A 55,804-nucleotide genomic window follows, 5' to 3' on the forward strand; every position below is an offset into this window, starting at 1 on the left:
GGGGGTTGCGGACCCCCCCCCCGGTTCACCCCCGGCCCCCCCCCCGGGGGGGGGGCCGGGCGGTTGTGGGGGCGGGCGGGAACCCCCCCCCCCCCCCCCCCACGACGGGTCAGCGGGCCGAGGCGGTGGCTGCGGTCTGGGGGACCAGCTTGTGGTAGGCGCGCAGCGTGTCGGCGGCGACGCGGTCCCACGAGTAGCGGGCCACCGCGCGGTCGTGGCCCGCCGTCCCGTAGGCGTGGCACAGCGCCGGGTCGTCGATCAGCCGGCGGACCCGCGACGCGAGCTCCTTCGGCTGGTGCGGGCGGACCAGCAGCCCCGTGACGCCGTCGACGACCGTGTCGGTCAGGCCGCCGACCGCGGCCGCGACCACCGGGACGCCGCAGGCCATCGCCTCCAGGGGCACGATCCCGAACGGCTCGTACCACGGCGTGCACACCACGGCGTCCGCCGAGCGCAGCAGCGCCGGCATGTCCTCCCGGGACACCTGGCCGGGCCAGCGGACGCGGTCGCCGACGCCGAGCTTCTCGGCCAGCTCCCGCAGCCGCCCCGCTTCGGGGTCCTGGGACAGCCGGCCGCGCTCCGGGCCGCCCGCGATGACGAGCTCGGTGTCCGGGAGCTGGGCCAGCGCCGTGATCGCGATGTCAAACCCCTTGCGCGGGACCAGCCGGCCGACCGCGACCAGCCGGTGCGGCAGCCGGCGGCGGGCGATCGGCCCGTCGGGGGAGAAGCGGCCGAGGTCGACGCCACAGGGGACGATCGAGATCCGCGACCGCGGCACGCCGAGGCGCGAGAGCTCGAAGACCTCGTCGGAGCAGGTGGCGATCACGCGTCCCGCCTGGCGGCCGATGATCCGCTCCAGCCGGATCCGGTCGGCCGGGCTGGTGTCCTGGTCGCCCTGGTAGCGCTTCTTGACCACGCCGAGGGCGTGGAAGGTCTGCGTCACCGGCGTCCCGGTCGCGCTCGCCGCGAGCGACGTCGCCAGGCCGGACATCCAGAAGTGCGCGTGCGCCACGTCCGGGCGTTCGAGCGCCCACTGGTCGCGCAGGAAACTGCCGAACTCGCCCATGTAGGGCAGGAGGTGGTCCTTCGGTTCCTTGCGCGGCGGCCCGGCCGGCACGTGCACGACGCGGTAGCCCTGCGGCGTCCGGACCTCCGGCGGCTCGTCGCGGCTCTCCCGTCGCGTGTAGACGGTGACCTCGTGCCCGGCGCGCACCAGCGCGGCCGACAGCTCGGCGACGTGCACGTTCTGGCCACCGGCGTCGGCTTCGCCCAGTGCGGCGAGGGGGTTGGCGTGCTCGGACACCATCGCGATCTTCATCGGTGAGGCGTTCCCTTCGAGGTTCAGCGGGCCGTCTCGGCGAGGAGGTGGTCCCAAGCGGTCAGGAAGGCGGCCAGCCCGTAGTGCTTCAGGGCGTGTTCGCGGGCGTTCTTGCCGGCGAGCGCGGCGAAGTCGGGTTCGTGCAGGAGCTCACGGAAACCCCGGGCCAGCACGGAGACGTCGGTGGAGAGCACACCCGCGTCGGCCGGCACCGCCTCGACCGCCTCGGTGGCGGCGAAGACGACGACCGGCATCGCCAGGTGCATCGCCTCCAAAAGAGACAGTCCCAGCGACGTCCACCGGGCGGTGTGCAGGTAGACGCGGCGACGGGCGATCTCGTCGTGCAGCTTCGGCGCCGGGACGTCGCCCAGCCCGCGCAGCGGCGCGCCGAGCTCTTCGGTCCCCATGCCGAACACGTCGACCGGAGCCGCCTCGGCGAGCGTGCCGAGCAGGTCGGCGCCGGTGACGCGCTCCCGGCGGACCGGCTCGTTGATCATCGACACGCCGGCGGCGAGCTCGCCGGTGTAGCGCGGGCCCGGATCGGGGATGCCGTGCGGCACGACGGTCACCGGCGCGCGGCCGCAGTCCCACATGGCCGCGTTGAAGTGGGTCACGTGCGCGACGGTGACGTCGGACCGGCCGGCGAGCGGATGTTCACTCGAAGCGGCGTACGGCCGGGGCGCGTTGTGTTCCACGTAGACGGCCGGAACGCCCAGGCGGGAAGCGAATTCGAGCTCCTCCGGGCGTTGCAGCACGACGACGTCGGGCTCGGCTTCGGCCAGCCGGTCGAGCGGTACCTCGGTCACCGACGGCCAGTCCCGCCCCGCCTTGCCGAGGCCCCACGGCGCGCCGTCGGGCGACACCGGCAGGAAGTAGTCGTGGCGGCCGCGGACGAAAGCGTCGGTCCACGAGCCGTGCACGTGCCAGAGCAGTACTCTCAGGCGCCGGGATCCGGGATCGGTCATGACTCCTGGTTTCCCGGAGATCGGCTGTTAAACGTACGGCCGGAGGGGGTACCCGGCCCTCGACCGGCGTGCGCGACGAAGGGACTTCCATCCATGCGGTTCACCCCACGGGGCACCCGGTTCTTCGATCTGCTCGCCGACGCCGCGAAGAACCTGGTCGCCGCGACCGCACTGCTGAGAGACCTCGTCGCCGCCGACCCGGCCGAACGGGACGCGATCGCGAAGCGCCTGCACGAGGTCGAGCACCAGGGCGACGAGCTGACGCACACGATCATGGTGGAGCTCAACAGCTCGTTCGTGACGCCGTTCGACCGCGAGGACATCCAGGCCCTGGCCGCCAAGATCGACGACGTGCTGGACTTCATGGACACCGCGGCGGACCTGGCCGTGCTCTACCGCATCGGCACCTTCCCGCCGGGGATCGACGTCCTGGTCCGGGTGCTCTGCCGGGCCGCCGAGCTGACCGCGTCCTCGATGCCCGGCCTGGCGAAGGTCGGTGAGCTCGAGCCGTTCTGGATCGAGATCAACGAGCTGGAGAACGAGGCCGACCGCGTCTACCGGCGGATCCTGGCCCACCTGTTCGAGCCGGGCGGGGACGCCCTCGAGGTGCTGAAGATCAAGGAGGTCGTCGAGCAGTTCGAGCTGGCCGCCGACGCCTTCGAGCACCTCGCCGACGTGGTGCAGACCATCGCGGTCAAGGAGTCCTGAGTGACGGGGACCGCCGCCCTGGTCACGGTGATCGTCCTGACGCTCGTCTTCGACTACACCAACGGCTTCCACGACGCGGCCAACGCCATCGCCAGCGCGGTGTCGACCCGGGCGCTCACCCTGCGCGCCGCCCTCGTGCTGGCGGCGGTGATGAACCTGGCGGGCGCACTGCTGTCCACCGGCATCGCCGCGACGGTGGCCAAGGGGATCATCGACGTCCCGATGGGGCCGGACGCGCTCACCGTGGTCTTCGCCGCGCTGGCCGGGGCCATCACCTGGAACCTGATCACCTGGTACTTCGGGCTCCCGTCGTCGTCCTCGCACTCGCTGATCGGCGGCATGGTCGGCGCGGCGCTGGCCGCCGCGAGCACCGTGCACTGGGCGGGGATCGCCGAGAAGGTGCTGATCCCGATGGTGGCGTCGCCGCTGCTCGGGCTGGGATTGGGTTACCTCGCGATGGTCGGCGCGCTGTGGCTGCTGCGGCGGGCGAACCCGCACCGCAGCGGCCGGGTGTTCCGCCGGTTCCAGATCGTCTCCGCGTCGGCGCTCGCGCTCGGCCACGGTCTCCAGGACGCCCAGAAGGGCATGGGCGTGATCGTCCTGGCGCTGGTGGCTGCGGGGCAGCAGACGACGTTCTCGGTGCCGTTGTGGGTGACCCTGGTGTGCGCCGCGGCCTTGTCGCTGGGCACCTATTCGGGTGGCCTGCGGATCATGCGGACGCTCGGCAGGCGAGTCTTCCCGCTCGACCCGCCGCACGGGTTCGTCGCGGAGTCCGTGGCTTCGTCGGTGTTGTACGTGACGGCGTTCGCGGTCAAGGCGCCGATCTCGACCACGCACGTCATCACGGCGGCGATCATGGGCGTCGGCGCGACCCGGCGGCTGTCGGCGGTGCGCTGGGGGATCGCGCGCGACATCGTGCTGGGCTGGGTGCTGACCTTCCCGGCCGCCGCCGCGGTGGCGGCCGCCGTCTACCTGGTGGCCGACCTGCTCACCTGAGTTTGCCCGCCGCCCTCCGCGGGAAGCCGGGGCGAAAGACCCCCGCCCGCGGAAAGGGAGAGCCATGAAGGCAGTGACCTGGCACGGCAAGCGCGACGTTCGCGTCGACGAGGTGCCGGACCCGAAGATCGAGGAGGCCACGGACGCGGTCGTGCGGATCACCTCGACCGGGATCTGCGGCTCCGACCTGCACCTGTACGAGGTGCTGGGTGCGTTCATGACCGAGGGCGACATCCTCGGCCACGAGCCGATGGGCGTGGTCGAAGAGGTCGGGCCGGAGGTCACGAACCTCAAGCCGGGGGACCGGGTGGTCGTCCCGTTCAACATCTCCTGCGGCCACTGCTGGATGTGCGAGCGCGGCCTGCAGTCGCAGTGCGAGACGACGCAGGTGCGAGAGCAGGGCAAGGGCGCGGCGCTGCTCGGCTACACCAAGCTCTACGGCCAGGTCCCCGGCGGCCAGGCCGAGTACCTGCGCGTCCCGCAGGCGCACTACGGGCCGATCAAGGTCCCCGACGGCCCGCCGGACGAGCGGTTCGTCTACCTCTCCGACGTCGTCCCGACCGCCTGGCAGGCCGTCGAGTACGCGAACATCCCCGACGGCGGCACGGTCGTCGTGTTCGGGCTCGGCCCGATCGGGCAGATGAGCTGCCGGATCGCCCGGCACCGCGGGGCCGGTCAGGTGATCGGCGTCGACCTGGTGCCCGAGCGCCTCGCCCGCGCCCGCGAACACGGCGCCACCGCGCTGGACACGCGTGACCACAAGGAAATCGGCGACTCCATCCGCCAGCTGACCAACGGGCGCGGCGCGGACTCGGTGATCGACGCGGTCGGCATGGAGGCGCACGGCGCCCCGGTCGGCAAGCTCGCGCACACGCTGGTCGGGCTGCTGCCGCAGCCGCTGGGGGAGAAGATCACCGAGAAGGCCGGCATCGACCGGCTGAGCGTGCTGTACGCCGCCATCGACAGCGTCCGCCGCGGCGGCACGATCTCGCTGTCCGGCGTCTACGGCGGGATGGTCGACCCGATGCCGATGATGGAGCTGTTCGACAAGCAGATCCAGCTGCGGATGGGCCAGGCCAACGTCCGGCACTGGCTCGACGACGTCATGCCGGTGCTCACCGGCGACGGCGACCCGCTCGGCGTCGAAGGCTTCGCCACGCACAAGCTGCCGCTGGAAGACGCGCCGCGGGCGTACGAGATCTTCCAGAAGAAGCTCGACGGCGCCCAGAAGATCCTGCTGCAGCCGTAACCCCTTGGGAGGGAACTGACTCTTGCGAGCCGTCACCTCGCTGCCGTACGAAATCACCGAGGAAGACCACGTCCGGATCCCGATGTCCGACGGGACCGTGCTGTCCGCCCGCATCTGGCGGCCGGTCTCGTCGGACGCCGAGCCGGTGCCGGCGATCCTCGAATACATCCCCTACCGCAAGCGGGACCTCACCGCGCCCCGCGACTCGATCCACCACCCCTACCTCGCCGGGCACGGGTACGCCTGCGTGCGCGTGGACATCCGCGGCACCGGCGAGTCCGAGGGCGTCCTGGCCGACGAGTACCTCGAACGCGAGCAGCTCGACGCCGAGGAAGTCCTCGAGTGGATCGCCGGGCAGCCGTGGTGCACCGGTGACACCGGGATGATGGGGATCTCGTGGGGTGCGTTCGCCGCGTTGCAGGTCGCGGCCCGGAAACCGCCGAGCCTGCGCGCGATCGTGATCTCGTCGTTCACCGACGACCGCTTCGCCGACGACATGCACTACATGGGCGGCTGCCTGCTCTCGGACAACGTCGCCGAGTCCGGCACGATGTTCGCCTACGCGACGCTGCCGCCCGACCCGGCGGTCGTCGGCGAGCGGTGGCGCGAAATGTGGCTGGAGCGCCTCGACAACTGCAGCCTGTGGATCGAGAACTGGCTCGGCCACCAGCGCCGCGACGACTACTGGCGGCACGCGTCGGTGTCGGAGAACTACACCGACGTCCAGGTGCCGGTGCTGGCCTCCAGCGGCTGGGCCGACGGCTACTCCAACGCCGTCATCCGGCTGCTGGCCCACCTCGACGTTCCCCGCCGCGGCCTGATCGGGCCGTGGTCGCACAAGTACCCGCACCTCGGCGAGCCGGGCCCGGCGATCGACTACCTCCAGGAGGTCGTGCGGTGGTGGGACCACTGGCTGCGCGGCGAGGAGAACGGCGCCATGGACGGGCCGATGCTGCGCACCTGGATGCAGGAGAGCGTGCCGCCGTCGACGTCCTACGAGGACCGCCCCGGCCGCTGGGTCGGGGAGGCCACCTGGCCGTCCCCGCACGTCGAGCCGCAGGAACTGCCCCTGGCCCGGCACCGCCTCGCGCGGCCGGGCGAGGACGTGACCGACGAGGCCCTGACCGTGTCTTCGCCGCTGTCGGTCGGGCAGTTCTCCGGGAAGTGGGCGTCCTACAGCGCCCCGCCGGACCTGCCCTACGACCAGCGCGAAGAGGACGGCGGGTCGCTCGTGTTCGACACCGACGTGCTCACCGAGCGCTGCGAGATCCTCGGCTCGCCGATGGTGCGGCTGGAGGTTTCGGCCGACCAGCCGGTCGCAATGATCGCGGCGCGGATCTCGGACGTCGCCCCGGACGGGCGGGCCACCCGCGTCACCTACGGGCTGCTCAACCTGACCCACCGCGACGGCCATGACGAACCGACGCCGATGGAACCGGGACAGCGGTGCCTGGTGGAGATCGAGCTGAACGCCGTGGCGCAGGCTTTCCCGGCCGGGCACCGGATCCGGCTTTCGCTGTCCACGTCGTACTGGCCGCTGGCCTGGCCGCCGCCGACGCCGGTCCTGTTGAGTGTCCACACCGGACACAGCGCGCTGGAGCTGCCGGTGCGCCCGGTCGCCGAGCCGGACGAGCTGCCGGCGCGGCCGTTCGGCGAACCCGAAGGCGCGCCGCCGATGTCCGTGACGGCCGTGACGCCGGGGGAGCAGCGCTGGACCGTCTCGCGGGACCTCGTCGGCTACCGGTCGGCGCTGGACATCGTGAAGGACGCCGGGACGGTCCGGTTCGACGACCTCGACCTGGAAGTCACCCGCGACGTCCGCGAGCGCTACAGCTGGGTGGCCGACGACTTCTGCTCGCCGGTGGCGGAAACGGCGTGGGACGTCACCTTCGCGCGCGGCGACTGGGTGGCCCGCAGCGAGACCCGCACCCGGGTGTCGTGCACCGACACCGAGTTCGTCATCGACGCCCAGCTCGACGGCTACGAAGGGGCACGCCGGGTCGTGTCGCGGAACTGGCACCGGCGGATCCCGCGCGATCTGGTCTGAGTTTCACTTTCGCGACACCGGGTAAGCCTTTCGGGTGCGTATCGTGATCACCGGGGCGACCGGGAACGTCGGAACGGCACTGCTGGCCGCGCTGGAGCCCGGCCACGACGTGGTCGGGCTCGCGCGGCGGCTGCCGGACACGACGGCCGAGCCGTACCGCCGGGCGGGCTGGCGAGCCGTCGACGTCGGCCACCCCGGCGCCGAAGAGGAGCTGGCCGAGGTGTTCGCGGGGGCGGCCGCCGTCGTGCACCTGGCGTGGGCGATCTCACCGGTGCGCGGGGACCCGCCGATGTGGCGCACCAACGACCACGGCACCCGGAACGTGCTCGCCGCCGCGGCGGCCGCCGGGGTGCCGCACCTGGTCGTGGCCTCGTCCGTGGCCGCCTACGGGCCCGCGCCCCGCTGGGAGAAGGTGGCCGAGGACTTCCCGTGCGACGGCATCGCGGGCAGCGCCTACAGCCGCGGGAAGGCCGCGCTGGAAGCCCTGCTGGACCGGTTCGAAGAGAAGTACCCGCAGGTGGCGGTGGCGCGGATCCGGCCGTGCGCGATCCTGCACCGGGAAGCGGCGGGCGAGTTCGCGCGCTGGCTGCTCGGCCCGGCGGTGCCCGCCCACCTCGTCGGCGGGCGGCGGCTGCCGGTTCCGCTGTGGACGGACCTGCGCGCGCAGATCGTGCACACCACCGACGTCGCCGAAGCGATCCGGCTGATCCTCGACCAGGGGTTCTCGGGTGCGGTCAACCTCGCCGCGCCGGAGGTGCTCGACGCCGACGCGCTGGCCGGTGTCCTCGGGGGAGCGCGCCTCCCGGTGCCGAAGCCGGTGGTGCGGCTCGCGACCCGCGCGGCCTGGCTGGGCGGGGTGCTGCCGGTGCACCCCGGCTGGCTGGAACTGGCCGACCGGGCGGCGCTCGCGGACACGACGCTGGCGGAGACCGCGCTGGGCTGGCAACCTCGGTATGACGCCGCGGCCGCGCTCGCCGACCTGGTCACCGGGCTCCGGTCGGGCGCGGGAGCGGCGAGCCCGCCCCTGGCCCCGCCGCGCCGCGACGGGGTCCTGGCCCGGCTCCGCTCGCTCACCCGGGTCGGGCCGAGCCACCAGTCGCAAGCCTGACCAGCCGGGAGGCCGGAGTGAGTACGGAAGCCGTCGACGCGGTGGTGATCGGCGCCGGCCACAACGGCCTGGTGGCGGCGAACCTGCTGGCCGACGCGGGCTGGTCGGTGCTGGTCCTGGAGGCGACCGAGCACGCCGGCGGCGCCGTCCGCACCGCCGAGGTCACCGAGCCGGGCTTCCGCAACGACCTCTTCAGCGCGTTCTACCCGATGAGCGCGGTGTCCCCGGCCATCCGGGGCCTGCGCCTGGAGGAGCACGGCCTGCGCTGGCGGCACGCGCCCGAAGTCCTGGCGCACGTGCTGCCCGACGACCGGTGCGTCCTGCTGTCCCGCGACCTCGACCGCACGGCGGCGTCGGTCGAGGAGTTCGGCGACGGCGACGGCGACGCGTGGCGGCGGCTGTTCCGGCAGTGGCGGGAGATCCGCGAGCCGCTGCTGGAGACATTGTTCACCTCGTTCCCGCCGGTCCGTCCGGCGTTGAAGCTGCTGCGCCGCACGGGAACCGGCGACGCGCTGCGGCTGGCGCGGATGCTTACGCTGCCGGTGCGCCGCTTCGGCGACGAGATGTTCGCGGGCGAGGGCGCGAAACTCCTGCTGGCCGGGAACGCCGCGCACAGCGACCTTTCGGTGGACAACGCCGGCAGCGCGGTGTTCGGCTGGCTGATGGCGATGATCGGCCAGGACGAAGGTTTCCCGGTGCCGGTGGGCGGCGCGGGGGAGCTGACCGCGGCGCTGGTCCGCCGCCTGGAGTCCCGGGGCGGACGTGTCCACTGTGGACGTCCGGTGACCGGGGTGCTGGTCGCCGGCGGACGGGCGCTGGGCGTCCGCGACGCCGCCGGAGACCCGGTGCGGGCCCGCAAGGCGGTGCTCGCCGACATCCCGGCGCCGCTGCTCTACGGTTCACTGCTCGACCCGGCCTGGTTGCCGTCCCGGTTCCTCGAGGACCTCCGGCGGTTCCAGTGGGACAGCGCGACGGTCAAGGTGGACTGGGCGCTGTCCGGCCCGATCCCGTGGACGGCCGAAGCGGCGCGCGGCGCGGGCACGATCCACCTGGGCACGGACCTGGACGGCCTGTCGGCGTTCGGCGGCGAGCTCGGCCGCGGCCGGACCCCGCGCCGCCCGTTCCTGCTGCTGGGCCAGATGACGACGGCCGACCCCTCCCGCTCCCCGGCCGGGACCGAATCGGCGTGGGCGTACACGCACGTCCCGCGCGGCACGATGGAGAACCGCGCGGCCCTCGACCGCCGGGCCCGGCGGATGGAGGAGACGGTCGAGGCCAACGCGCCCGGGTTCACGGGCCTGATCAAGGCCCGGTACGTCCAGGGCCCGGCCGAGCTGGCGGAGCACGACCCGGGCCTGGTCGGCGGCGCGGTCAACGGCGGCACCTCGGCGATCCACCAGCAGCTGTTCTTCCGCCCGCTGCCGGGAACGGGCCGCCCGGACACCCCGGTGGACCGCCTGTACCTGGCAGGCGCCTCGGCCCACCCGGGCGGAGCGGTCCACGGCGGCCCGGGAGCGAACGCGGCCCGCGCGGCCCTGGCCCGTTCAGGCCGCCTCGGCGGCGGCTACGCGGCGGTGATCCGGGCCGCCCACCGAGCCATCTACGGCTGACCCCCGCTTCGGTCACCCGCCCGGCGCCCTCCGCCGTGTCGACCCCCCAATCACGCGTGTCGACTCTCCAATCACGGGTGTCGACCTCCCAATCACGCGTGTCGACTCTCCAATCACGGGTGTCGACCTCCCAATCACGCGAGCTGCCCCTTCAATCACGCGTGTGGACTCTGCAGGCACGTGGGCCGACCCCGTAGGTACGCGGGCCAACCTTCCGGGCGCGCGGGCTGACCGGCTCGGTACGCGAGTCGGCTCTTCCGGCGCGCGGGCTGGCCGTCTCCGTACGCGAGCCGGCCCTTCCGGTGCACGGGCCGACCGGCTCGGTACGCGAGTTGGCCCCTTCCGGCGCGCGGGCTGGCCATCTCCGTACGCGAGCCGGCCTTTCCCACACGCCAGCCGACCGTTCCGGTGCGCGGGCCGGCCGGGCGGGGGCGTCCGGCTAGGGGTTGGGGTGGCCGTGCTGGGCGCGGGCGTGTTTGCCCATCGCCAGGTCCGCGAGCCGGGCGAGGGACTCCGTGTTGCGTGGCTTGGCGATCAGCGCCTGCACCACCTCGGGCAGCACCTTGCCGGGGCCGCGGACGATGTGCTCGGTCATCCGGACGAGCGTCTGCCCGTCGCCGTGGGGGACCAGCGTCAAGCCGACCGCCGCGGAGCCCAGTGGCCAGCCGTGGGCCTCCAGCGACAGCGACAGGCCCGGCTCGACCGCGCGGACCACCGTCACGTCCTGGATGTGCACCGGCCACGGGCCCACGCTGTGGTGGATGCGGGAGCCGACCGCGGGCCAGTCTTCGTCGACGTCGCGGATGTGGGAGCTGCCGACCACCCAGCCGGCGTACATCCAGCCGTCGGCGAGCACGGCGAACACGGCGTCGGGTGGTACGTCGATCACGCGGCTGACCTCGGGCACGGCTTCCTCCTGGTTCGGGTGACGAAACAGGCATACCCACTCCCGGACGGGGTATGCCCGCCCCGACGAAGCAGGAGGTGGCGACGGTGGCCAGACACGGGAAAGAACCCGAAGGACCCGGGGACCTGTCGAAGCGGTCGTGGGGTGGGGCGCTGAAACGGACGTTCAAGCAGTTCAACCGCGACAACCTCACCGACTGGGCCGCGGCGCTCACCTACTACGGCGTCCTGTCGCTGTTCCCGGGCATCATCGTGCTCACCGCGATCCTCGGCCTGCTCGGTCCGGACAAGATTCAGACGGTGATCGACAACATCAACCAGGTCGTGCCGGGCCAGGGCAAGGACATCCTCGTCGGCGCGATCCGGGAGCTGACCGGCTCGCGCAGCCTCGCCGGCCCGCTGGCGATCATCGGCCTGCTGGGTGCGCTGTGGTCGGCGTCGGGCTACATCGGCGCGTTCATGCGGGCGTCGAACGCGATCTACGGCATGCCGGAGGGGCGGCCGGTGTGGAAGACGATCCCGCTGCGGATCGCGTTGACGGTCGGCATCGTGGTGCTGCTGGCGGCGTGCGCGCTGGGCGTGGTGGCGACGGGCGCGGTGGCCCGCCGGCTCGGCGACCTGATCGGCCTCGGCTCGACGGGCGTGCTGGTGTGGGAGATCGCGAAGTGGCCGGTGATCGCGCTGCTGGCGAGCCTGGCGTTCGCGTTGCTGTACTGGGTGGGCCCGAACGTGCGGCTGCCGGGCTTCAAGTGGCTGACGCCGGGCGGGCTGCTGGCGGTGGTGCTGTGGGTGCTGGCGTCGGCCGGGTTCGCGCTGTACGTCGCGAATTTCGGTTCCTACAACAAGACCTACGGTTCGCTGGCCGGGGTGATCGTGTTCCTTGTATGGTTGTGGATCTCCAACCTCGCGATTCTGCTGGGGGCCGAGCTGGACGCGGAGCTGGCCCGCGGCCGCACGATCGAGGCGGGCCGCGCGGACGACCAGGAGGAGCCGTTCCTGCCGCCGCGGGACACGAAGGCGATGGACGACGACGAAGCCGCGGCGGTGGCGGAGTCCGAACGGAAGTGAGCGGATGGCCTGCCGGATCACCGAGCTGGTGCTGGACTGCCACGACCCGGACCGCTTGGCCGAGTTCTGGTGCGCGGTCCTCGGCTACGAGGTGATCGGCCACGAGCCGGACGGCCTGGCCTTGGGCCCGCCGGGAGCGGCTTTCGGTGAGGGGCCGGTGACGCTCATCCTCGCCCAGACGGACAACCCCCGCCGAGGCAAGCTCCCGCTGCACCTCGACGTGAGCCCGGCGGGGGTCGATCAGGAGACGGAACTGGCGCGCTTGACGGCGTTGGGCGCCCGGCCGGCGGACGTGGGCCAGACGGGCGAGGAGTCGTGGGTGGTCCTGCAGGACCCGGAGGGCAACGAGTTCTGCTTGCTGCGCAAGGACGTGGGCTCCGCCTGAGGTCGCGGGGGAGCGGAGGCCTTGCTGCGGCGGGCGGGCGAGTGCCCAGGCCCTTGCTGCGCAAGGATGCGGGCGCGGCCTGAGGCCGCCGAGGCGCGGAGACCTGCTGCGGCGAGCGGGCGAGCGCCCGGGCCCGCCGGGGTTCGTTGAGCGCACCCGCGGGCCGCCTTGGGTGCATTGGCATCCGCGGGCCGCCCTTGGGCGCATTGGCACCCGCGGGCCGCCTTGGGCGCGCTGGCGGCTGACTGGGTGCCTCAGCGTTCCTCGGCCGCGCAGCGACGCCACTGCACCGCATCCCCGGCCCGATCGGCGTGCCACACCGGCTCCGCCTCCGTCTCCCAGGTCGGCACCAGCCGGTCCGTCACCACCCTTCCCCGCACCACCCGGCCGAACAACTCGACCCCATCCCGCCGCCGGGCCGCCGGGATCCACGCCGGAAACCGGGCCGCAGGCAGCTTCCGTTCCACCCACTCGCGCGCCGACCCTTCACTCCCGTGATCGGACTCGACGATGCTCGCCACCGTGCCCTCACCGCCCACGGTGAGGGCGATCGAGGCGCGCCAGCGGACTGCCGAAGTCGTCATCCCCTCCAGGGTCCCCGACCGGTGCAGCCCCGGGCCAGTACACGTTCGGATGGATCCCACCGTACCTCCCACTCCACACCGTCACGACGCGTTCAGCAGCCGCGCGCACGCCCTCTCCAGCACCGCCCGCGCCTCGTCGCCGTCCAGCCGTGCTGCCCTCTTCAACGCCGGGGCGATCGTGCGCTCCGCGCGATAGGCCTCCACGAGCCGGGGGTCCACATAGGACGAGCGGCAGACCGCCGGCGTGTTGCCCAGCGCCGTGGAGACCTCCTTCATCACCTTCGCCTCCGCGCGCTTGCGGGCCGTCTCGGACGTCGGGGGGTCCGCGGCCGCGAAGGCCGCCGCCGCCAGGACCGTCGCGTTCCACGTGCGCATGTCCTTGGCCGTGCAGTCCTCGCCCGCGAGCTCCTTGAACCGCTCGTTGATGTCGGCCGCGTGGACTTCGTGCCACGTGCCGCCCTCGCGGTAGACCAGCAGCCGGTCGCTCTCCGACCGGCTGCGCAGCAACGCCTTCACCACCGACGCCAGCTCGGCGTCGCAGATGGCCACTTCGCGATCGAGACCGCCCTTCGCGACGTAGCAGAACCGGCACTCGTCACCCCGGACCGCCGCGTGCGAACGCAGCAGCGTCGCGACGCCGTGGGTGCCGTTCTCCTCCGCATACTCCTCGCCGCCGGTGCGGAAGATCCCCCGATCGAGCATGCGCAACGCCGCCGCGAGGACCCGCTTGCGCGTCAGGCCGCGTCCGGCGAGGTCTTCCGCCACCGACGAACGCCAGGCCGGCAGCCGGCGCGCCATCTGCAGCACGCGGTCGTGCTTCTCCTCGTCGCGGTCGCGCCGCCACTGCTCGTGGTACAGGTACTGGCGCCGCCCCGCGTCGTCCGTGCCGACCGCCTGGACGTGCCCGTTCGGGTACGGGCAGATCCACACGTTCCGCCAGGCCGGCGGGATCACGAGGTCCTTGATCCGGGTCAGCAGCTCGTCGTCGGTCACCGGTGAACCGTCGGGCATGGCATAGGAGAACCCGCGGCCGCGGCGGATGCGCTTGATGCCCGGGCCGCGCAGGTCACTGCGCCGGAGTCTGGTGCGTCCCACCGCCGCGAAATACCCGCCCGGCGTACCGGGAAACCATGATTGCCGCCCCCAGCGGCGGGTAGCCGACGGGAGAAGCACGGAAGGAGCACGGATGACCACCGCAACCAAGCCGCTCGCCGTCGTCACCGGCGCGTCGAGCGGGATCGGGCTGGAGCTGGCGAAACAGTTCGCCCGGCACGACTTCGACCTCGTCCTGGCCGCCGAAGACGCCGAGCTCGCCGCGGCCGCCGACGAGGTACGCGCGTGCGGCGCGCAGGTCGAGGCGGTCCGCACCGACCTCGCCGCCCCGGACGGCGTCGAGGAGCTCGTGCGCCGGGTCGCGGACCGCCCGGTGGAAGCACTGGCCGTCAACGCCGGCGTCGGCATCAACGGCGAGTTCGCCGGGGACACCCGGCTGGAGGACCAGCTGACGGTCGTCGACCTGAACGTCCGCTCGGCCGTGCACCTGGCCAAGCGGGTGGTGCCCGGCATGGTCGGCCGCGGCCACGGCCGGGTGCTGTTCACCTCGTCCATCGCCGGCACGTCGCCCGCGCCCTACCAGGCCGTCTACGCCGCCTCGAAGGCGTTCTTGACGTCGTTTTCCGAAGGCCTGCGCGCCGAGGTGAAGGACAAGGGCGTCACCGTCACCGCGATGCTGCCGGGCCCGGTCGACACCGAGTTCTTCGAACGCGCCGGCATGGAAGACACCAAGATCGCCGCCGGCGACAAGGACAGCCCGGCCGAGATCGCCGAAGCGGGCTACGAAGCGCTGACGGCCGGCAAGGACAAGATCGTTCCCGGCGCGGTGAAGAACAAGCTCCAGGCGGCCGGCTCGCGCGTCCTGCCCGACCAGGCCAAGGCGAAGCAGCAGGGCAAGATGATGCAGCCCGGATCGGCGGACGCATGAGCGTGATCGAGGACGTCACCCGCAAGGCGAAGCAGGTCCAGCGCAGCTACGCCGGCGGGGAAGACCGGCCGCTGGGCGGGTACGTCGCCGCGATGGGTGCCTACAGCGGCCTGGTGGGCGGGCTGACGCTGCTCGGCCGCGCCGCCGGGGCCCGGTTGCCGCAGCGGTTCGGCGTCGGCGACACGGTCCTGCTGGGCGCGGCGACGTTCAAGGCCAGCCGTCTCCTCGCCAAGGACGCCGTCACCAGCCCGCTGCGCGCCCCGTTCACCCGGTACGAAGAACCGGCCGGGGACGACGAGCTGAACGAGTCCGTCCCGGCCAAGGGGCACGTCGAGCACGCGGTCGGCGAACTCGTGTCGTGCCCGTTCTGCCTGAACGTCTGGGTCGGCACGGGACTGGCCGCCGGCCTGGTGATCGCTCCGCGCGTGACCCGCCTCGCGGCGACGATGCTGACGGCCGTCGGCCTGGCGGACGCCCTGCACCTGCTGTACGACGCGGGCAAGAAGTTCGCGTCCGGTTAGCCAGGGCTTGCGCCGCGGCTCATTCCGGGCCGCGGCGCAGCGGGCGGACCGCCGGGCCCTGCACCACTTCGCCGTCGACGCCGAACCGCGAGCCGTGGCACGGGCAGTCCCAGGTCTTCTCCGCGTCGTTGAACGAAACCAGGCAGCCCAGGTGGGTGCAGTGCGCGCCGACGGTGTGCAGCTTTCCGGCGTCGTCGCGGTGGGCCGCCACGAGCTCGCCACCCACGCGGACGACCTCGGCCTCGCCGGGCCGGAGGTCGTCGAGCTTCTCGGACCGCCACAGCGCGGCGACGTGGTCGCCGACGAGGTACTTCGCGACGGTCAGGTTGTCCTGGGCCACCTCGAGCACGGACCGCACGTCGAAGCGGTTGGGGTCGAACAGGTCCGCGGCCGGGTGCGGCTCGCCGAGGATCCGCGCCGCCAGCACGTGCCCCGCGGCCGTGCCACCGGTCATGCCCCATTGGCCGAAGCCGGTGGCCACCCACAGGTTCTTCGTCCCCGGCAGGTAGCGGCCGACGTAGGGCAGCAGGTCGGGTGTGGACATGTCGTGCGCCGACCAGCGGTGGGTGACGCGGTGCAGGCCCGCGTGCTTGTCCGCCCAGTCCGCGAGCCGCCCGTACCGGCGTCCGACGTTGACGTGCGCGCCCACCCGGTAGTGCTCGCCGCCGGCGATCACCATCGGGGTGCCCTGCTCGGTGTAGCCGCGCACGGAGTGGTGCGTGTCGGCGTCGAGGAACATGCCCTCGGGCGCGCTGTTCGCGGCCGCGGGGCCGGCGACGACGAGATCGCGCACCGGGTCGAGCCGGGCGAAGTACAGGCCGCGGTCGAGCACGGGGTAGTGGGTCGCGACGACGACTTCGCCCGCCACGACGTCACCCCGCGAGGTCCGGACGGTCTGGCCGTTGAGCGCGGTCGCCCGGGCGTGCTCGACGATCGTGCCGCCCGCCCGCTCGATTTCCGCGGCCAGGCCGAGCAGCCACCGCCGCGGGTGGAAGTGCGCCTGCCCGGTGGTCCGCACGGCCCCCAGCGCGGGCACGTCGAGCGCCACGTCCTCGGTGAAGGACGCCGCGAGGCCCGCCGCGGCGGCCGCGTCGGCCTCCTGCTTGAGGGAGTCGACGGTGCTTTCCCGGGTCGTGTAGACGTAGCTGTTGGCGCGGGTGAAGCCGCAGTCGATGCCGAGCTCGGCCGCGGTGGCCGCCACCCATTCGAGGGCCGCCGACTGGGTTCCGGCGTAGGCCTTCGCGGCACCGGCGCCGTGGCGGGACGTCAGGTCCGCGTACTTGGCCCCGTGCTGGGCGCTGACCTTCGCGGTGGTGTGGCCGGACACCCCGGCCGCGACCCGCTCGGCCTCCAGCACGACGACCGACCGGCCGGCGCGCGCGAGCAGCAGCGCGGTGGTGAGCCCGGCGATGCCCGCCCCGAGCACCGCGACGTCGGCGGATTCCGGCACCGGGACGGCGGTGCGATCCGGGGCGGGAGCGGTTTCGACCCACAGCGAGAGCGGTTCGGGCAGGGCTGTCATGCCTTCGGATGCCCGCTGAACGCCCGGCCAAACCGGCCATCCGGCCCGTTTCGGCCGCGCGAAAACCCGGGTAGCCCCAGCTCATGAGTACCGACATCTTCGTGATCGGCCTGGACGAGGAGAACCAGCGCGTACTGGATCGCCTGCCGTGGGCCGGAAGCTACCGGTTCCACGGGCTCCTGACCCCCGAAGAGCTGCAACACGGCGAAATCGACTTCGAAGCGCTGCTGAAGACAGCGCAGCACGAACTCGACGCGTTCGACGGCGAAGTCGGCGCGATCGTCAGCTACTGGGACTTCCCCGCCGCGACGCTCGTACCCATCCTGTGCGGCCGCTACGGCCTGCCCAGCGTTTCGCTCGAAGCGGTGCTGAAGTGCGAGCACAAGTACTGGAGCCGGCTGGAGCAGAGAAAGGTGATCGACGAGCTGCCGAACTTCGGCGTCGTCGACCTCGACGACGAACGGCCCGCCCCGCCGGAAGGCGTCGGTTACCCCATGTGGCTCAAGCCGGTGAAGTCCTTCTCCTCCGAGCTCGCCTTCAAGGCCGAGAACGACGCGGAATTCGCCGACGCGGTGGCCGAGATCCGGGCCGGCGTCGGCCGGGTGGGGGAGCCGTTCGGTTACGTCCTCGACCAGGTCGACCTGCCGCCGGAGATCGCCCGGGTCGGCGGGGCCGCCTGCCTTGCGGAAGAAGCGCTGCACGGCGTCCAGGCGGCCGTCGAAGGGTATGTCTACCAGGGCGAAGTCACCGTCTACGGTGCGCTCGACTCGATCAACTACCCGGACAGCTCGTCCTTCCTGCGCCACCAGTACCCGTCGCAGCTGGGGGAGGAGCCGGTCCAGCGGATGCGCGACGTCGCCGAGCGCGTGATGAAGCAGATCGGCTTCGACAACGGCACCTTCAGCATCGAGTTCTTCTGCGACCCCGACTCCGGCCAGGTGTGCCTGCTGGAGATCAACCCGCGGCACTCGCAGTCGCACGCCGAGCTGTTCGAGTTCGTCGACGGCGTCGCCAACCACGAGATCATGGTCCGCCTCGGCCTGGGCCAGGACCCCGGCCGCCGGCCCCGCAAGGGCACCTACCAGATCGCCGGCAAGTGGTACCTGCGCCGGTTCGAGGACGGCGTCGTGACCCGCGTGCCGACGCCCGAGGAGATCGCGACGGTGCAGAACCGCATCGACGGCACCCAGATCGAGATCGTGCCGGAGGTGGGGCAGCGGCTGTCGGACCTGCCGGAGCAGGACAGCTACAGCTTCGAGCTGGCGCACCTGTTCGTCGCCGGGCACACCGAGCACGAGATGGTGCAGAAGTACCAGGCGTGCGTGGACGCCCTGCCGTTCGAATTCGACTGAGCACGGAAAAACCGGGGGTTGCGTTCGGACAGTCCGAACGCGACCCCCGGTTTTTCGTTTGCTTCAGCCGGACTGCGGGTCGCTGTCGTCGTGCTCGTCCCCGGTCGACGTGCCCTGCTCGCCGCGAAGGGTCTCGCGCTGGGCTTCCGGGGTGTCGCCGTGCGGGTCGTCGCCCCGGGCGCCTTCGGCGGGGTCGGTCGGGTGCTGCGTGCGCTCTTCGGACGTCATTTCGTCCTCCTTCACGGTCGTTTCCGCAGCGGATACCCCCGCCGCGCACGGCTCAACCCCCGGCGTTTGCCGCGAAGATCGCCGGGTAAGCCGGGAGCGACGCGGTTGTCACCGGCGATCGCGCCGGGACCGCGGTGAGGTGAAGGAGACCCAGATGACCACGTCGGCGGAACCCGTCCGCCCGGGCCCCTTGGCCGCCCGGTCCGTCGTCCACTCGCCCGTGCCGCCCGCCCCGCGGATGCTGCGGCTGCCCGGCGTCTACCGCCCCCAGGAAGACACCGCCCTGCTCGCGTCGGCGATCGCCGAGCTGGCGATCCCGCCCGGCGCCCGCGCCCTCGACCTGTGCACCGGCACCGGCGCGCAGGCGATCACCCTGGCCCGCCGCGGCGCGGGAACCGTGCTGGCGGTGGACCTTTCGCGCCGGGCGCTGGCCTCGGCGCGGCTGAACGCGCTGGTCCGGCAGCTTGCCGTGCGCCCGTGCCGGGGCGGCCTCGCCAGAGCGCTGCGCGAGGGCCCGTTCGACGTCGTCGTGGCGAATCCGCCGTACGTGCCGTCCCCGGCGGCGACGGTCCGGGCCACCCGGGGCTGGGACGCCGGCCCGGACGGTCGCGCGCTGCTGGACCCGCTGTGCGCCGCCGCGGGCACGCTGCTGCGCCCGGGTGGGACGATGCTGCTCGTGCAATCGGCTCTGTCCGATGTGGACAAGTCGCGGGAAATGCTGGCCGCGCAGGGCTTGCGGGCCACGGTGGCCCGGCACGCCCGGATCCCGTTCGGCCCGGTCCTTTCCGGACGGACGGAGTTCCTCGAGGCGGCCGGGCTGATCGAGCCCGGCCAGCGGGTGGAAGAGCTGGTGGTGCTGCGTGCCGAACGCTGAGCGTGGGCCTCGCCGGGTGACCGTCGTCCCGGGCGGCCCGATCCTGGTGGAGGGACCGGTCGAGCTGAGCACACCCGAGGGCGAGCTGGTGCGCTCCGACCGGTTCTTGGTCGCGGTGTGCGCGTGCCGGCGGAGCAAGCGGTTCCCGTTCTGCGACACCAGCCACCGCAAACGCGTCCGCACCCAGGCGGACGACTGACGGGCGATGGCCTCCCGGTCCAGCCGGGAGGCCGTTTCGCCTCAGCTCCGCAGGGACGACCGGCCGGCCTTCCAGCGGCTCAGCACCTGCTCGCCGAAGCGGCCCTCGAGGAACTCGGTCGCCTGGATGCCGAACACGATGTCGGCGGCCAGCTCGGGCTCCTGCTCCAGCAGGTCGCCGAGCACGTCGTGGCGCATGACCTGCTCGTGCACCGCGTCGGCCTCGATGTGCTCGGTGTAGAAGAACCGGCACGCCTCCGGCGCGTCCAGGCGCCGCAGGGCCTGGTCCATCCGCTGCGCGGACGGCGCCGTCGTGATCTCCGCCGCCGCGAAGTGCCCGCACAGCGCGCCCCGCAGCGACCGGTGCAGGCCGAACAGCGACATCATGTTGACCACCGCCAGCATCGAGCCGGGGACCTGGTCGATGAGCTCCAGGTAGCCGTCGGGCAGGCCGGCCGCGCGCAGCAGGTCGGCGTAGAGGCGGGCGTGCACGAGCTCCGCGCGGCCGCCGCCGAACTCGTCGAACTCCACCGCCACCAGCGCGGCCTTGGCGCGGCCGCGCAGCCGCGGGATCACCCACGCGTGCGGGTCGGCCTCCTTGTGGTGGTAGATCGAGCGGTGCGTGAAGTACTCCCGCAGCTGCGTCCAATCACCGTGGTCGCGCAGGTGGTGCGAGACGCCTTCGACGTCGATCGGCTCGACCAGCAGGCCGTCGAGTTCCGCTTGGACGTCGTCGCCGCCCGCCACGTTGTCGCGCAACGCGGCGAGGAACCGGGCCTCCAGCGCGCCGCGCAGGCGCAGCAGCTCCGGGTCCCACTCCCAGTCGGGGGACACGCCCGGCAGGCCCTGGTAGTGCAGTTCGTAGCACAGGTGCAGGGCCAGCTGGAGGTCGTCGCCGAGCGGGTCGGCGTCGGCGAGACCGTCGAAGTCCAGGTCGGCCCGCGGCTGTTCGCGCAGGAGGATGCCCAGCACCGAAGCCGAAAGCGGGCCTCGCGCGGCCGGCAGGGTGGCCGCCGCGGTGGTGGAAGTCGTCATGGTCCCGGCTACCCGGTCAGCAGCGTTCCATGCGCGGCGGGCACGGTCGCCGCGGTGAGCCACCGCACCGCGGCCGCCGTCTCCTGGCCGGCCACCGCCCGCTGCTGCGTGGCCCCGGTACCGCCGTCGCGCACCGCGTCGACGAGCTTCCGGACCTCGGCCAGGTCACCGCTGTCTTCCAGGGGCGCCCGGACGTGCGCGAGGAGGTCGTCGACGAGCGTCCACGCCGGACGGCGGGTCGCCTCGGCGGCGTCCACCAAGTCCCCGCCGAGGCCGTGGCGCGCGGCGGCCCACACGGCCGCGGCGGCCACCTGCGGGGACAGCGGCGTGGCCTCCCGGCCTTCGGAGAGCTCGGCGAGGGCCCGCTGCACCAGGGCCCGGCTGAGCAGGGCCTGCAGCACGGCGTGGTCGACGGTCAGGGCGGTGTCGGCGACCCGGAACTCGACCGTCGGGAACCGGCCGGACGGGCGGGCCAGCCAGAACGTCTGGTCCGGGTCGACCAGCGCGCCGCAGTCGACCAGCGTGTCGACGGCCCGCCGGTACTCGGCGTACCCGCGCAGGTGCGGGGCGACGCCGGAGCCGGGGAAGCGGGACTGAAGGACCATCCGCCAGCTGTGGTAGCCGGTGTCGCGCCCGTGGTCGAACGGCGAATTGGCGGACAGCGCGAGCAGCGTCGGCAGCCACCGGCCGAGGTGATTGACGACGGCCACCGCGGTGTCGGGATCGGGCACGCCGACGTGGACGTGGCACCCGCAGGCCTCGTAGTCGGCGACGACCGCGCCGTAGACGGCGTCGATCTCGGCGTACCGGCCGGTGCTCGCGGGTGGCTCCGCGGCCGGCCCGGGCCCGACCGGCGTCCCGGTGGCCAGCAACGCGCAGTCTTCGGCCGCGGCGGCGCCGGCCAGCACCCGGCGCGCGGCGGTCAGCTGGTACCGGAGCTCGTCGGCGGTCGTGCAGACTCCGCTGGCGGCTTCGAGCTGCGTCAGCCGCAGCTCCCGGTGCACCCGGACGCCGTCGGGCAGCGGCCCGTGGTGGCGGTAGCGGGCCAGCACCGGCTCGGCGCACGGCGAAGCGTGCCCGGTGCGGGGGTTCACGAGGAGGAACTCCTCTTCGACGCCCATCGTGGGCGGGCCGTCGGACATGGGCAGCCTCCTTCCGGACCGGCTGGGGTTACCCGCTCCGGCCGCGGAAATGCGCCTGGACCCGGGGCTTGTTTCGCGGTTCGGCAGCCGCGGGTACCTCGCACTCATGACAACTCACGAGCGGTTGCGGGTGGTCGGCGCTCCGTCGTCGCACCGCCTGCCGTCACCCCGCGCCCCGTCCGACGGCGACCAGGGGAGCCACCTCCGCTGGAAGAGCCCGGACGCAGTGGTCGTGGAGGTCACGGGCGAGGTGGACCTGTGTTCGGTGACCGCGTTGGCGGCGGTCCTGGACGAGCACGTCCGAGCACGCCCCGGAGTGCTGCGCGTGGACCTCGGCCAGGTGTGCTTCCTCGGCGCGGCGGGCATCCGCGTGCTGTTGCGGGCGCACCGGTACGCCGAGGCGGTGGGCGTTCACCTGGTGATCGACCCCGGCCGGTCGCATGCCGCGGTCCGGGCATTGGAATTGCTCGACCGGCTTCAGGATTAGGCTCAATCCGACCATCCTTCCGGCTTCGGCGACGTACATCTCCGCTGCCTTGCACTCGCTCGACCTTTGCTCAGCGCGCCTCGCGTAGGCCGCGTGTGACTGAACATTTACGCATCGCGCCAGTGGGGATTGCCGGGCCTCATTGTGTGGGGGTGCGAGGCTTCCTAGTCGCCGGTGAGCAGGTCGACCACGTCCTCGGCCCGCTGCCGTTCCCCGAACCGCCGCCGCTGGCGGTCGGCGCCGCCGCCTTCGGCGGCCAGGCGGGCCGTCCCTTCTCGCGCGAAGTCCAAGTCCCCGGCCGCTTCCAGGGCCGGGGCCGTCAGCTCCACCAAGTCGTCCAGTACCGCCTTCGCCGGCTCCAAGTCCCCGCTCTTCGGGTGCGGGCAGCAGCCGGTCACCCCTTCGCGTGACGCCCGCCAGAGCTGCGCGCGCAGCACCTCGTTCGACAGCTGCGGCGCCGGGCCGTCGTCGGCCAGTGCCGTGGCGACCAAGCCTCGCGCCAGCACACCCAGCAACACCGCGTCTTCCGGCACCGCCGCGACGTCGGCGATGCGGAACTCCAGCGTCGGCTGCTTGTCCGAGAGCCGGACGTCCCAGTAGATCATTCCGCGGTCGAGGATCGAGCCCGCGCGCAGCCAGCCGTCGACGATGCTCTCGTACTCGTCCAGCGAAGCGAAGCGCGGCGGTGGTCCGGCCGAGGGCCAGCGGCTCCACTGCTGGTAGCGCCAGCTGCAGTAACCCGTGTCGTAGCCGTCGGAAATCGCCGAGTTCGCCGTCACCGTGAGCAGCGCCGGCAGCCACGGCCGGATGCGGTTCAGGACCTGGACGCCGCTCTCCTTGTCCGGGATCGCCACGTGCACGTGACACCCGCAGGTGAGCGACGTCCGGGCGGTGGCGCCGAAGTGCTCGGCCATCCGCTCGTAGCGCGGGTTCGGCGTGATCACGGGCGGGTTCGTTTCGGACAGCAGCGGGGACGCGGCCGGCAGCACGCGGTACCCGCGCCGGCGGGCGGCGCCCGCGAGGTCATCGCGCAGCCCGCGCAACTGGCGCAGGGCTTCGGTGTGGGTCCGGCAGACGTCGGTGGCGGCTTCGGCCTGGGACCGCGTCAGCTCGTGCTGCAGCTCGCCTTGGTCGTCTCCGGCGGCTTCGGCCGCGTCGACGACGTCGTCGCCGGCGTGGGACAGGTGCCCGTGGCGGTCGACGACGAAGAACTCCTCTTCGATGCCGAACGTCAGCACATCGCCCGTCGGTTGGTTCACCGGTGTTCTCCTGGGGGTCGGGGACCGGACGAATACCCGGCGGACGGTTCGGGCAAACCGGGTTTTCCCGCGCGCGCAGCGGGTATCCGACCGTCCATGTCGACCGACGCCATCGTGCTGCTCAAGAACGATCACAAGACCGTGGAGAAGCTGTTCAAGCAATTCGAGAAGGCGGGGGAGGAGGCGTACGACGAGAAGCGCCGGATCGCCGACTCGATCATCGAAGAGCTGACCGTCCACGCCTACATCGAGGAGGAGATCTTCTACCCGGCCGCGCGGGAAGCCGTGCCGGAGACCAAGGACCACGTGCTGGAAAGCGTGGAGGAGCACCACGTCGTGGTGTGGATGCTGTCGGAACTGCTCGGCATGGACCCGAAGGACGAGACCTTCGACGCCAAGGTCACCGTGCTCACCGAGAACGTCCGCCACCACGTCGAAGAAGAAGAGGACGAGTGGTTCCCCGAGGTCCGCTCGGCGATGGGCCGCAAGCAGCTGCAGGAACTGGGGCAGCGGATGATCGACGCCCGCTCCGACGCCCCCAAGAACCCCCTGGAACTCAAGAGCGCCAAGGCCTGACGGAGGGGGGGCGCCGCTTCCCGGGAAGCGGCGCCCTCGCGGTCACTGCTTCGCGACGACCCGGATGGACTCGAGTTCGGAGTCGGCCGGGTCGGGCAGCTGCATCCCCGCGCGGAGCCCGCTGCGCAGGTAGTCGAGCATCGGCTGGGTGATCACCTCGCCGGGCAGCACGCCGGGCGCCCCGGGCGGGTACGGCGTGATCATCTCGGCCGCGATCCGGCCGGCCGCTTCCGCCACGGGCACTTGCTCGGTCTCGCCGAAGAACGCGTCGCGCGGCAGCATCGCCGTCTCCAGCTCCATCTCCCGCGGCGACGGCAGATCCACCTTCGGCGGCTTTTCGAACGACGGCGCGGCCTTCACCAGCGCTTCGACGGCGTCGAGCAGCGTGCCCGCGGTCCCTTCGTCGTCGGCGTGGGTGAACTGGGCCACGATCCGCCGGTGGTCGGACAGGCCGACCGTGACGCGCCGGTTCGCGCGCAGCCAGTCGGCGGCCTGATACCCGCTGATGCCGAGGGAATCGAGGTCGAGGACGACCTTGAGCGGGTCGGCCGAGTCGGCGAGGTCCGGGCCGAGCAATTCGTCGTGCAGCACGGTGACGCCCAGCTCGCCCAGCCGGCCGCGAACCGACTCCACGAGTGTCAGCGCACCTTCGAGCAGTTCCTTGCCGTGCTCGGCCATCTGGCGGCGCCAGCCGTCGAGGGCCGCGTAGACCAGGGAGCTCGCGCTCGTCGTGCCCAGCAGGTCCTCGCGCGCCTTCAGCACCTTCGGGTCCACGCGGTCGCCCTGCAGGTGGAAGACCGAGCTCTGCTCGACCGCCGCGCCCATCTTGTGCACGCTCGTGACGCACACGTCGGCGCCGACGTTCATGCCCCACGGCGGGAGTCCGTCGTGGAACGGCAGGTGCGCGCCCCACGCCTCGTCGACGATCAGCGGCAGCCCGCGGTCGTGGCACCACTCGGCGATCGCGCGCAGGTCGCCGCAGGTGCCGTAGTCGGTCGGGGTCACGACCAGGGCGCCCTTGACCTCGGGATCGCGCTCGTGGGCCTCCGCGAACTCCCGGACGCCCGGCGGGTGGCTCAGGTGCCGTTCGGCGTCCCAGTGCGGCCGGACCCAGACGGGCCGGACGCCGCTGACGATCAGCCCGGAGATCACCGACTTGTGGACGTGCCGCGGCACGAGCAGCTTTTCGTGCGGACCGGCGACGGCGAGCATCGCGCTCTTCACCGAAAGCGAGCTGCCGCACGTCGAGAAGAACGTGTGCTCGGCGCCCACCGCGTCGGCCATCAGCTCCTGCGCTTCGGCGAGCACGCCCTGGCGCATCAGGCGGTCGTCGAGGCCGTTGAGCGCGATGACGTCGGACTTGAAGACGTCGGCGCCGACGATGTCGAGGACCCGGGGATCGACGCCGCGGCCCTGTTTGTGGCCGGGGGCGTTGAACGGGACGTAGCCGGCGCTGTGGTAGTCGCGCAGCGCCTCGAGCACCGGTGCCTTGCTGTGGTCCATGGCGCCGGAGTAGCCGGACGTGGTCCGCGGGAAACACCCCGGTGGCGTGACCGCGCGTGGTTGGGGTATCCCGGAGGGCATGGAGTGGCACGAGGAGCTGCACGAGCGGGCCGACGAGCGCATCGAGCACCTGGACGAGCGGCTGTGGGCCGTCGCCACCGCGCTGCACGAGCGGCCGGAACTGTCCTATGAGGAGCACGCCGCCGCCGAGCAGCTCACCGGCGAACTGGCCGCCGACGGCTTCGCCGTGGAGACCGGGATCGCCGGGCTCCCCACGGCGTTCGTCGCCCGCGCCGGTGAAGGGCGGCCGTGCGTCGCGCTGCTGCTGGAGTACGACGCCCTGCCCGGGCTCGGGCACGCCTGCGGGCACAACCTGATCGCCGCGGCCGGACTGGGGGCCGCGCTGGCCGCCAAGGACGTCCTGGGGGACACCCCGGGCTCGGTGCTCGCCGTGGGCACCCCCGCCGAAGAACGCGGCGGCGGCAAGGTCGCGATGGCCGAGGCGGGCGTCTTCGACGACGTCGACGCGGCCCTGATGATCCACCCGGGCGTGCACTCGTGGTCGTGGGCGCCGCTGACCGCGCAGGTCGAGGTCAAGGTGACCTTCCACGGCCGGGCGGCCCACCCGACCGGCGACCCGGAGCACGGCATCGACGCCCTCGCCGCGCTGATCCAGGCGTTCGGGGCGATCTCGGCCCTGCGCCAGCGGCTGCCCACCGGGTCGCACGTCCAGGGCATCATCACCGAAGGCGGTGAGGCGACGAACATCGTCCCCGACCGCGCCGGAGGCCGGTTCGGCCTCCGCGCGCTGACGACGGACGCGCTGGACCGCCTGGTCGAGGACGTGACGACGTGCGCGGAAGGCGCGGCGCTGGCGACCGGGGCGAAGGTCGACGTCGAACGACTCGGGCGCGGGTACGCGCACTTCCGCGACAACCCGGTGCTGTCGGAGCGGTTCACCGAGCACCTGGCGGCCTGCGGGATCCACGCGACCCCGCCGGCGCCGGGGGTCTTCCTCGGGTCGTCGGACATCGGCGACGTCAGCGTCCGGGTCCCGGCGATCCACCCGTTCGTGGGTATCACCGCGGAGGAGAAGTCGGACCACACGCCCGAGTTCGCCGAGGCGGCGGCGAGTCCGCGCGGCCGGGCGGCGATGCTGGCCTCGGCGGCGGCGCTGGCCCGCACGGTGATCGACCTGCGGACGCACCCGGCGCTGGTCAGCCGCGCGTGGGACTGCTTCCGGGACCTGGCGCGGAACGGGCGCTGACCGGCCGCCGCCGCAGGCGCTCCACGTGGTTCATCGCCTCGCCCCCTTCCGGGATCGCCTGCATGAGCCAGTTGTGGAACATCCCGGGCCAGCGCGCTGCCCGCGGAGTCACCGGAGACGACGATGCGCTCGGCGTCGATCCCGTGGGACCAGCGGGTAGACCGGCAGCGTCACCGTGCAGCCGAGCCGCGCGACCAGGTCGGCGGCGTAGCGCCATGGTGCTTTCCGGCGCCCGCCGGACCTGGCGCGGCGGCCCGGCCGACCACTCCTTCCCGTCCGCGCCCGGTTACCCGGGCGCGGACGGGACCTGACTAGGCGACGGAGGTGTAGTGCGACGCGTCACCTTCGAGCGACTCGCTGGGCCGCCCGTCGATGCCGGCGGGGACGTCGCCGGCCACCGTGACGCGGTTGAGCCGCCGCGGCAGGCCGTCGTAGTTGTCGATCGCGTAGTGCTGGGTGATCCGGTTGTCGAACAGCACCAGCTGGTCCGGCTCCCACGCCACGCGCACGACGTTCTCCGGTCGCGTCACGTAGGACTGCAGCAGCCGCAGCAGGTCCCGGGACTCGGTCACCGACAGGCCTTCGATCCGCTGGGCGAACCCGCCGATGAACAGGCCGCGCTCGCCGGTCACCGGGTGCACCCGCACCACCGGGTGCACGGTCCGGTACTTGAGCGAGACGAATTGCGCCCGGCGCTCGCGCTCCTGCTCGTCCACCGTCTCCGGCGGCTGCACGTAGTCGTAGTCGTTGGTGTGCACCGCCCGCAGCGTGTCGGCGAACGCCCGCAGCGGCTCCGGCAGGTCCCGGTAGGCCGCGGCGGCGTTCGCGATCAGCGTCTCCCCGCCGTAGGGCGGCACCACGAGGCTGCGCAGCGTGCTGGCCTTCGGCGGGTTGAGGACGAAGGTGACGTCGGTGTGCCAGTGGTTGGCGCGCCCGCGCTCGCTGTCGACGGGCAGGATCGCCGGCGCGCCCTCGACGGCGGGCACCGTCGGGTGCGCCTTGGTGAGCTCGCCGAAGTGCGCGGCGAATCGCTGCTGGCCCTCGTCGTCGAGCCGGACGTTCCGGAACACCAGCGCCTTGTGCTCGTGCAGGGCGTCGGTCAGGAACGCCACCTGGGCGGCGTCGAGGTCGCCGGCCGGGTCGAAGCCGACGATCTCGGCGCCGATCCTCCCGGTCAGCTTGCGGACGTCGGTGCCGATGGTGGTCATGCGGGCTCCTTCACTCGGTTGCGGTTGACGGGCCGCGCGAGGCCGTAGTGCTCGCGCAAGGTGGTGCCGGAGTACTCGGTGCGGAACAGGCCGCGCCGCTGCAGCTCCGGGACGACGAGGTCGACGAAGTCGTCGAGCCCGCCGGGCAGGGTGGGCGGCATGACGTTGAAGCCGTCGGCGGCACCGCCGCGGAACCACGCCTCCAGCTCGTCGGCGACCTGGACCGGCGTCCCGGCGAAGACGCGGTGCCCGCGCCCGCCGGCCAGCCGTTCCAGCAGCTGCCGGATGGTGAGATCTTCCCGCCGGGCCAGGCCGACGACCAGGTCGAACCGGCTCTGGCCGCCCTCGGTGAAGCTGCCGACGTCGGGCAGCGGCCCGTCGAGCGGGTAGCCGGTGACGTCGTGGTCGAGCATCTTCGACAGCTGCCGCAGCCCGTAGTCCGGGATGATCAGCGCGTTCAGCTCGGCCTCGCGTTCGCGGGCCTCCGCTTCGGTGCGGCCGAGAATCGGCGAGATCCCGGGGAGGATCTTGATTTCGTCCGGCGCGCGGCCGTACGTCGCGAGCCGGCCCTTGACGTCGTCGTAGAACGCCTTGCCTTCGGCGAACGTCTGCTGCGCGGTGAACACGGCTTCGGCGTGCCGGGCCGCGTACTCCTTGCCGGTCTCCGACGACCCGGCCTGCACGAGCAGCGGGTGTCCCTGGGGCGGGCGTTCGATGTTGAGCGGGCCCCGCACCTGGAAGTGCGGTCCGTCGTGCTCGATCGCGTGGATGCGGTCGGTGTCGGCGTAGACACCGCTGGGCCGGTCGACGACCGCGGCGTCGTCGTCCCAGCTGTCCCACAGCTTTTTGACGACCTCGACGAACTCCTCGGCCCGGTCGTACCGCACCTCGTGCGACGGACGCTTGGCGAGGTTGAAGTTCCGGGCCTCGTCGATACCGGCCGAGGTGACGATGTTCCAGCCCGCGCGGCCACCGGAGAGGTGGTCGAGCGAGGCGAACTTGCGGGCCAGGTGGTAGGGCTCGTTGTAGGTGGTCGACGCCGTCGCGATCAGTCCGATGTGGACCGTGGACGCGGCCAGTGCGGACAGCAGCGTCAGCGGTTCGAAGTGGCTGTGGGAGTTGTGCTTCACGTTGCCCCACAGGGCCACGCCGTCGGCGAGGAAGATCGAATCGAGCTTTCCGCGCTCGGCCGTGCGCGCGAGGTCGACGTAGTGCTGCAGCGTCCGGGCCCGGTGCGGGTCGGTCGAACGGTGCCGCCACGCGGCTTCGTGGTGGCCGTTCGGCATCACGAACGCGTTGAGGTGCATCATGCCTTCTCCTTGGGACGCCAGGTGGAAAACCGCCGTTCGAGGCCGACGAAGCCGGCGTTGACGACGACGCCGAGCACCGAGACCGCGATGATCCCGGCGTACATCTGCTGGATCTGGAAGTTCACCTGGCTCGTGTTGATCAGGTAGCCGAGCCCGGCCTTCGCACCGACCATCTCCGCGGCGACCAGCACCAGGATCGAATAGGACGCCGCCATCCGGATGCCGGTGAACACCGTCGGCACCGCCGAGGGCAGGATCACCTTCCGGAACAGCCGCGGGCTGGACAGCCCGAGCGAGCGGGCCGCCTTGACCAGCAGCGGGTCGACCGTGTTGACCCCGGCGATCGTGTTGAGCAGCACCGGCCACACGCAGGCGTAGACCACCAGGCTGACCTTCGACAGCTCGCCGATGCCCAGCAGCAGCGTGAACACCGGCAGCAGCGCCAGCGCGGCGGTGTTGCGGGCCAGCTCCAGCAGCGGCTGCAGGAACCGCGCCACCGGCCGGTACCAGCCGATCAGCAGGCCCAGGGGCACGGCGACCGCGACGGCCACGGCGAACCCGGCGGCGGACCGTCCGACGCTGGCCAGGAGGTGGTCGGCCAGCTCGCCGTCGAGGGTCAGCTCCCACAGGGCCTGGAGGTCCTCCGACAGCGGCGGCAGGAACGTCCGCGTGCTCTCGTCGAGGACGAACCGGGGGACCAGCTCCCAGAGCAGCACGAAGAGGACGACCGCGGCGGAGGCGTGCACGGCCCGGGTGAGCGTCTTCCCGAACCTGCGTGATTTCGGCGGCGGCTCGCTGGGTCTGGTGTGGACTGCGGGCGCTTCGATGGTGGTGGTCGTCATCGGGCCGCGCTCCGTTCGTGTTCGGCCGCCTTGCGGACCTCGTCGTGCAGCAGTTCCCAGAGCCGGTGGCGCTGCCGGCCGAACTCGGGCCCGGAGCGCACGTCCCCGGCACGGTCGCCGAGGTCGACGTCGACGACGGCCTTGAGCCGCCCGGGCCGCGACGTCAGCACCGCCACCCGTTGTCCCAGGTAGACGGCCTCGTCGATGCCGTGGGTGATGAACACGATCGTCTTGCCGGTGCGGCGCCAGATCCGCAGCAGCTCCTCCTGCAGCTGCTCGCGGGTCTGGGCGTCGAGCGCGGCGAACGGCTCGTCCATCAGCAGCACGGCCGGGTCGTAGGCGAGACTGCGGGCGATCGCGACCCGCTGCTTCATCCCACCGGACAGTTCGTGCGGGTAGCGGTCCTCGAAGCCGGACAGGTCGACCAGGGCGAGGTATTCGCGTGCCCGTTCGGCCCGTTGCCGCTTCCCGAGCGATCCGCCTTCGAGGCCGAATTCGACGTTGGCGCGGGCGGTGCGCCACGGGAACAGCGCGTACTGCTGGAAGACGACTCCGCGGTCGAGCCCCGGGCCGCGCACCGGGTCGCCGTCGATCAGCACTTCGCCGGACGTCGGGGTGGCGAGGCCGCCCAGCAGGTCGAGCAACGTCGACTTGCCCGAGCCACTGGGGCCGACGAGGGAGAGGAACGTGCCGTCGGCGATGTCGAGGGAGACGTCGTCGAGGGCGGTCAGGGCGCCGAAGGTCTTGGTCACCGAGCGGATGCTGATCACTTGCTCACCGCCGGGGCGCCGTCGCGGTAGGGGTTGAACTCGTTGGTGTAGAGCTTCGAGGTGTCGATCCGGTCGTGCTTGAGGTAGCCCTCCTGCTTGAGCCACGGCTCCCAGCGGGTGTAGTCCGCGTCGGAGATGAGGCCGCCGCGGGTGATGCCGACGCTCTTCCAGTACTTCAGCGTGTCGGTGCTTTCGTTGCGGCCGCGGGCTTTGATGATCTTCGTGAAGCGGGCGATGACCTCGTCGCGCGGGGTGGTGCGTTCCCACTCGATCGCCTTGGCCACGGCGGAGACGAAGATCTTCGCGGTTTCCGGGTACTTCTTGATGAAGTCGGTGCGCAGCACGTACGGGCCGCCGTTGTAGGCCCCGAACGCGCCGACGTCGGTGAACAGCGGGCGGACGCCGCCGGCCGCGAGGGCGTGGTCCTGCAGGATCCCCTGGAGCGCGGCGACGTCGAGCTGGCCGTTGCGCAGCGCCTGTTCGGCGTTCACCGGCGGGATGACGACGAGCTGCACCTGCTTGATCTCGTCGCCGGAGAGGCCCTGCCCCTGGAGCCAGGTGTCGAGCGCGGCTTCGAGGTTCGCGCCGGCGGTGTTGACGCCGACCTTCTTGCCGATCAGGTCGCGGGCGGTCCGGATCGGGCTGTCCTCTTTGGTGTAGAAGCCGAGGAAGGTCTTGTCGTCGGAGCCGTAGTAGTTGACGACCGCCTTGACCGGCGCCCCGGCTTCGACGAGCTTGACGACCGCGCCGGTGAAGGCGCCGCCGAAGTCGGTCTGGTCGGTGGCCGCGGACTGGATGTCCTGCGGGCCGCTGATCGTGTTGCCGACCCACTTCAGCTTGACCGGGCCGAAGTAGCCCAGGTCTTCGGCGAGTTCGGGCAGGGTGACGGCGTTCGCGCTGCCTTGGTAGCGCAGCTCCAGCTTCTCCGGTTGCCCGGGCGCACCGGTGGCCGTCGCCGAAGCGCAGCCGGCCAGCAGCATCACGGCGGCGGCGAACAGGGGCAGGGTTTTCTTCACGGTGGTTTCGTCCGTTCCGGGAGTCGGTGGGGATGCAGCAATTGTCGGCGGCCCCCGGACGGGCGGTCAATTTTGCGAGTTCGTGAAATAACTCGTGCGCTTCACGAAGCGCGGGACCACCGTGTCGGAAGTGGACCGAGCGGGTCGTCGTAGAGGACGTCCAGGAGCACCGCCCCGCCGGCGGTGGCCAGCTCGGTGCCCGGGAAGCTCGTGCCCACAACGGTTTCCGCCGGGTTGACGCAGCGGGACCGGATCCCCACCTCGTCCCGGATGATGGGAAGGCAGCTCGGGACGTGGGCTACACTGCGGTCGACCACCACGAGCACGGCCGGATTCAGCACATCGAGCAGGAGTGTCGCCGCCTGGCCGATGAGCCGCGCGCGTTCCTGGAACATCCGCACCGCCGCGGAATCTTTTCCGGTCGCGAGCGCGAGCAATTCCGGAAAGTCCGGGCGTGCGAGCAATCCGCTTTCCGCGGCTTTGCGGGCGAGGGTCGCTTCGGAAACGGCGGCTTCGAGACAACCGGTGCGCCCGCACCGGCACGGCTCGGTGCTGTCGTCGACCCGCAGGTGTGCGACGGCCCCGGCGGCCGAGCGCGGCCCGTGGTGCACGGTCGCACCGGTGGCGAACGCGGCGTCCACGACGTTGCCGGTGAACAGCTGCACGACGCTGTCCCGCGCCCGCGGGTGGCCGAAGAGCCGTTCGGCGTGCACCAGGGCCCGCGCGTGCCCGTCGACCTCCACGGCCAGCCCGGTGCTGCCGGCCAGGAGGTCGCGGACCGGCACGTTCCGCCAGCCGAGCAGCGGGTGTTCGACGACGGTGCCGGAGGCCCGATCGACCCAGCCACCGGTGGCGACCCCGAGCCCGAGCGGCTCACGGTCCGGCGCGTGCCCGAGCAGCAGGTCGTCGAAGATCTCGGCGGCGCGGGCGAGCAGGTCTTCGGCGGCCAGGCCGTCGTGCGGTTCTTCGTGCTGCACCAGGACATTCCCGCGCAGGTCGAGCAGGGCGACGGTGGCGTGGTGCACGGCCAGGTGCAGCGCGCCGGCGACGTGCCGGTCCGTGTCGAGGTCGACGGGCACGTGCGGCCGCCCGACACCCCCGCGTGACTCGGCTTCCGGGAGTTCGCGCAGCAGTCCGCGCTGCAGCAGTTCGGCGGTGTGCCCGGTGACGGCGGCGGCGGACAGCCCGGTGCGGCGCGCGATGGTGCTGCGCGCGATCGGGCCGCCGTCGAGCACGGCCCGCAGGACCGCGCTCGCACTGGCGCTGCGCCGGGCACCGCGCGCGTCAGTCCTCTGTGGACTCTCCGCCCGGCTGGTCATCGCCCGATCGTGGCAGACGAACCGGCGCGCGCCCAGCGTGCCCAGGATGTGGGTGGCCGCCCGCCGAGGTCGCGAATGACTCATTCGGGACCTCCGACGTCCCGAATGAGTCATTCGCGGCACCCGGGGGTGGTGACCGGCGGGCGAGGATGCGGGCTTGACGCATACCCATATGGGCATATGATGAGCCGCGTGGCGCGAGCAGCGACGACGGCAGACACCTTCAACGCCGTGGCCGAACCCCGGCGGCGGCAGATCCTCGACGTCCTCATGGACGGTGAGCGGTCGGTCGGCGACCTCGTCGACCTGCTCGGCCTCGCCCAGCCCCAGGTGTCGAAGCACCTGCGAGTGCTGCGCGAGGTCGGTGCGGTGGACGTGCGCGGCGACGGGCGGCAGCGGCTCTACCGGCTCAACGGCGCCGCGCTCAAGCCCATCCACGACTGGGTCAAGCGCTACGAACGGACGTGGGCGGCGCGGTTCGACCTGATGGACGACGTCCTCGAGGAACTCAAGGAACAGGAGCAGTGACGTGGAGATCACCACCCCCGCCGACGACCGGATCCTCATCACGCGCGAGTTCGACGCGCCCAAGCACCTCGTCTACCGCGTGTGGACCACCCCGGAGCTGGTGAGCCGGTGGTGGAGCGGCCACCGCGGCACGACCACCGAGGTCGAGCTGGACCTGCGGCCCGGCGGCCGCTGGCGGTACGTGCTGAAAACGGACGACGGCACCGAGGTCGGCTTCCACGGCGAGTACCGCGAAATCGTGCCCGAAGAGCGGATCGTCTACACCGAGGTGTTCGAGATGCCCGGCGTCGACCTCGATGAGGTGGACGGCCCGCTGAACACCGTCACCTTCACCGCCCTCGACGGCGACCGCACGCGCCTGGAGCTGCTGACCGAGACCGGCAGCAAGGAATTGCGCGACACCATCCTGCAGTCCGGCATGGAGGTCGGCGCGCGGGGGCAGATGGAGCTCATCCAGGAGCTGGCGGACTCCCTGCGTTAGCCGCGCGCAGGAACCGCTCGCCCGTCTTCGCCAGCGCGTCGGCGAGCTCCGGTGCGTCGAGCACCTCGAAGTCGACGTCGAGCATGCCCAAGTACAGCGCGAGCATCTGCGCGTGGTCGGAGCCGACCTCGGCGACGCAGCGGTCCGGGCCCTCGGGTGTCACGTCGACCGCGATCGGCAGCCGGGACCGGACGTACTCCACCGAGGCGTGCAGCCGCACCCGGGCGTGGAACCGCCAGGTCGCCGCGCCCGCGCTGCGCTGGACGAACTGCGCGACGTCGCCCTCCGGGGGCTCGCGTGGGGCGAACCGCGGGCCGTTCGGCACCTTCGGCGTCATCCGGTCGACGCGGAAGGTGCGCCAGTCGGCGCGGGCGGTGTCCCAGGCGACCAGGTACCAGCGGCGCCCCCAGCTGACCAGCCGGTGCGGTTCGACGTCGCGGCGGCTCGGCGTGCGCTGGTGGCTCGTGTAGTCGAAGCGCAGCCGCTCGCTCGCCCGGATCGCCGCCGCGATGGCGGTCAGGACGTCCGCGTCGACGGACGGGCCGCCGCCGGGCACCGCGACCGTCGCGGTCTGCAGGGCCCGGACCCGGTGCCGCAGCCGGGACGGCAGCACCTGCTCCAGCTTGGCCAGCGCGCGCACCGACGTCTCGCCGATGCCGGCGACCCCCGCCGCCGTCCGCAGCCCGACCGCGACGGCCACCGCTTCGTCGTCGTCGAGCAGCAGCGGCGGGAGCTGGGCGCCCGCGCCGAGGCGGTAGCCGCCCTGGACGCCCGGGGCGGCCTCGACCGGATAGCCGAGCTCCCGCAGCTTGCCGATGGCGGTGCGGACGGTGCGCGCGGAGACACCGAGCCGGTCGGCCAGGTCGGCGCCGGTCCAGTCGCGCCGCGTTTCGAGCAGCGACAGCAGCCGCAGGAGGCGAGCGGAGGTCTGCAACATTTTTCGAGGATCGCACGAATCGCGGAAGGAAGTCTTCCGCAATCGCTCATAACGTGCTGCTCATGACGAACGAAATCCGCCCCTTCCGCATCGACGTCCCGCAGGCCGAGCTGGACGACCTCCACCGGCGCCTCGCCTCCGCCCGGCTCGCCGACCCGGTGCCCGGCGACGAGCCCGACTGGTCCCGCGGCATCCCGACGAGCGTCGTCCGGGAACTCGCCGAGTACTGGCGCGACGGCTTCGACTGGCGGGCCCAGGAAGCGGCGCTCAACGCGTTTCCGCAGTTCACGACCGAGATCGACGGCCAGACCATCCACTTCCTGCACGTCCGCTCGACCCGGGCCGACGCCGTTCCGCTGCTGCTCACCCACGGCTACCCGGGCTCGGTCGCCGAGTTCCTCGAGGTCATCGGCCCGCTGACCGAGCCGGGCCCGGACGCGTTCCACGTCGTCGTCCCGTCGGTGCCCGGGTTCGGGTTCTCGACGCCGTTGAGCGGCCCCGGCTGGGAGCTGGCCCGCACGACCGACGCGTTCGCCGAGCTGATGACCCGCCTCGGCTACGACCGGTTCGCCGCGCAGGGCGGCGACCTCGGCGCGGGGGTCACCGGCCGGCTCGCGGCGGTGTACCCGGAGCGGGTGATCGGCACGCACGTCAACAGCGACCGCGGCACGATCGCGCTGGCCGGCGAGCAGCTGCCGTTGCCGGAGGGCCTGTCCGAGGCCGAACAGTCCGAATTGGACGCCGCCCGCGCGGACTGGCGGGCCGGCCGTGGGTACCTCGACCTCCAGTCCCACAAGCCCGAGACGATCGCGGCCGCGCTCACCGACTCCCCGGTCGGGCAGCTGGCCTGGATCGCGGAGAAGTTCGAGGCGTGGACCGGAGCGAACGGCGTCGACCGCGACCGGCTGCTGACGAACATCAGTCTGTACTGGTTCACCCGCAGCGGCGCGAGCGCGGCCCGGTTCCTCTACGAGGCCGCCCACGCCGGACACGGCTGGCTGGCCCCCTCGGACGTTCCCGCGGGCTGGGCGGTGTTCGACTCTTCCCCGGTGGTCCGGCGGATCATGGACCCCGAGGAGAAGATCGCGCACTGGTCCGACTTCGCCGAGGGCGGCCACTTCGCGGCGCTGGAGGAGCCCGAGCTCCTCGTGGCCGACATCCGCGCGTTCTTCCGCGGGCTGCGGCCGTGAACGTCCGCGCGCTCAACCGGGCGCTGCTCGCGCGGCAGCACCTCCTGGAACGGACGTCGCGGCCGGCCGCGGCGATGGTCGGGCACCTGGTCGGGATGCAGGCGCAGGCCCCGCTCGCGCCGTACGTCGGGCTGTGGACCCGGATTTCCGGGTTCCGGCCCGGCGAGCTGGCGGCCCTGATCACCGGCCGCCAGGCCGTGCGCGGGCTGCTGATGCGGGGAACCGTCCACCTGGTCCTCGCCGAGGACGCGCGCGTGCTGCGGCCGCTGGTCCAGCGCGTGGTGGCGAACGGTTACACCGGCCACTTCGGGCGCCGCATCGGCGACGCCGACCTCGGCGCGGTGTCCCGCTTCGGCCGTGAGCTGCTCGAAGAGCGGCCACGAACCCGGCGGCAGCTGCAGGACGCGCTGGCCGCGCGGTGGCCGGCACACGACGCCGAGGCGCTCTCGTACGCGGTCGGCTATCTCGTGCCGACCGCACAGGTGACACCCCGCGGCGTGTGGGGTTCGACCGGCCCGGCCACGCTGACCACCCTGGAAGGCTGGCTCGGCGGTCCGCTGGATTGCCGTCCTTCGCTCGAGGACGTGGTGCGGCGGTACCTGCGGGCGTTCGGCCCGGCATCGGTCGCCGACGTCCAGGCGTGGTCGGGACTGACGAAGCTGCGCGAAATCGTCGAGCCGATGGGCCTGCCGACGTTCCGCGCGGAGTCCGGCGAAGTGCTGTACGACGTGGAAGACGGCGTGCTCCCGGACCCTTCGGCACCGGCGCCGGCGCGGTTCCTGCCGGAGTACGACAACGTCCTGCTGGCGCACGCCGACCGGGCGCGGGTCCTCCCGCCCGGCCGGCGGGTCCCGCTGCCGCCGGGCAATGGCGCTTCCCGCGGGACACTGCTGGTGGACGGCTTCTACCGCGCGGACTGGCGGCTGCATCCCGACGCCCTGGAGGTCACCACCCACGACCGGCTGACGGCGGGGGAGCGGGCGGAGATCGAGACGGAAGCCGGGCGGCTGCTGGAGTTCCTCGACGCGGGGTCGCGATCTGTGCGAATCACCGGAACTTGAGCGAGGTGGTGGGCCAGAATTGCCCGGTGCAGTTCGCCATCCTCGGGCCGGTCGAAGCCCACCGTCCGGACGGGACCCCGGTCGCCGTCGGCGGGCCGCAGCTGCGGGGGCTGCTGGCCCTGCTCGCCCTCGACGCCGGGCGGGTGGTCGGCGCCGAACGGCTGATCGACGGCCTGCACGGCGAGCACCCGCCCGAGGGTGCTTCCGAAGCCCTCCAGTCGCAGGTCTCGCGGCTGCGCCGGCGCCTGAAGGACGGCGGCGCGCCCGACGGCCTGGTCGAGTTCACCCCCGCCGGGTACCGGCTGGCCGTCGATCCCCAGGACGTCGACGTCCACCGCTTCGAACGGCTCACCGCGCAGGCGCGGGAAACTCCCGAACCGGCCGTGAAGCTCCGGCTGTTCACCGAAGCTCTCGCCCTCTGGCGGGGCCCCGCGCTCGACGGGCTCGCCGACCCGCCGCGCGCCGCCCGGCTGGCGGAACTGCGGCTGGCCGCGACCGAAGACCGCGTCGAAGCCGCGCTCGCGCTCGGCCACCACGAGCGGCTCGTCGCCGAGCTGCGGGAGCTCACCCGCGAACACCCGCTGCGCGAACGGCTCACCGCCCAGCTCATGCGGGCCTTGCACGGCAGCGGGCGGTCCGCCGAAGCCCTGGCGGTGTTCGCCGAGATCCGGGAACGCCTGGCCGACGAACTCGGCGCCGACCCGTCGGCCGAGCTCGCCGACGCCCACGCCGCGGTCCTCCGGGCCGCCGCTCCCGCCCCGGCCCGCCGGGTGCCCGTGCCGCTCACCGGGTTCGTCGGCCGCGCCGAGCTCGACCGGCTCACCGCCGCCCTGCGCGACGCCCGGCTCGTCACGCTCACCGGACCGGGCGGCGCGGGCAAGACCCGGCTCGCCGTCGAAGCCGCGGCCCGGGCCGACGGCGAGGTCTGCTTCGTCGAACTCGCGACGACCACCGACGTCCCGCGCGCGGTCCTCGCCGCACTCGGCCTGCGGGAACAGGGCGTGCTGACGCCGGGCACGGCCGCCGACCCGGCCGACCGCCTGGCCGCCGGGCTCGCCGACCGGCCGGTGCTGCTGGTCCTGGACAACTGCGAACACGTCGTCGCCGAGGCCGCGCGGCTGGTGCGGCGCCTGCTGGGCGAGTGCGCCGGTCTGCGCGTCCTGGCCACCAGCCGTGAAGCGCTCGGCTTGACCGGCGAGACGCTGGTGCCGGTCGGCGCCCTGCCCGCCGACGCCGCGGCGCGGCTGTTCACCGAGCGGGCCACGGCCGTGGCGCCCGGCGAAGCCCCGGAGCCGGGTGCGGTCGCGCGGATCTGCGCCGCCCTCGACGGCCTCCCGCTGGCCATCGAGCTCGCCGCCGCGCGGCTGCGTTCGCTGTCCGCCGACGACGTCGCCGCCCGGCTCGGCGACCGGTTCCGGCTCCTTTCACGCGGCGACCGGACCGCCGAGCCGCGGCACCGGACCCTCCGCGGCGTCGTCGAGTGGAGCTGGGACCTCCTGGACGCCGAGGAACAGGTGCTGGCGGGCCGGTTCGCGGTGTTCGCCGGTGGCGCGCGACCGGCCGCCGTCGAGCGCGTCTGCGATGTCCGCGACTTCGTGCTCACCGGCCTGGTCGAGAAGTCCCTCGTCGAGTTCGACGGCCGCCGGTACCGGATGCTGGAGACGATCCGCGCGTTCTGCGCCGAGCAGGGCGACGACCGGCGGGCGGCGCACGCGCAGTACTTCCTGGACTTCGCCCGCGCCCACGAGCCGAAGCTGCGCGGCGCGGACCAGCTGACCGCCCTGGCCGAGCTGACCGCCGAACACGCCGACCTCCACGCGGCCCTGCGCTGGAGCGCCGCCGAAGACCCGGAAACCGCGCTGAGGCTCATCGCCGCGCTGTCCTGGTACTGGTGGCTGCGCGGCCTGCGCAGCGAGGCGACGCCGATCGCGGACACCGTCCTGGCCGCGGTCGGTCCCGAACCGCCGCCGGGGCTGGCCGAGGAATACGTCCTGTGCGTGATCCAGGCGTCGGACACCGGCGTCGCGATCGAGCCGATCCTGCGGCAGCTCGACGGGCCGCTGCGATACCCGTACCTCTTCCTGCTGTGGGCGTTTTCCCCGCGCACCAAGGCCGAAGACGGCGAACGGCTGGCCGCGCTGATCGGCCCGGACGCGTGGTCCCGGGCGTTCGCGGGGATCGGCGACGGCCTCGGCGCCCAGTACCGCGGCCGGATCGCCGAAGCCGAGGCGCACTTTTCGGCGTCCCTGGACGCCTTCCGGACCTTGGGCGACCGCTGGGGCGAGGCGAGCGCGCTGGAGAAGCTCGCGGAGTTCGCGGACTGGCGCGGCGACCACGCGCGGTTCCGGGAGCTGATGGACGAGTCCGTCCGGCTGGCCGGCGAACTCGGCGCGGCCGAAGACGCGGCCGATCTGCTCTGCCGCCGTGCCGACGGCGTCCTGCGGCAGGGCGACGCCGACGCCGCGAAGGCCGACTACGAAGCCGCCGCCGAGCAGGCGCGCGCCGCGGGCACGCCGGTGACGCTCGCCCGGGCCCGCGGCGGCCTCGGGGAGATCGCGCGCCGTGCGGGTGACCTCGTGGCGGCCCGGCGCTGGTACTCCGCGGCACTCGCCCTGGCCGCCGACCCGGTGACCGGCGGCGAGACCCGCATCCGCGTCCACACCGGCTTCGGCTGGACGGCGGCCGCCGAGGGCCGCCTGGACGAGGCGACCGAACTGCACCAGGAAGCGCTGGCCACGGCGCTGGAGCACGCGAACCTGCCCGGCGCGGCCCAGGCGATCGAAGGGCTGGCCGGGGTGCTCGCCGGGCGGGAGGAGGACGAGCGGGCCGCGTTCCTGCTCGGCGTGGCGGTCGGGCTGCGCGGCGCGCCCGTCACCGGCGATGTCGACGTCGACGGCGTGGCCGACCGCGTCCGGGCCCGCATCGGCGCCCCGGCCTACGCCTCCGCCTTCGACCGGGGCCGGGAAACGCCGCCCGAGCAGGCGGTCGAGGAGGCCGGTCAGCGGCGGTTCGCGCTCGGTTCGTGAGCGGTCAGCGGCCCCGCCGAAGCTTCGGGGCATGACGAAGCACATCCTGATCTCCGGCGCCGGTGTCGCCGGCCCCGCCCTCGCCTGGTGGCTGCACCACCACGGCTTCCAGGCCACCGTCGTCGAGCGCGCGCCGAGCCTGCGCGAAGGCGGCTACAAGGTCGACATCCGCGGCGTCGCGGTCGACGTCGTCCGCCGGATGGGCCTGCTGGAGCGGGTCCACGCGGCGAGCACCGACATGCGCGGCGCGGCGTTCGTGAACAAGCGCGGCAAGCAGATCGCCACCCTCGACGCGGACACGTTCGGCTTCCGCCACGGCGACGACACCGAGATCCTCCGCGGCGACCTGGCCCGCATCCTCCACGACGCCACCCGTTCGCACACCGAGTACCTCTTCGGCGACTGGATCACCGGGCTCGACCAGGGACCCCACGGCGTCGAGGTGACGTTCGCCCACGGCGAGCCCCGCCGGTTCGACCTGGTGGTGGGGGCGGACGGCCTGCACTCCGGCGTCCGCGCGCTGGCGTTCGGCCCGGAGGAGGATTACCTGCGCCGGTTCGACGCGTACATCTCGATTTCGACGGTGCCCAACACGTTCGAGCTGGACCGCTGGGAGCTCCTGCACTCGGCGGCACCGGGCAAGATGGTCAACGTCTACAGCACGGCACGGGCGCACGACGCGAAGGCGGCGTTCTGGTTCACCGCACCGCCGCTGCCCTACGACCGCCGGGACGTCGACGGCCAGAAGGACCTGGTCGCGGACCGCTTCGCCGGCCTCGGCTGGGAAATCCCGGACCTGCTCTCGGCCATGCGCGAGGCGGACGACTTCTACTTCGACCCGGTGTGCCAGGTGGTCATGGACCGCCTGTCGGCCGGCCGCGTGACCCTCCTCGGCGACGCGGGCTACTGCCCGTCGCCGGCGTCGGGCCAGGGCACGAGCTTGGCACTGGCGGGCGCGTACGTCCTGGCGGGCGAGCTGGCGTCGAACTACTCCGAGGCGCTGCCTCGCTACGAAGCCTTGATGCGGCCGTTCATCGAGAAGAACCAGGCGCTGGCGAAGACGGCGTTGCGCGGGATCATCCCGCAGTCGCGGGCGTTCGCGTGGTTCAACACCCGGATGATCAAGCTGATGCCGTACCTGCCGGGCCGCAACCGCGTCCTGGAGCAGATGTCCCGCCCGATCCGGGAAGCGGCGAACGCGTTGGAGCTGCCGGATTACGCGGCTAGTGCAGCGGATCGTGGCCCCAGTTCATGAGCGAGTGCCGCCAGGTGGTGTCCTTGACGTCGCCCGAGGGGCGCTGGGCCAGGTGCCGGTGGACGTAGCCGACGACCTTGCGCATGTGGGCGAGGTCGTCGCCGGTGAGGTCGTCCTTCTTCTTCCGCAGGATTTCCACGATCCGGCGGCCGGACCGGTGCCCGATCGACTCGGCGTCCTTGTGCTGCCCGGCGGCCTTCGACTCGTCGGTGCCGAGCCAGTCGTCGAGCTGCTTGGCGGTCATGTTGACGCTGTCGCCGAACTCGCGGCGCGTTTCTTCGTCGTCCATTCCGGACGGGTACCCGCTGCGGCCGCGCAGCACGCAGGTCAGCATCGGGAGGGTGAACTCGCCGTCCGCCGTTTCCGGTTCCTGCGCGAGGAAGGCCCGGATCCGGTCTAGGGTGTTCTCGCGCTCCGGTGGCGGCATGACCAGGACACCCGCCCGGGTGGCCAGCGCCGCCACCAGGGAGCCGGCGGTGCGGCGCTGTCCGTGCGGGAATCCGGCGCGCTCCGGGGCACCGAACCGGGGCGGAAGGACCTCGGCCGTTTCGGCGCGCCAGCCGGTGGGGGTGTCCCGCGGGCCGATCACCGCGCTTCCGCCGGCGCGCGCCAGCCCGGCCACCCAGCCGACGCGGTCGTCCACGACGTTCCACAGCCCGGCCAGGACGCCGCCCGGCGCGAGGACCCGGGCGATCTCGGGGCCCGCGACCGCCATGTCGAACCAGTGCAGGGCGTTGCCGGCCAGCACCGCGTCGACGGACGCGTCCGGCAGCGGGATCGCCTCGGCGCGGCCCGGCCGGGCACGGACGTCCGGCAGGGCGCGGCGCAATTCCGCCAGCATGGCCGGGTCGGGCTCGACCGCGGTCACGGCGAAACCCAGGGCCACCAGCGTGGCGGTCAGCTTGCCGGTCCCGGCGCCGAGGTCGAGCACCCGGCGGCCCGGCGCCGGGTCGAGCGCCCAGAGCACCGCGGCCTCGGCGTAGTCCGGGCGGTGTTCGGCGTAGGCGGCCGCCGCCGCGCCGAACGACGTGGCGTGCGAGCGCCGCTCCATACGATCACCGTATCGGTTGGCCGGCGCCGGTGGTGAGCCGGCGAAACCGGGGTACCCCTCCCGCCATGACCAAGGAATTCAAGAAGGGCGACCGCGTCAAGTGGGACGCCGGCAACCAGAGCTCCGTCGGCACCGTGGAGGAGAAGCTCACCAAGGACACCCACGCCGGCAAGCGGGACGTCAAGGCGTCCCCCGACAACCCGCAATACCTCGTCCGCAGCGAGAAGTCCGGCAAGACCGCCGTCCACCACCCGGACAAGCTGCACAAGGCCTAACGCGCCGCCTTGACCTTCTCCGCGACCTTCACCAGCTCCTCCTTCGTCCGAACCCGCCAGTCGGCGCTCAGCACGAAGCCGTCGCCGGCGAACCGGGGGATCACGTGCAGGTGGACGTGGGGGATCTCCTGGCCCGCCGCCTTGCCGTCGGCCAGGAACAGGTTGATCGCCTCGCACTGCAGGTCCGTGCGCCGCAACGCCGCCGCCAGTTCCTGGGCGATCGTGAACATCCGCGCGCCCGCGGAAGCCGGAAGCGAAGCGAGGTCCGCGTGGTGGGCCCGGGGGAGGACCAGCAGGTGGCCGGTCGTCACCGGGCGCAGGTCGACGATCGCGACGAACTCGTCGTCCTCGTGCACGAACGCGGCCGGGGCCTGACCCGAGCCGATGGCGCAGAAAACGCATTCTCCGGTTGCCGTGGTCGCCGGCATGCGGCGGAGTTCATCCATGCCGGTGACCTTATCGGCCACCGAGCCAGTTCTGCAGGGCCCACCACGACCGCACGGCGTCGAGAACGCGGCCGCCGCTGTTCTCGGCCAGGGCCACCGGCGTGAGCTCGGCCAGCCGGTCGAGGCGGTAGCGGACCGTGTTCGGGTGCAGGTGCAGCGCTTCGGCCGTGGTCCGCAGGCGCTGGCCGTGGTCCAGGTAGGCCAGCGCCGTCGCGGCCAGCTCCCGGTGGAACGCGTTCGCGGGGTCGAGGGCGCCGAGCAGGCCGCCCGTGAGCAGATCCGCCAGCAGCGGCTGCGCCGACAGGGCGACTTCGCCCGCCAGCGCGGTCAGGTCGTGGTGGCCGGGCCCGGCGATCCGCGCCGCCGCCGTGCAGAGGCGGTGCACCTCCCGCAGCTCGGGCAGCGTCACCGGCGGCGCGACGACCAGCACCACGCCCTCGGCCGGCGAAATCCCCGCGGGCGGACGGGCCGCCAGGCCGGTGAGCCGGCCCTCCACCAGCCCGTACACCCCGCCGAACTCCAGCAACGCCTGTTCGAGCGTGCGCGCCCGCGCCGGGTCGCTGACGTCGGACACCACGCAGGAGTAACGGCCTTCGGGACGCAACCCCGCCTGCCGCAGCTCCTCCGGCGTGGGCGGGTGCCCGGCGAGGAGCAGGGTACGCAGCAGCTGGGTCCGCGCGTCCCGCACTGTTCGTGACAGCTGCAATTCGGCGGCGTGGTAGCCCTTGACGATGTGCCGTTCCAGCGCGCCGGTGTAGCGCTCGGCGTCGAGCACGGTCTCGAGGATGACGTCGTCGGGCAGGCCCGCGGCCCGGGCGCGTTCGACGGCGAAGCGCGCCGCGAGCGTCCGGCCGGCCTGGACCCCGCGCAGCAGGTCGGTGAGCGGGACACCCTGGGCGGCCCGGTCGGCGCCCAGCGCCTCGGCGGTCGTGTAGTCGGCGCTGTCGGGGTTCGTAGTGGCGCGCAGCGCGGCCGAGAGCAGGAACTGGACGTGCCGCCGGTTCTCCGCTTCCGGCAGCCGCGCGACCTCGGGCGACTGGTCCCGCGCCGCCTTCACCAGCTCGTCGACGACGGTCTCGTCCGCGGCCATCGCGTCGAGCACCTGCCGGAGCAGCGGCGAGGCCGGCACGGCACCCTCCCGTTGTGGCAGGGCCACAACACCGCGTCCGCGATGTTGGGCGAGCGGCCCTACCGGAGCGGCTCCGGTGGCCGGTTATCGTGGCAATACCGGACAGTAACCTCGTTTCTCCGCGAAATCCACCGCACCTCTTCAATGTCGAAAGGTGTCTCCTCGTGCGCACTCCACGTCGGAAGCGGTCGTATTTGTCCCGCCTGGCCTGCCTCACCGCGTCCGTCGCCCTGCTGGCGACCGGGGCCGCGGTGCCGGCGACCGGCGCGGCGGCGCTGCGGGAGGTGATGTTCGTCGGCAACAACTGGGAAGGCACGGCCGACGTCATCCAGTCCCGCGGCTCGTTCGCCCGGATCGCGCGGGTGAACATCATCCCGGACAAGGATGCCCGGCTGACGGAGATCTACCTCAACCCGATCAAGCTGGCCTTCTTCCTGGGTATCCGCAACGGGCCCGGCGAGGGGCACGACCAGTTCGTCGACGACATGTACACCACCCCGGACGGCTCGTCGGTGGTGGCGTCGCGGCCGAGCTTCGCCGACGTCGTCTCGATCAACCTGACGACCGGCCGGATCAACTGGCGCTTCCCGGTGTCGGGCTTCCGCTCCGACCACATGGCGGTCTCGCCGGACGGCCGCCGCGTCGCGGTCTCCGCCTCGACGTCGAACACCGTGCACGTGCTGGACATCGTCACCGGGCAGCAGGTCGGCTCCTTCGCCACCGGCGACAAGCCGCACGAGAACGTGTTCACCGACGGCGGCCGCTACCTCTGGAACATGTCGATCGGCGAGGTCAACACCGACCTCGACGACCCGGGCTGGGACTTCACCAAGGGGGACCGGCGGATCACCGTGGTCGACGCCGCGACCTTCCGCCAGGTCAAGGTGATCGACATGCGCCAGCGGCTCGACGCCTTCGGCCGCAGCGACCTCTCGGACGCCGTCCGGCCGGTCGCGTTCACCCCGGACGGGTCGAAGCTGTACTTCCAGGTGTCGTTCTTCAACGGTTTCGCCGAGTACGACGTGGCCACCGACAAGATCACCCGGATCAAGGAACTGCCGAAGAACCCGGCCACCAGCGACGACCGCAAGACCTTCGTCAACGACTCCCGCCACCACGGCATGTCGATGAACCCCGCGGGCACCAAGCTCTGCATCGCCGGAACGATGGACGACTACGCGACGGTGGTCGACCGCACGACCCTGCAGCAGGGCACGCTGGTCCCGGCGGTGAAGCCGTATTGGGCCACGGTGAGCGGCGACGGCCAGGCGTGCGTGATCTCGGAAGCCGGCGCCGACCAGGTGACGGCGATCGACTTCACGACGGGGCAGAAGCTCGTCTCGGTCCCGGTCGGCGACCACCCGCAGCGGGTCCGGATCGGCCACGTGCCGGACGGCTGGACGGGCCCCACGGGTTCCTGACCTTCAGGAGACGGCGAAGGCCGCGGTCAGCCAGCCGCGGACTTCGTCGTCCACATCGGACACCGCGCGCAGGCTCAGCCTGTGCCCGACCCGCGGCCCGCTCGCCCAGCTCGCCGGGGCGATGCGGGCCGTTTCCACCGGCCGGGGCAGCCACAGGTACACCAGCACGTCGCGGGATCGCGGGCGCAGCTCCGCCAGCTTCCGGTCCCGCTTGAGGAACACCCCGACCTTGACGGCGTCCTCGTGGACGTCGCCGAGGGTGCGCAGGTGGTCGAGCACCGCGTCGTAGACCGCGCGCTGCCACGGTGGCTTGCCCGCGAACGTCTGCTCGACCGTGCAGCCGGGGACGCACGTGTGCCCCTGGCCCGCACGCGCGAACTCGCGGTCGCAGCGGGGGCACGTCCAGCGGGTCGGCATGCCGTCCAGGATGGCACTCACAGCGCGGCCGGACCGAGTGCCGGGATGGTCGCCGCCGCGTCAACCAGCCGGCGGGCCGCCTCGGCCGCGGCCTTGCGCTGGGACGGTGGGAGCTTGTCCAGCAGCGCCCCCAGCGCGGCCTGCCGACGCTCGAGCATGCGTGCCACGATCTCGTGCCCGGCTTCGGTCACCTCCAGCGTGACGACGCTGCGGTTGCCCGGGCTGCGGCCGCGAGCCACGTACCCGAGGCCTTCGAGCCGATCCGCCAGCCGCGTCACCGAGGACGCGTTGACGCCCATCGCCGCCGCCAGCTGGGAGCTCGGGACGCGGCCGAGGCGGTCGAGGACCAGCAGCAGCCGCGACTGCGGGAACGACACCTCCGGCGGCGCCGCGTGCGCGCATTCCCACGCGATCCCGACCAGGACCACGGTGAGGCCGTCGAGGGCGGCCACGTCCGGGTCGCCGCCCAGGGCCGCGTCTTGGTGGTGGGGTTGCATGCCGCAATACTTGCCAATCGCAAGAGCATCGGTCAAGATGGACATCCCCGGCGCTCGCCGGGTGTGTCCGGCCGCATCGGCCACTCTTGCGTTTCCGCTGCCTTCAGCACGCCTGAGAACTGATTCCGTTGGCAGGCAAGAATAATTCCCCGGATTCTGCTGAACCTCCTCCCTGTGACGTCCGTGTACCCCGTACCCGCACTGTCGTCAGAAGGAGGAATCATGCCGGATCACCGTGGCATGACGGGCCGCGCCAAGGCCCGGACCGCGCTGGTCGTCGTGGCCACGCTCGCCGTGGTCGGCGTGGGCTCGGTCATGGTGCTGCAGGCCAACGCCCAGACCTCGCCCGGCTCGACGCAAGCGCAGGTCCCCGCCTACGGCCAGGACATGGCCGGCATGCAGATGGGCTCGGCCGGCGAAGCCGCCGCCACCGGTCCGGCGACCGGCGCCGGGCCGGTCACCGAGCTCGACAAGACGTTCCTGGTCAAGGTCCGCCAGGCCGGGCTGTGGGAGATCCCCGCCGGCTCCCTGGCGCAGACCCACGCCAGCAGCGAACAGGTGAAGCGCGCCGGGCTGCACCTGCTGGACGGCCATTCGCGCCTCGACCAGCTCGTGCGCGAAGACGCGAAGATGCTCGGGGTGACGCTGCCCGGCCAGGCCACCCCCGAGCAGCAGGGCTGGGTCCGCCAGCTGACCGCCGCCCAGGGGCTCGAGTTCGACAAGCTGTTCGCGAACCTGCTCCGTTCGTCGCACGGCAAGATCTTCGCGACCATCGCCGAAGTCCGCGCCGGGACGCAGAACGACGTCATCCGGCGGCACGCGCGGCAGGCGAACCAGACGGTGATGGACCACATGGAGGTGCTCGAGGACACCGGACTGGTCGACGCCAAGACGATCGACGAGGTCGCGAAGGCGGTGAACCCGCCGGCGAAGTGACGCGCCGGGAGCCGCCCGCCGGGGATCCGGGCGGCTACCGGGCCGGCGGCACGATGCCGTACTCGTGGATCTTGCGGTAGATCGTCGCCCGTGAGATGCCGAGCAGCTTCGCCGCCCGGACCTTGTTGCCGTCCGCGTCTTCCAGGCACCGCACGATGGCGTCCCGCTCGATCGATTCGAAGCGGTTCAGCGGCCGCCGGGTCACCGCGTGGAACTCCGCCGGGAGGTCGCCGGGGCGGATGGTGCCGGCGCGGCGGCGCTGGGCGACCGTGCGCAGCACCTGGTGGAGCTGGCCGGTGTTGCCCGGCCACTCCGCCCGCATCAGCAGGTGCAGGGCCGCGGCCGAGCACGTCAGCCTGCCGCCGTAGCCGAGCTTGCTCAGCACCAGCGGGACGAGCTCGGCGAGGTCTTCGACGTGGTGGCGCAGCGGCGGCACCCGCACCGTCCGGGGGAAGAACTTCAGCAGCTCGGCCAGCGCCGGTTCGGTCTCGGCCTCCGGCACGAGGGTGACGACGACCCAGGGTGGGCTCGCGTCCTCGCGCAGGGTCCGCAGGACCGCCGCCAGCGCGGTGGCCGCCGGGGCCGCCAGCCGGTCCGCGTGCCGGATCACCAGCGTCCGGATCGGGGCTTCGGCGTGCTCGCGCGGCAGCGCGGCCCAGTCCGGGCCGGACGCCGCGTCGACGGTGCGCAGCCGGGCCGCCGGGTGGTGGCGCTGGTGCAGGCCCTTGGCCAGGGTCAGCTTGCCGGTGCCGGGCTCCCCTTCGAGCGCGACCCACTCGCCGCGCTGGTGGCCGGAGTCGAGGTCGTGCCCGCTACGCAGCCACAGCGGTGCCGAGCCGACCACACCCGGCAGGTACATCGGCAGCATCGGCGTCGGGACGGCCAAGGTCTCCTCGGCCTCGATCAGCTTCACCGACAGCACGCCGCCCGCGGTCTCGGCTTCGCGCCGGCCCGCGACGCGGCGGCACAGCACCCGCACCCGCAACCCGCTCGACAGCGACAGGGTCGCCGGCGTCCGGCGGCCTTCGGCCAGCGCCTCGGTGGCGTGGCCCAGCAGCACCGACTGGTCGGCCGGGTCGAGCAGCTGCCGCGCCCGGTCGTTCATCATCACGATGTCTTCGTTGAACGCCAGCACGATGCCCGTCCACCGGCGGCAGGTCTGCAGGTAGGCCTGGAACAGCAGCATCTCCCGCAGATCGCTGTGGCGCAGCAGGGCCTGGCGGATCTGCTCGGCCGTCGAGCGGGCCAGCGCGACGAGCAGGCCGCCGGCGTCCTTGTACCAGCAGGTGAGGTCGACGGCGCCGACCTTCTTGCCCGAGATCGGGTGGTGGATCGGCACCCCGGCGCAGGCCAGGTTCTCCAGGTGCTCGGCGTAGTGCTCGTGGCCGAACACCGTCGTCGGGCGGCCGTCCTCCAGCGCGGTGCCGATGCCGTTCGTGCCGACGGACTGCTCGCCGTAGCTGAACCCGGGCACCAGCTCGACGCGCTCGAGGTGCCGGGCGAGGTCGGCGTCCCCGGTCCGCTGGGTGAGCACGACCCCGCCGGGGTCGGTGAGGATGAGGCTGATCGGCTGGCCCTCGAACTGCTCGCCCAGCTTCTCCAGCACCGGTTCGGCGCCGCGCATGAGCGGGATGTCGAGGTTCTGGTCGCCGAGGTAGAGCGGGTCGATCCGGTCGGCCTCGACCTGGAACTCCCGCGACCGCCGCCACGAGGCGAGGATCGTCGGCCGGACCGTGTCCGCGGGAACCGTTTCCGCGGTGAGGAACCGCACCCGGGTGCGGGCGAGTTCGTCGTCGGCGACCAGGGCCATCTCGTCCACGTGACCTCCAGTTCCCCGCGGCCCACGTGGGTGCGGGCACACCCGTTGTGCCGCCCGTCCAGCGTACGGGTGCGGGTGACACACCGGTGTCTCAAATTGAGACGCTCCCGGCCGCGCGGCGGCGGTGCGATGGGGTCATGGCCGCCGAGACGTACAACCCGTGGACGATCGTCAACCTGGTCTTCACCCACCTGGCCGAGCAGGGGCTGCACCCGACGCTGGGCGCCGCGGGCGACCCCGGCGAGCCCGCCGCCGCGCTGCTGCGCGCGTTCGGGATCGTCCCGGCCGCCGAAGGGGACGCCCGGGTGCGGGCCGGCGTCCACGACGAGCTGGCCGCGTTGCGCGCGCGGCTGCTCGACACGCCGCCGGGCCGCGGTTCTGTCTCAGATTGAGACCCGCGGCCACCGCGCGGGCCCGCCTAATGGTCAACGCCGGGCCGGCGAGCCGTGAATAAGGAGTGATCCATGAGTCGCCAGAGTGTGGCGAAAGCCCACCAGAAGATCCAGGAACTGTCGTGGGAACCGGCGTACCACACCCCGGTTTCGCACTACGGCACCGACTACACCTTCCGGAAGGCCAAGAAGAAGGACCCGTTGAAGCAGGTCCTCCGCTCGTACTTCCCGATGCAGGAGGAAAAGGACCACCGGGTCTACGGCGCCGAGGACGGCGCGATCCGCGGCAACATGTTCCGCCAGGTCCAGGAACGCTGGCTGGAGTGGCAGAAACTGTTCCTGTCGATCATCCCGCTGCCGGAGATCTCCGCCGCGCGGGCGATGCCGCTGCTGTTCCGCACGGTCCCGAACCCGGAACTGCACAACGGCCAGGCGATCCAGATGATCGACGAGGTCCGCCACTCGACGATCCAGCAGAACCTCAAGCGCCTGTACATGCAGAACTACATCGACCCGGCGGGCTTCAACTCGAGCCTGCGCAACTTCCAGAACGACTACTGCGGCACCATCGGCCGCCAGTTCGCCGAAGGTTTCATCACCGGGGACGCCATCACCGCGGCGAGCATCTACCTGACCATCGTCGCCGAAACGGCGTTCACGAACACGCTGTTCGTCGCCATGCCCGCCGAAGCCGCCGCGAACGGCGACTACCTGCTGCCCACGGTGTTCCACTCGGTCCAGTCCGACGAATCGCGGCACATCAGCAACGGCTACGCGACCCTGCTGATGGCGCTGTCCGACGAAAGCAACCACCAGCTGCTCGAACGCGACCTGCGGTACGCGTGGTGGAACAACCACGCCGTCGTCGACGCCGCGATCGGCACGTTCATCGAATACGGCACCAAGGACCGCCGCAAGGACCGCGAAAGCTACGCGGAGATGTGGCGCCGCTGGATCTACGACGACTACTACCGCTCCTACCTGGTCCCGCTGGAGAAGTACGGGCTCGTCATCCCGCACGACCTGATCGAGGAAGCCTGGAACCGGATCTGGAACAAGGGCTACGTCCACGAGGTCGCGCAGTTCTTCGCCACCGGGTGGCTCGCCAACTACTGGCGGATCGACCCGATGACCGACGAAGACTTCGAGTGGTTCGAGTACAAGTACCCGGGCTGGTACGACAAGTACGGCAAGTGGTGGGAGAACTACAACCGCCTCGCGACGCCGAACGGGCACCACCCGATCGTCGCCGAGGACGTCGACTACGTGTACCCGCACCGCTGCTGGACCTGCATGGTGCCGTGCCTGATCCGCGAGGACATGGTGGTCGACCAGGTCGACGGCCAGCACCGGACGTACTGCTCGGAGACCTGCCGCTGGACCGACGCCGAGGCGTTCCGGCCCACCTACCAGGGCCGCAACACCCCGAACATGGGCCAGCTGGTCGGCGCCCGCGAGTGGGAGACGCTCTACCACGGCTGGAACTGGGCCGACGTCGTCTCCGACATGGGCTTCGTCCGCGACGACGGCAAGACCATGGTCGCCCAGCCGCACCTGGACCTCGACCCGAAGAAGATGTGGACGCTCGACCACCTGCGCCGGATGCCCGAAGTGCAGTCGCCGAACGTGCTGCTGAACCGGATGACCGACGCCGAGCGTGCCGCGTTCGTCGCCGACTACAACCGCCAGGGTCCGGCCGGGCGCCCCGCGCCGCAGGCCTGAGACGGAAGGGCCTGGCATGGCGGAGAAACACCGCGTCCGGTTCGAGCCGGTCGGGATCGAGATCGACGTCGCCGAGGACCAGACGATCCTGCGGGCCGCCGCCGAGCAGGGCGTGATGCTCATGCACGGCTGCAAGGAAGGGCAGTGCGCGGCCTGCAAGTCGTTCCTCCTCGACGGTGACGACGTCGAACACGACCGGTACTCGACCTTCGCGCTTCCCGACTACGAGAAGGAGGAAGGCTTCACGCTGCTGTGCCGGGCCCACGCCTACGAAGACCTGACGATCGAGCTGCTCAACTACGACGAGGAGATGATCCAGTCCGGCCTGCCGATCCAGGAGGCCGACGTCGAGGTCGTCGCCAACGATCCGGTGACGCACGACCTCCGGCATCTGGTGGTGCGGCTCGACGGCGACCTGAAGTTCTTCCCCGGGCAGTACCTGGACTTCGCGATCCCGGGCACCGAGGAGACGCGGTCGTTCTCGATGGCCAACACCTCCGCGCGCGACGGCCTCCTGGAGTTCGTCATCAAGATCTACCCCGACGGGCTGTTCTCCCGATTCCTGGCCGACGGAGTCGCGGTCGGCGACCGGCTCCGGGTGACCGGCCCGTTCGGGGTGTTCACCTTGCGGGACAACCCGGGCGCGGACCTCGTGTTCGTCGGCGGTGGGGCCGGGATGGCGCCGATCCTGTCCCTGCTGCGGTCGATGGCCGAGCGCGGGATCGACCGGAAGGCCGTCTTCTACTACGGCGCCCGCCGCCGCCACGACCTCTGCTTCGAGGCGGAACTGCGGGCGCTCGAAAAGAAGCTGCCGTCTTTCCGTTACGTCGCCGCGCTGTCCGAGCCGGGCGACGCCGGCTGGACCGGCGAAACCGGCTTCGTCACCGACGTCCTGCGCCGGGCCGGCGTCGATCTGAGCGGTGCCGACGCCTACGTCTGCGGGCCGCCGCCGATGGTCGAGGCCGCGCTGGAGCTGCTGCCCGCACTCGGCGTCGCGGACAAACGCGTCTTCTACGACAAGTTCACCACCACGGGCGAAGGGTAGGAAACCCATGACAGCCACCTCCGAACGCAGCGTGCCCAAGCCGGCGTTCACGGACGCCGAGGCGGGTGCGAAGGTCTTCCCGGACTCCACGGCCCGCCAGTACAACTACTTCACCCCGGCCAAGCGCAAGCAGAGCCACTACGAGGACGTCACCGTCGAGGTCCAGCCCGACCCGCGGCACTACCTGTCGCAGGGCTGGCTCTACGCCTTCGCCGACGGCCAGGGCGGCTACCCGCTGGAGTGGACCGCGCTGAAGGCGTGGGGCTCCGACCGCCCGCTGCCCGAGCGCGGCCCGGGCTCCGGCGGCAAGGGCTACGACTGGCCGGCGCACGGCTGGCACGAGTTCCGCGACCCCAACGAGGAGTGGGAGCTCACGCTCTACCGGTACAACGCGAACGTCGTGCGCCAGCTGAACCAGAACATCGACGCCGCGCGCCAGGCGAAGGCGTTCGAGCAGTGGAACCGCAACTGGGTCGACTTCGTCGCCAAGCACGTCGGCGCGTGGATGCACGTCGACCACGGCCTGGGTCTCTACCTGTTCGCCAACGCCAACCGCCGCGCCCCGACGAACATGCACAACAACGCGATCTCCGTGAACAGCATGCACCGGATCCGCGCGGCGCAGGACCTGGCCCTCTACAACCTCACGCTGACCGAGGAGATCGAGGGCTTCGACGGCACCGCCCACCTGTCCACGTGGAACGAAGATCCCGCCTGGCAGGGCGTGCGGGAGACCGCCGAGCAGCTGACCGGGATCTGGGACTGGGGCGAGGCGATCTTCGCCGCGAACGTCGTCTTCGAACCCCTGGTCGGCGAATTGTTCCGCAGCAACCTGGTCCAGCAGGCCGCGCCGGCGAACGGCGACTTCGTCACCCCGACGCTGATCGGCGCCGAGGAGTTCGACTTCTCCGAACGCGACCTCCGCTACACGAAACCGCTGTTCCACCTGCTGATCAACGACAAGGAGTTCGCCGACCACAACAAGGCGCTGCTGCAGAAGTGGCTCGAGGACTGGGTGCCGAAGAGCATCGCCGCCGCCCGGGCGCTGCAGCCGCTGTGGTCGCAGCCCGACGCCAAGCCGATCCGGTTCGAGGACGGTCTCGACCGCGTGAAGAGCCGGTTCGCCGGCATCCTGTCCGAATTGGGCCTCAAGGCACCCGAGGAGCTGGGCCAGTGACCATCTTCAAAACTGCGGAAAGCCCGTTCAAGGCCGACAACACCGCGTCCAACATGTGCGGCTTCACCCTGATGAACAACCAGGTGGGCGCGATCATCGCGGAAGTGATGGGCACGAAGGACAACGTCACCATCACCCCGCTGCCTTCGATGATCCGGGTCGACGCCGTCGGCCGCATGGACGTCGTCTACGCCGAGGTCGACGAGGCCGCCGGCGAGGAGGAGGGCTGGTTCACCGCGGCCGAGTTCGAGGAGAGCATGTCCACCCACTACGGGCGGATGATCCACGAAGACGACCGCACGATCATGTTCGCCAACCCCGAGGACGCGGCCGAATACCTCGACTTCGACCTCAAACCGATCAAGTAGGACCCAGCACTCGATCCGGCTCAGGAGGATCAGGAAATGTACGAAAAAGACGGCGAGAAGTATTTCGTGGTGGACGCCCACACCCACTTCTGGGACGCGAGCCCGGAGAACTGGGTGGAGGGGCAGGAGGAATACGCCAAGGGCTGGATCGAGTGCTTCCACGCCTACCAGGGGCTCGGCCCGAAGGAGACGCACTGGCCGCTCGACCGGTTCCAGAAGTACTCCGAGGAACTGATGATGCACGACCTGTTCGAGGCCGGGCACGTCGACACGGCCGTCTTCCAGCCGACCAACCTGCGGCAGTGGTACAAGAACGGCTTCAACACGACCGAAGCGGACGCGGCGCTGGCCGAGAAGCACCCCGGCAAGTTCCTCGTCAACACGACCTTCGACCCGCGTGAAGGCGACGAGGGCCTGAAGGCCCTGGAAGAGCGTGTCAAGCGGTACGGCTGCAAGGGCGTCAAGCTCTACACGGCCGAGTGGCGCGGCGACTCCCGCGGCTGGAGCCTCAAAGACCCGGAAACCGCGCGCTACCTGGAGAAGTGCGAGGAACTCGGCGTCACGAACATCCACATCCACAAGGGACCGACGATCTGGCCCCTGGACAAGGACGCGTTCGACGTGTCCGATGTGGACTACGCGGCGACGAACTTCCAGGGCCTCAACTTCATCGTCGAGCACGTCGGCCTGCCGCGCATCGAGGACTTCTGCTTCATGGCCACCCAGGAGCGGAACGTCTACGCGGGGCTCGCCGTCGTGGTCGGCGGCCTGATGCACGCCCGGCCGAAGTTCTTCGCCAAGGTCATGGGCGAGCTGATGTTCTGGCTCGGCGAGGACAAGCTCGTCTTCGGCGCGGACTACGCGATCTGGGAACCGAAGTGGCAGGTCGAGGGCTTCGTCGACTGGAACATGCCGTCCGACGAAGAGCTGTCGGACTTCCCGCCGCTGACCGTCGACCAGAAGAAGAAGATCCTCGGGCTGAACGCGGCCCGCCTGTACGGCATCGACGTCCCGGAGGAACTGAAGCTGGCGAATCCGAAGGACGTCGAGCCCGTCGGCGTGCCGAACCCGTGACCGCCGTGGTGACCGGGCCCCGCGCCGCCGTGTGGGCCGCGCTGGGCACCGTCCGGGATCCCGAACTGGACGAACCCCTCACCGACCTGGGATTCGTGGCCCGCTGCGAGGTGAGCGCCGCGGGCCACGCCGTCGTCCGGCTGCGGCTGCCGACGTACTTCTGCGCGCCGAACTTCGCGTTCCTGATGGTCGCGGACGCCTAC

Annotated in this window: 56 protein-coding genes and 1 pseudogene (1 of these 57 only partly in view); 32 read left to right on the top strand and 25 right to left on the bottom strand. The window is 72.0% G+C overall.

All coding sequences use genetic code 11. The features are described 5' to 3' along the window. Positions 1-109: 109 nt before the first annotated feature. Entirely contained in the window at positions 110-1,318 is a 1,209-nt protein-coding gene (locus tag H5965_RS37040) for a glycosyltransferase family 1 protein (protein WP_310975693.1), read from the bottom strand. 23 nt (positions 1,319-1,341) lie between these two features. Then, positions 1,342-2,283, bottom strand: a complete 942-nt coding sequence (locus H5965_RS37045; RefSeq protein ID WP_310975694.1) for a glycosyltransferase — start codon at positions 2,281-2,283, stop codon at positions 1,342-1,344. 93 nt (positions 2,284-2,376) lie between these two features. Here H5965_RS37045 and H5965_RS37050 point away from each other — a divergent pair, with 93 nt between their 5' ends. From H5965_RS37050 to H5965_RS37075, 6 genes are all read left to right on the top strand, one after another. Next, a complete protein-coding gene (locus tag H5965_RS37050; RefSeq protein WP_310975695.1) occupies positions 2,377-2,991 on the top strand; it encodes a DUF47 family protein in 615 nt (204 codons plus the stop codon). Continuing rightward, positions 2,992-3,987 (top strand): inorganic phosphate transporter, encoded by a 996-nt coding sequence (locus H5965_RS37055; protein WP_310975696.1) that lies wholly within the window; start codon positions 2,992-2,994, stop codon positions 3,985-3,987. It begins immediately after the preceding gene. A gap of 64 nt (positions 3,988-4,051) precedes the next feature. Continuing rightward, on the top strand, positions 4,052-5,236 hold the full coding sequence (locus H5965_RS37060; protein WP_310975697.1) for a zinc-dependent alcohol dehydrogenase: 1,185 nt from the start codon (positions 4,052-4,054) through the stop codon (positions 5,234-5,236). A gap of 22 nt (positions 5,237-5,258) precedes the next feature. Next, entirely contained in the window at positions 5,259-7,283 is a 2,025-nt protein-coding gene (locus H5965_RS37065) for a CocE/NonD family hydrolase (protein ID WP_310975698.1), read from the top strand. A gap of 34 nt (positions 7,284-7,317) precedes the next feature. Beyond that, a complete protein-coding gene (locus tag H5965_RS37070) occupies positions 7,318-8,391 on the top strand; it encodes an NAD-dependent epimerase/dehydratase family protein (protein ID WP_310975699.1) in 1,074 nt (357 codons plus the stop codon). 17 nt (positions 8,392-8,408) lie between these two features. Continuing rightward, positions 8,409-10,001: an NAD(P)/FAD-dependent oxidoreductase gene (locus H5965_RS37075; RefSeq protein WP_310975700.1), complete on the top strand. Its 1,593-nt coding sequence runs from the start codon at positions 8,409-8,411 to the stop codon at positions 9,999-10,001. A 439-nt stretch (positions 10,002-10,440) separates the two neighbouring features. On the opposite strand, the gene H5965_RS37080 is transcribed toward H5965_RS37075, so the two are convergent. Continuing rightward, positions 10,441-10,908 (bottom strand): SRPBCC family protein, encoded by a 468-nt coding sequence (locus tag H5965_RS37080; protein ID WP_310975701.1) that lies wholly within the window; start codon positions 10,906-10,908, stop codon positions 10,441-10,443. Positions 10,909-10,961: 53 nt separating this feature from the next. On the opposite strand from H5965_RS37080, the gene H5965_RS37085 reads away from it, so the two are divergent. Beyond that, positions 10,962-11,975: a YihY/virulence factor BrkB family protein gene (locus H5965_RS37085; RefSeq protein WP_310975702.1), complete on the top strand. Its 1,014-nt coding sequence runs from the start codon at positions 10,962-10,964 to the stop codon at positions 11,973-11,975. Positions 11,976-11,979: 4 nt separating this feature from the next. Continuing rightward, complete coding sequence (locus H5965_RS37090) at positions 11,980-12,360, top strand: VOC family protein (protein ID WP_310975703.1); 381 nt, start codon at positions 11,980-11,982, stop codon at positions 12,358-12,360. Between the two features lie 254 nt (positions 12,361-12,614). On the opposite strand, the gene H5965_RS37095 is transcribed toward H5965_RS37090, so the two are convergent. Both H5965_RS37095 and H5965_RS37100 read right to left on the bottom strand, forming a co-directional pair. Then, positions 12,615-12,944: a hypothetical protein gene (locus H5965_RS37095; RefSeq protein WP_310975704.1), complete on the bottom strand. Its 330-nt coding sequence runs from the start codon at positions 12,942-12,944 to the stop codon at positions 12,615-12,617. A gap of 81 nt (positions 12,945-13,025) precedes the next feature. Beyond that, a complete protein-coding gene (locus tag H5965_RS37100; protein WP_310975705.1) occupies positions 13,026-14,039 on the bottom strand; it encodes a DNA topoisomerase IB in 1,014 nt (337 codons plus the stop codon). 91 nt (positions 14,040-14,130) lie between these two features. Here H5965_RS37100 and H5965_RS37105 point away from each other — a divergent pair, with 91 nt between their 5' ends. Both H5965_RS37105 and H5965_RS37110 read left to right on the top strand, forming a co-directional pair. Next, positions 14,131-14,925, top strand: a complete 795-nt coding sequence (locus H5965_RS37105; protein WP_310975706.1) for an SDR family NAD(P)-dependent oxidoreductase — start codon at positions 14,131-14,133, stop codon at positions 14,923-14,925. Beyond that, positions 14,922-15,446 carry a DUF1360 domain-containing protein gene (locus H5965_RS37110; protein ID WP_310975707.1) on the top strand — a complete coding sequence of 175 codons (525 nt, stop codon included), beginning with the start codon at positions 14,922-14,924 and terminating at the stop codon, positions 15,444-15,446. Before H5965_RS37105 ends, H5965_RS37110 begins: the two co-directional genes overlap by 4 nt. Positions 15,447-15,465: 19 nt before the next feature. Here H5965_RS37110 and H5965_RS37115 read toward each other — a convergent pair whose 3' ends face one another. Next, positions 15,466-16,968: an FAD-dependent oxidoreductase gene (locus H5965_RS37115; protein ID WP_310975708.1), complete on the bottom strand. Its 1,503-nt coding sequence runs from the start codon at positions 16,966-16,968 to the stop codon at positions 15,466-15,468. A gap of 83 nt (positions 16,969-17,051) precedes the next feature. Between H5965_RS37115 and H5965_RS37120 the strand changes: the two genes are divergently transcribed. Then, positions 17,052-18,320 carry an ATP-grasp domain-containing protein gene (locus H5965_RS37120; RefSeq protein WP_310975709.1) on the top strand — a complete coding sequence of 423 codons (1,269 nt, stop codon included), beginning with the start codon at positions 17,052-17,054 and terminating at the stop codon, positions 18,318-18,320. A 63-nt stretch (positions 18,321-18,383) separates the two neighbouring features. Here the strand turns inward: H5965_RS37120 and H5965_RS37125 are convergent, their stop codons facing one another. Continuing rightward, complete coding sequence (locus tag H5965_RS37125) at positions 18,384-18,548, bottom strand: hypothetical protein (RefSeq protein ID WP_310975710.1); 165 nt, start codon at positions 18,546-18,548, stop codon at positions 18,384-18,386. 154 nt (positions 18,549-18,702) lie between these two features. On the opposite strand from H5965_RS37125, the gene H5965_RS37130 reads away from it, so the two are divergent. Beyond that, positions 18,703-19,422 carry a methyltransferase gene (locus H5965_RS37130; protein WP_310975711.1) on the top strand — a complete coding sequence of 240 codons (720 nt, stop codon included), beginning with the start codon at positions 18,703-18,705 and terminating at the stop codon, positions 19,420-19,422. Beyond that, a complete protein-coding gene (locus H5965_RS37135; protein WP_310975712.1) occupies positions 19,409-19,621 on the top strand; it encodes a CDGSH iron-sulfur domain-containing protein in 213 nt (70 codons plus the stop codon). The genes H5965_RS37130 and H5965_RS37135 overlap by 14 nt, the downstream gene beginning before the upstream one ends. Before the next feature lie 41 nt (positions 19,622-19,662). On the opposite strand, the gene H5965_RS37140 is transcribed toward H5965_RS37135, so the two are convergent. Together H5965_RS37140 and H5965_RS37145 are read right to left on the bottom strand one after the other, a co-directional pair. Continuing rightward, positions 19,663-20,655, bottom strand: coding sequence for an iron-containing redox enzyme family protein (locus H5965_RS37140; protein WP_310975713.1), 993 nt, complete (start codon positions 20,653-20,655; stop codon positions 19,663-19,665). 8 nt (positions 20,656-20,663) lie between these two features. Then, positions 20,664-21,797, bottom strand: coding sequence for a glutamate--cysteine ligase (locus tag H5965_RS37145; protein ID WP_310975714.1), 1,134 nt, complete (start codon positions 21,795-21,797; stop codon positions 20,664-20,666). Between the two features lie 106 nt (positions 21,798-21,903). Here H5965_RS37145 and H5965_RS37150 point away from each other — a divergent pair, with 106 nt between their 5' ends. Then, entirely contained in the window at positions 21,904-22,284 is a 381-nt protein-coding gene (locus H5965_RS37150; protein ID WP_310975715.1) for an STAS domain-containing protein, read from the top strand. A gap of 164 nt (positions 22,285-22,448) precedes the next feature. On the opposite strand, the gene H5965_RS37155 is transcribed toward H5965_RS37150, so the two are convergent. Then, positions 22,449-23,543 (bottom strand): glutamate--cysteine ligase, encoded by a 1,095-nt coding sequence (locus H5965_RS37155; protein ID WP_310975716.1) that lies wholly within the window; start codon positions 23,541-23,543, stop codon positions 22,449-22,451. 96 nt (positions 23,544-23,639) lie between these two features. Between H5965_RS37155 and H5965_RS37160 the strand changes: the two genes are divergently transcribed. After that, entirely contained in the window at positions 23,640-24,119 is a 480-nt protein-coding gene (locus H5965_RS37160; protein ID WP_310975717.1) for a hemerythrin domain-containing protein, read from the top strand. A 42-nt stretch (positions 24,120-24,161) separates the two neighbouring features. On the opposite strand, the gene H5965_RS37165 is transcribed toward H5965_RS37160, so the two are convergent. After that, positions 24,162-25,622: an aminotransferase class I/II-fold pyridoxal phosphate-dependent enzyme gene (locus H5965_RS37165; protein ID WP_310975718.1), complete on the bottom strand. Its 1,461-nt coding sequence runs from the start codon at positions 25,620-25,622 to the stop codon at positions 24,162-24,164. A gap of 79 nt (positions 25,623-25,701) precedes the next feature. On the opposite strand from H5965_RS37165, the gene H5965_RS37170 reads away from it, so the two are divergent. After that, complete coding sequence (locus tag H5965_RS37170; RefSeq protein ID WP_310975719.1) at positions 25,702-26,889, top strand: amidohydrolase; 1,188 nt, start codon at positions 25,702-25,704, stop codon at positions 26,887-26,889. Positions 26,890-27,200: 311 nt separating this feature from the next. On the opposite strand, the gene H5965_RS37175 is transcribed toward H5965_RS37170, so the two are convergent. From H5965_RS37175 to H5965_RS37200, 6 genes are all read right to left on the bottom strand, one after another. Beyond that, on the bottom strand, positions 27,201-28,097 hold the full coding sequence (locus H5965_RS37175; protein WP_310975720.1) for a TauD/TfdA family dioxygenase: 897 nt from the start codon (positions 28,095-28,097) through the stop codon (positions 27,201-27,203). Continuing rightward, positions 28,094-29,407 (bottom strand): LLM class flavin-dependent oxidoreductase, encoded by a 1,314-nt coding sequence (locus H5965_RS37180; protein WP_310975721.1) that lies wholly within the window; start codon positions 29,405-29,407, stop codon positions 28,094-28,096. The genes H5965_RS37175 and H5965_RS37180 overlap by 4 nt, the downstream gene beginning before the upstream one ends. Then, on the bottom strand, positions 29,404-30,249 hold the full coding sequence (locus tag H5965_RS37185) for an ABC transporter permease (protein ID WP_310975722.1): 846 nt from the start codon (positions 30,247-30,249) through the stop codon (positions 29,404-29,406). The genes H5965_RS37180 and H5965_RS37185 overlap by 4 nt, the downstream gene beginning before the upstream one ends. Then, the gene (locus H5965_RS37190; protein ID WP_310975723.1) at positions 30,246-31,019 is read right to left on the bottom strand and encodes an ABC transporter ATP-binding protein; all 774 of its coding nucleotides are present in this window, start codon (positions 31,017-31,019) and stop codon (positions 30,246-30,248) included. The genes H5965_RS37185 and H5965_RS37190 overlap by 4 nt, the downstream gene beginning before the upstream one ends. Then, positions 31,016-32,035, bottom strand: a complete 1,020-nt coding sequence (locus H5965_RS37195; RefSeq protein WP_310975724.1) for an ABC transporter substrate-binding protein — start codon at positions 32,033-32,035, stop codon at positions 31,016-31,018. The genes H5965_RS37190 and H5965_RS37195 overlap by 4 nt, the downstream gene beginning before the upstream one ends. Before the next feature lie 101 nt (positions 32,036-32,136). Continuing rightward, positions 32,137-33,354, bottom strand: a complete 1,218-nt coding sequence (locus H5965_RS37200; protein ID WP_310975763.1) for an ROK family transcriptional regulator — start codon at positions 33,352-33,354, stop codon at positions 32,137-32,139. 192 nt (positions 33,355-33,546) lie between these two features. Here H5965_RS37200 and H5965_RS37205 point away from each other — a divergent pair, with 192 nt between their 5' ends. Beyond that, entirely contained in the window at positions 33,547-33,882 is a 336-nt protein-coding gene (locus H5965_RS37205) for a metalloregulator ArsR/SmtB family transcription factor (protein ID WP_310975725.1), read from the top strand. A 1-nt stretch (position 33,883) separates the two neighbouring features. Further along, complete coding sequence (locus H5965_RS37210; protein WP_310975726.1) at positions 33,884-34,363, top strand: SRPBCC family protein; 480 nt, start codon at positions 33,884-33,886, stop codon at positions 34,361-34,363. Here H5965_RS37210 and H5965_RS37215 read toward each other — a convergent pair. Then, positions 34,332-35,300: a YafY family protein gene (locus tag H5965_RS37215; protein WP_310975727.1), complete on the bottom strand. Its 969-nt coding sequence runs from the start codon at positions 35,298-35,300 to the stop codon at positions 34,332-34,334. The two genes, H5965_RS37210 and H5965_RS37215, sit on opposite strands and share 32 nt — an antisense overlap. Before the next feature lie 62 nt (positions 35,301-35,362). Here H5965_RS37215 and H5965_RS37220 point away from each other — a divergent pair, with 62 nt between their 5' ends. From H5965_RS37220 to H5965_RS37235, 4 genes are read left to right on the top strand one after another with little or no spacing between them, the layout of a single operon-like run. Beyond that, on the top strand, positions 35,363-36,490 hold the full coding sequence (locus H5965_RS37220) for an epoxide hydrolase (protein ID WP_310975728.1): 1,128 nt from the start codon (positions 35,363-35,365) through the stop codon (positions 36,488-36,490). After that, positions 36,487-37,551, top strand: coding sequence for a winged helix DNA-binding domain-containing protein (locus H5965_RS37225; RefSeq protein ID WP_310975729.1), 1,065 nt, complete (start codon positions 36,487-36,489; stop codon positions 37,549-37,551). Before H5965_RS37220 ends, H5965_RS37225 begins: the two co-directional genes overlap by 4 nt. A gap of 26 nt (positions 37,552-37,577) precedes the next feature. Continuing rightward, on the top strand, positions 37,578-40,577 hold the full coding sequence (locus H5965_RS37230) for a BTAD domain-containing putative transcriptional regulator (RefSeq protein ID WP_310975730.1): 3,000 nt from the start codon (positions 37,578-37,580) through the stop codon (positions 40,575-40,577). A gap of 31 nt (positions 40,578-40,608) precedes the next feature. Then, positions 40,609-41,832: an FAD-dependent monooxygenase gene (locus H5965_RS37235; protein WP_310975731.1), complete on the top strand. Its 1,224-nt coding sequence runs from the start codon at positions 40,609-40,611 to the stop codon at positions 41,830-41,832. Here H5965_RS37235 and H5965_RS37240 read toward each other — a convergent pair. Next, complete coding sequence (locus H5965_RS37240) at positions 41,801-42,121, bottom strand: DUF3140 domain-containing protein (protein WP_310975764.1); 321 nt, start codon at positions 42,119-42,121, stop codon at positions 41,801-41,803. The two genes, H5965_RS37235 and H5965_RS37240, sit on opposite strands and share 32 nt — an antisense overlap. A gap of 381 nt (positions 42,122-42,502) precedes the next feature. After that, positions 42,503-42,883, bottom strand: a pseudogene (locus tag H5965_RS37245) (class I SAM-dependent methyltransferase); the annotation flags it as partial. Positions 42,884-42,948: 65 nt separating this feature from the next. Here H5965_RS37245 and H5965_RS37250 point away from each other — a divergent pair. Further along, positions 42,949-43,158 (top strand): DUF2945 domain-containing protein, encoded by a 210-nt coding sequence (locus H5965_RS37250; protein ID WP_310975732.1) that lies wholly within the window; start codon positions 42,949-42,951, stop codon positions 43,156-43,158. Here the strand turns inward: H5965_RS37250 and H5965_RS37255 are convergent. Both H5965_RS37255 and H5965_RS37260 read right to left on the bottom strand, forming a co-directional pair. Next, positions 43,155-43,604 (bottom strand): HIT family protein, encoded by a 450-nt coding sequence (locus tag H5965_RS37255; protein WP_310975733.1) that lies wholly within the window; start codon positions 43,602-43,604, stop codon positions 43,155-43,157. The genes H5965_RS37250 and H5965_RS37255 overlap by 4 nt on opposite strands. A gap of 10 nt (positions 43,605-43,614) precedes the next feature. After that, positions 43,615-44,733 (bottom strand): helix-turn-helix domain-containing protein, encoded by a 1,119-nt coding sequence (locus H5965_RS37260; RefSeq protein ID WP_310975734.1) that lies wholly within the window; start codon positions 44,731-44,733, stop codon positions 43,615-43,617. A 287-nt stretch (positions 44,734-45,020) separates the two neighbouring features. Between H5965_RS37260 and H5965_RS37265 the strand changes: the two genes are divergently transcribed. Next, positions 45,021-46,154: a YncE family protein gene (locus tag H5965_RS37265; protein ID WP_396136979.1), complete on the top strand. Its 1,134-nt coding sequence runs from the start codon at positions 45,021-45,023 to the stop codon at positions 46,152-46,154. Between the two features lie 3 nt (positions 46,155-46,157). Here H5965_RS37265 and H5965_RS37270 read toward each other — a convergent pair whose 3' ends face one another. Then, a complete protein-coding gene (locus H5965_RS37270; RefSeq protein WP_310975736.1) occupies positions 46,158-46,571 on the bottom strand; it encodes a DUF5655 domain-containing protein in 414 nt (137 codons plus the stop codon). Positions 46,572-46,588: 17 nt separating this feature from the next. Next, the gene (locus tag H5965_RS37275; protein WP_310975737.1) at positions 46,589-47,068 is read right to left on the bottom strand and encodes a MarR family transcriptional regulator; all 480 of its coding nucleotides are present in this window, start codon (positions 47,066-47,068) and stop codon (positions 46,589-46,591) included. A 222-nt stretch (positions 47,069-47,290) separates the two neighbouring features. Between H5965_RS37275 and H5965_RS37280 the strand changes: the two genes are divergently transcribed. Continuing rightward, a complete protein-coding gene (locus tag H5965_RS37280) occupies positions 47,291-48,004 on the top strand; it encodes a DUF4142 domain-containing protein (protein WP_310975738.1) in 714 nt (237 codons plus the stop codon). 34 nt (positions 48,005-48,038) lie between these two features. Here the strand turns inward: H5965_RS37280 and H5965_RS37285 are convergent, their stop codons facing one another. Further along, positions 48,039-49,823, bottom strand: coding sequence for a helix-turn-helix domain-containing protein (locus tag H5965_RS37285; protein WP_310975739.1), 1,785 nt, complete (start codon positions 49,821-49,823; stop codon positions 48,039-48,041). Positions 49,824-49,960: 137 nt separating this feature from the next. Here H5965_RS37285 and H5965_RS37290 point away from each other — a divergent pair, with 137 nt between their 5' ends. From H5965_RS37290 to H5965_RS37320, 7 genes are all read left to right on the top strand, one after another. Further along, on the top strand, positions 49,961-50,215 hold the full coding sequence (locus tag H5965_RS37290) for a hypothetical protein (protein WP_310975740.1): 255 nt from the start codon (positions 49,961-49,963) through the stop codon (positions 50,213-50,215). Between the two features lie 72 nt (positions 50,216-50,287). After that, positions 50,288-51,937 (top strand): methane monooxygenase, encoded by a 1,650-nt coding sequence (locus H5965_RS37295; RefSeq protein WP_310975741.1) that lies wholly within the window; start codon positions 50,288-50,290, stop codon positions 51,935-51,937. 16 nt (positions 51,938-51,953) lie between these two features. Further along, entirely contained in the window at positions 51,954-52,982 is a 1,029-nt protein-coding gene (locus H5965_RS37300) for a 2Fe-2S iron-sulfur cluster binding domain-containing protein (RefSeq protein WP_310975742.1), read from the top strand. A 7-nt stretch (positions 52,983-52,989) separates the two neighbouring features. After that, entirely contained in the window at positions 52,990-54,159 is a 1,170-nt protein-coding gene (locus H5965_RS37305; RefSeq protein WP_310975743.1) for a toluene hydroxylase, read from the top strand. After that, positions 54,156-54,527 carry a propane 2-monooxygenase effector subunit MimD gene (mimD, locus tag H5965_RS37310; RefSeq protein WP_310975744.1) on the top strand — a complete coding sequence of 124 codons (372 nt, stop codon included), beginning with the start codon at positions 54,156-54,158 and terminating at the stop codon, positions 54,525-54,527. Before H5965_RS37305 ends, mimD begins: the two co-directional genes overlap by 4 nt. A 36-nt stretch (positions 54,528-54,563) precedes the next feature. Beyond that, on the top strand, positions 54,564-55,601 hold the full coding sequence (locus tag H5965_RS37315; RefSeq protein WP_310975745.1) for an amidohydrolase family protein: 1,038 nt from the start codon (positions 54,564-54,566) through the stop codon (positions 55,599-55,601). Beyond that, positions 55,598-55,804, top strand: the beginning of a protein-coding gene (locus tag H5965_RS37320) for an iron-sulfur cluster assembly protein (RefSeq protein ID WP_310975746.1). It continues 489 nt past the right edge of the window; 207 of the gene's 696 nt are visible here — the first part of the coding sequence; it begins with the start codon at positions 55,598-55,600; its stop codon lies beyond the right edge, outside the window. The genes H5965_RS37315 and H5965_RS37320 overlap by 4 nt, the downstream gene beginning before the upstream one ends.

It is taken from the genome of Amycolatopsis sp. 505, assembly GCF_031625235.1.
In the GTDB taxonomy this organism is placed as follows: Bacteria; Actinomycetota; Actinomycetes; order Mycobacteriales; family Pseudonocardiaceae; genus Amycolatopsis.

Coding starts and splice junctions, on each gene's coding strand:
- H5965_RS37040 (WP_310975693.1), bottom strand. CDS start 1,318: ATGAAGATCGCGATGGTGTCCGAGCACGCCAACCCCCTCGCCGCACTG.
- H5965_RS37045 (WP_310975694.1), bottom strand. CDS start 2,283: ATGACCGATCCCGGATCCCGGCGCCTGAGAGTACTGCTCTGGCACGTG.
- H5965_RS37050 (WP_310975695.1), top strand. CDS start 2,377: ATGCGGTTCACCCCACGGGGCACCCGGTTCTTCGATCTGCTCGCCGAC.
- H5965_RS37060 (WP_310975697.1), top strand. CDS start 4,052: ATGAAGGCAGTGACCTGGCACGGCAAGCGCGACGTTCGCGTCGACGAG.
- H5965_RS37085 (WP_310975702.1), top strand. CDS start 10,962: ATGCCCGCCCCGACGAAGCAGGAGGTGGCGACGGTGGCCAGACACGGG.
- H5965_RS37090 (WP_310975703.1), top strand. CDS start 11,980: ATGGCCTGCCGGATCACCGAGCTGGTGCTGGACTGCCACGACCCGGAC.
- H5965_RS37095 (WP_310975704.1), bottom strand. CDS start 12,944: ATGACGACTTCGGCAGTCCGCTGGCGCGCCTCGATCGCCCTCACCGTG.
- H5965_RS37105 (WP_310975706.1), top strand. CDS start 14,131: ATGACCACCGCAACCAAGCCGCTCGCCGTCGTCACCGGCGCGTCGAGC.
- H5965_RS37110 (WP_310975707.1), top strand. CDS start 14,922: ATGAGCGTGATCGAGGACGTCACCCGCAAGGCGAAGCAGGTCCAGCGC.
- H5965_RS37115 (WP_310975708.1), bottom strand. CDS start 16,968: ATGACAGCCCTGCCCGAACCGCTCTCGCTGTGGGTCGAAACCGCTCCC.
- H5965_RS37120 (WP_310975709.1), top strand. CDS start 17,052: ATGAGTACCGACATCTTCGTGATCGGCCTGGACGAGGAGAACCAGCGC.
- H5965_RS37125 (WP_310975710.1), bottom strand. CDS start 18,548: ATGACGTCCGAAGAGCGCACGCAGCACCCGACCGACCCCGCCGAAGGC.
- H5965_RS37130 (WP_310975711.1), top strand. CDS start 18,703: ATGACCACGTCGGCGGAACCCGTCCGCCCGGGCCCCTTGGCCGCCCGG.
- H5965_RS37140 (WP_310975713.1), bottom strand. CDS start 20,655: ATGACGACTTCCACCACCGCGGCGGCCACCCTGCCGGCCGCGCGAGGC.
- H5965_RS37145 (WP_310975714.1), bottom strand. CDS start 21,797: ATGTCCGACGGCCCGCCCACGATGGGCGTCGAAGAGGAGTTCCTCCTC.
- H5965_RS37150 (WP_310975715.1), top strand. CDS start 21,904: ATGACAACTCACGAGCGGTTGCGGGTGGTCGGCGCTCCGTCGTCGCAC.
- H5965_RS37160 (WP_310975717.1), top strand. CDS start 23,640: ATGTCGACCGACGCCATCGTGCTGCTCAAGAACGATCACAAGACCGTG.
- H5965_RS37165 (WP_310975718.1), bottom strand. CDS start 25,622: ATGGACCACAGCAAGGCACCGGTGCTCGAGGCGCTGCGCGACTACCAC.
- H5965_RS37170 (WP_310975719.1), top strand. CDS start 25,702: ATGGAGTGGCACGAGGAGCTGCACGAGCGGGCCGACGAGCGCATCGAG.
- H5965_RS37175 (WP_310975720.1), bottom strand. CDS start 28,097: ATGACCACCATCGGCACCGACGTCCGCAAGCTGACCGGGAGGATCGGC.
- H5965_RS37180 (WP_310975721.1), bottom strand. CDS start 29,407: ATGATGCACCTCAACGCGTTCGTGATGCCGAACGGCCACCACGAAGCC.
- H5965_RS37185 (WP_310975722.1), bottom strand. CDS start 30,249: ATGACGACCACCACCATCGAAGCGCCCGCAGTCCACACCAGACCCAGC.
- H5965_RS37200 (WP_310975763.1), bottom strand. CDS start 33,354: ATGACCAGCCGGGCGGAGAGTCCACAGAGGACTGACGCGCGCGGTGCC.
- H5965_RS37215 (WP_310975727.1), bottom strand. CDS start 35,300: ATGTTGCAGACCTCCGCTCGCCTCCTGCGGCTGCTGTCGCTGCTCGAA.
- H5965_RS37220 (WP_310975728.1), top strand. CDS start 35,363: ATGACGAACGAAATCCGCCCCTTCCGCATCGACGTCCCGCAGGCCGAG.
- H5965_RS37235 (WP_310975731.1), top strand. CDS start 40,609: ATGACGAAGCACATCCTGATCTCCGGCGCCGGTGTCGCCGGCCCCGCC.
- H5965_RS37240 (WP_310975764.1), bottom strand. CDS start 42,121: ATGGACGACGAAGAAACGCGCCGCGAGTTCGGCGACAGCGTCAACATG.
- H5965_RS37250 (WP_310975732.1), top strand. CDS start 42,949: ATGACCAAGGAATTCAAGAAGGGCGACCGCGTCAAGTGGGACGCCGGC.
- H5965_RS37255 (WP_310975733.1), bottom strand. CDS start 43,604: ATGGATGAACTCCGCCGCATGCCGGCGACCACGGCAACCGGAGAATGC.
- H5965_RS37265 (WP_396136979.1), top strand. CDS start 45,021: ATGTTCGTCGGCAACAACTGGGAAGGCACGGCCGACGTCATCCAGTCC.
- H5965_RS37270 (WP_310975736.1), bottom strand. CDS start 46,571: ATGCCGACCCGCTGGACGTGCCCCCGCTGCGACCGCGAGTTCGCGCGT.
- H5965_RS37275 (WP_310975737.1), bottom strand. CDS start 47,068: ATGCAACCCCACCACCAAGACGCGGCCCTGGGCGGCGACCCGGACGTG.
- H5965_RS37280 (WP_310975738.1), top strand. CDS start 47,291: ATGCCGGATCACCGTGGCATGACGGGCCGCGCCAAGGCCCGGACCGCG.
- H5965_RS37290 (WP_310975740.1), top strand. CDS start 49,961: ATGGCCGCCGAGACGTACAACCCGTGGACGATCGTCAACCTGGTCTTC.
- H5965_RS37295 (WP_310975741.1), top strand. CDS start 50,288: ATGAGTCGCCAGAGTGTGGCGAAAGCCCACCAGAAGATCCAGGAACTG.
- H5965_RS37300 (WP_310975742.1), top strand. CDS start 51,954: ATGGCGGAGAAACACCGCGTCCGGTTCGAGCCGGTCGGGATCGAGATC.
- H5965_RS37305 (WP_310975743.1), top strand. CDS start 52,990: ATGACAGCCACCTCCGAACGCAGCGTGCCCAAGCCGGCGTTCACGGAC.
- H5965_RS37315 (WP_310975745.1), top strand. CDS start 54,564: ATGTACGAAAAAGACGGCGAGAAGTATTTCGTGGTGGACGCCCACACC.